At 71.9% G+C, this 55,639-nt stretch carries 55 protein-coding genes (2 of these 55 only partly in view); 32 read left to right on the top strand and 23 right to left on the bottom strand.

Translation table 11 applies throughout. The annotated features are described in order from the left end of the window. Together EOE48_RS02080 and EOE48_RS02075 are read right to left on the bottom strand one after the other, a co-directional pair. Positions 1-749, bottom strand: the 5' portion of a protein-coding gene (locus EOE48_RS02080; protein WP_127727101.1) for an urease accessory protein UreD. The gene continues 40 nt to the left of window position 1, outside the view; the window shows 749 of its 789 coding nt (coding positions 1-749); the start codon lies at positions 747-749; its stop codon lies off the left edge, out of view. A gap of 167 nt (positions 750-916) precedes the next feature. After that, a complete protein-coding gene (locus EOE48_RS02075) occupies positions 917-1,369 on the bottom strand; it encodes a hypothetical protein (RefSeq protein ID WP_127727100.1) in 453 nt (150 codons plus the stop codon). A 196-nt stretch (positions 1,370-1,565) separates the two neighbouring features. On the opposite strand from EOE48_RS02075, the gene EOE48_RS02070 reads away from it, so the two are divergent. Beyond that, complete coding sequence (locus EOE48_RS02070; RefSeq protein ID WP_127727099.1) at positions 1,566-2,159, top strand: pyridoxamine 5'-phosphate oxidase family protein; 594 nt, start codon at positions 1,566-1,568, stop codon at positions 2,157-2,159. A 3-nt stretch (positions 2,160-2,162) separates the two neighbouring features. On the opposite strand, the gene EOE48_RS02065 is transcribed toward EOE48_RS02070, so the two are convergent. After that, the gene (locus EOE48_RS02065; protein ID WP_127727098.1) at positions 2,163-4,541 is read right to left on the bottom strand and encodes a hybrid sensor histidine kinase/response regulator; all 2,379 of its coding nucleotides are present in this window, start codon (positions 4,539-4,541) and stop codon (positions 2,163-2,165) included. 228 nt (positions 4,542-4,769) lie between these two features. Beyond that, positions 4,770-5,471, bottom strand: coding sequence for a metal-dependent hydrolase (locus tag EOE48_RS02055; RefSeq protein WP_127727097.1), 702 nt, complete (start codon positions 5,469-5,471; stop codon positions 4,770-4,772). 50 nt (positions 5,472-5,521) lie between these two features. Between EOE48_RS02055 and ruvX the strand changes: the two genes are divergently transcribed. Next, positions 5,522-6,010 carry a Holliday junction resolvase RuvX gene (gene ruvX, locus EOE48_RS02050; protein ID WP_127727096.1) on the top strand — a complete coding sequence of 163 codons (489 nt, stop codon included), beginning with the start codon at positions 5,522-5,524 and terminating at the stop codon, positions 6,008-6,010. A 185-nt stretch (positions 6,011-6,195) separates the two neighbouring features. Here the strand turns inward: ruvX and dprA are convergent, their stop codons facing one another. The 5 genes from dprA to EOE48_RS02025 form a co-directional block, all read right to left on the bottom strand. Next, on the bottom strand, positions 6,196-7,377 hold the full coding sequence (gene dprA / locus EOE48_RS02045; RefSeq protein ID WP_127727095.1) for a DNA-processing protein DprA: 1,182 nt from the start codon (positions 7,375-7,377) through the stop codon (positions 6,196-6,198). A gap of 122 nt (positions 7,378-7,499) precedes the next feature. After that, a complete protein-coding gene (plsY, locus tag EOE48_RS02040) occupies positions 7,500-8,096 on the bottom strand; it encodes a glycerol-3-phosphate 1-O-acyltransferase PlsY (protein WP_127727094.1) in 597 nt (198 codons plus the stop codon). Then, positions 8,096-9,385 (bottom strand): dihydroorotase, encoded by a 1,290-nt coding sequence (locus tag EOE48_RS02035; protein ID WP_127727093.1) that lies wholly within the window; start codon positions 9,383-9,385, stop codon positions 8,096-8,098. Before EOE48_RS02035 ends, plsY begins: the two co-directional genes overlap by 1 nt. Next, entirely contained in the window at positions 9,382-9,789 is a 408-nt protein-coding gene (locus EOE48_RS02030; RefSeq protein WP_127727092.1) for an endonuclease domain-containing protein, read from the bottom strand. The genes EOE48_RS02035 and EOE48_RS02030 overlap by 4 nt, the downstream gene beginning before the upstream one ends. A 210-nt stretch (positions 9,790-9,999) precedes the next feature. Further along, positions 10,000-10,947, bottom strand: coding sequence for an aspartate carbamoyltransferase catalytic subunit (locus EOE48_RS02025; RefSeq protein ID WP_127727091.1), 948 nt, complete (start codon positions 10,945-10,947; stop codon positions 10,000-10,002). Positions 10,948-11,126: 179 nt separating this feature from the next. On the opposite strand from EOE48_RS02025, the gene topA reads away from it, so the two are divergent. Next, positions 11,127-13,901, top strand: coding sequence for a type I DNA topoisomerase (topA, locus tag EOE48_RS02020; RefSeq protein ID WP_127727090.1), 2,775 nt, complete (start codon positions 11,127-11,129; stop codon positions 13,899-13,901). Between the two features lie 48 nt (positions 13,902-13,949). Here topA and EOE48_RS29685 read toward each other — a convergent pair whose 3' ends face one another. Both EOE48_RS29685 and EOE48_RS02010 read right to left on the bottom strand, forming a co-directional pair. After that, on the bottom strand, positions 13,950-16,232 hold the full coding sequence (locus EOE48_RS29685; protein ID WP_187371286.1) for a hypothetical protein: 2,283 nt from the start codon (positions 16,230-16,232) through the stop codon (positions 13,950-13,952). 219 nt (positions 16,233-16,451) lie between these two features. Continuing rightward, complete coding sequence (locus tag EOE48_RS02010) at positions 16,452-16,994, bottom strand: TetR/AcrR family transcriptional regulator (RefSeq protein ID WP_246153895.1); 543 nt, start codon at positions 16,992-16,994, stop codon at positions 16,452-16,454. Between the two features lie 59 nt (positions 16,995-17,053). Between EOE48_RS02010 and EOE48_RS02005 the strand changes: the two genes are divergently transcribed. The 3 genes from EOE48_RS02005 to trhA all read left to right on the top strand — a co-directional run bounded on the left by EOE48_RS02005 (position 17,054) and on the right by trhA (position 19,650). Next, complete coding sequence (locus EOE48_RS02005) at positions 17,054-17,527, top strand: monooxygenase family protein (RefSeq protein WP_127727088.1); 474 nt, start codon at positions 17,054-17,056, stop codon at positions 17,525-17,527. Positions 17,528-17,692: 165 nt separating this feature from the next. After that, a complete protein-coding gene (locus EOE48_RS02000; protein ID WP_127727087.1) occupies positions 17,693-18,787 on the top strand; it encodes a COX15/CtaA family protein in 1,095 nt (364 codons plus the stop codon). A 149-nt stretch (positions 18,788-18,936) separates the two neighbouring features. After that, positions 18,937-19,650 (top strand): PAQR family membrane homeostasis protein TrhA, encoded by a 714-nt coding sequence (gene trhA / locus EOE48_RS01995; protein ID WP_127727086.1) that lies wholly within the window; start codon positions 18,937-18,939, stop codon positions 19,648-19,650. Positions 19,651-19,920: 270 nt separating this feature from the next. Here trhA and EOE48_RS01990 read toward each other — a convergent pair whose 3' ends face one another. Both EOE48_RS01990 and EOE48_RS01985 read right to left on the bottom strand, forming a co-directional pair. Further along, positions 19,921-20,856: a hypothetical protein gene (locus EOE48_RS01990; RefSeq protein ID WP_127727085.1), complete on the bottom strand. Its 936-nt coding sequence runs from the start codon at positions 20,854-20,856 to the stop codon at positions 19,921-19,923. Further along, positions 20,828-23,317 (bottom strand): YfhO family protein, encoded by a 2,490-nt coding sequence (locus EOE48_RS01985; RefSeq protein ID WP_127727084.1) that lies wholly within the window; start codon positions 23,315-23,317, stop codon positions 20,828-20,830. The genes EOE48_RS01990 and EOE48_RS01985 overlap by 29 nt, the downstream gene beginning before the upstream one ends. Positions 23,318-23,499: 182 nt before the next feature. Here EOE48_RS01985 and EOE48_RS01980 point away from each other — a divergent pair, with 182 nt between their 5' ends. After that, a complete protein-coding gene (locus EOE48_RS01980; protein ID WP_127727083.1) occupies positions 23,500-24,063 on the top strand; it encodes a nitroreductase family protein in 564 nt (187 codons plus the stop codon). A 10-nt stretch (positions 24,064-24,073) separates the two neighbouring features. Continuing rightward, positions 24,074-24,700: a flavin reductase family protein gene (locus EOE48_RS01975; RefSeq protein ID WP_127727082.1), complete on the top strand. Its 627-nt coding sequence runs from the start codon at positions 24,074-24,076 to the stop codon at positions 24,698-24,700. A 356-nt stretch (positions 24,701-25,056) separates the two neighbouring features. Here EOE48_RS01975 and EOE48_RS01970 read toward each other — a convergent pair whose 3' ends face one another. Next, a complete protein-coding gene (locus EOE48_RS01970; RefSeq protein ID WP_127727081.1) occupies positions 25,057-25,611 on the bottom strand; it encodes a sugar O-acetyltransferase in 555 nt (184 codons plus the stop codon). 234 nt (positions 25,612-25,845) lie between these two features. On the opposite strand from EOE48_RS01970, the gene mtnA reads away from it, so the two are divergent. Further along, the gene (mtnA, locus tag EOE48_RS01965; RefSeq protein ID WP_127727080.1) at positions 25,846-26,943 is read left to right on the top strand and encodes an S-methyl-5-thioribose-1-phosphate isomerase; all 1,098 of its coding nucleotides are present in this window, start codon (positions 25,846-25,848) and stop codon (positions 26,941-26,943) included. A gap of 39 nt (positions 26,944-26,982) precedes the next feature. Here mtnA and EOE48_RS01960 read toward each other — a convergent pair whose 3' ends face one another. After that, a complete protein-coding gene (locus EOE48_RS01960; RefSeq protein ID WP_127727079.1) occupies positions 26,983-27,447 on the bottom strand; it encodes an outer membrane protein assembly factor BamE in 465 nt (154 codons plus the stop codon). A 201-nt stretch (positions 27,448-27,648) separates the two neighbouring features. On the opposite strand from EOE48_RS01960, the gene EOE48_RS01955 reads away from it, so the two are divergent. The 11 genes from EOE48_RS01955 (at position 27,649) to EOE48_RS01905 (ending at position 38,409) form a co-directional block, all read left to right on the top strand. Then, the gene (locus EOE48_RS01955; protein WP_127727078.1) at positions 27,649-28,266 is read left to right on the top strand and encodes a ubiquinol-cytochrome C chaperone family protein; all 618 of its coding nucleotides are present in this window, start codon (positions 27,649-27,651) and stop codon (positions 28,264-28,266) included. Continuing rightward, positions 28,263-28,769 carry a YceD family protein gene (locus EOE48_RS01950; protein WP_127727077.1) on the top strand — a complete coding sequence of 169 codons (507 nt, stop codon included), beginning with the start codon at positions 28,263-28,265 and terminating at the stop codon, positions 28,767-28,769. Before EOE48_RS01955 ends, EOE48_RS01950 begins: the two co-directional genes overlap by 4 nt. 151 nt (positions 28,770-28,920) lie before the next feature. After that, entirely contained in the window at positions 28,921-29,955 is a 1,035-nt protein-coding gene (gene plsX, locus EOE48_RS01945) for a phosphate acyltransferase PlsX (RefSeq protein WP_127727076.1), read from the top strand. Positions 29,956-29,972: 17 nt separating this feature from the next. Next, the gene (locus EOE48_RS01940; RefSeq protein WP_127727075.1) at positions 29,973-30,965 is read left to right on the top strand and encodes a beta-ketoacyl-ACP synthase III; all 993 of its coding nucleotides are present in this window, start codon (positions 29,973-29,975) and stop codon (positions 30,963-30,965) included. Positions 30,966-31,079: 114 nt separating this feature from the next. Beyond that, on the top strand, positions 31,080-31,403 hold the full coding sequence (locus EOE48_RS01935; RefSeq protein WP_127727074.1) for an integration host factor subunit alpha: 324 nt from the start codon (positions 31,080-31,082) through the stop codon (positions 31,401-31,403). A 23-nt stretch (positions 31,404-31,426) separates the two neighbouring features. Then, entirely contained in the window at positions 31,427-31,942 is a 516-nt protein-coding gene (locus EOE48_RS01930) for a MerR family transcriptional regulator (RefSeq protein ID WP_127727073.1), read from the top strand. A gap of 61 nt (positions 31,943-32,003) precedes the next feature. After that, complete coding sequence (locus tag EOE48_RS01925) at positions 32,004-32,444, top strand: hypothetical protein (RefSeq protein ID WP_127727072.1); 441 nt, start codon at positions 32,004-32,006, stop codon at positions 32,442-32,444. Between the two features lie 211 nt (positions 32,445-32,655). Further along, complete coding sequence (locus tag EOE48_RS01920; protein ID WP_127727071.1) at positions 32,656-33,081, top strand: 4-aminobutyrate aminotransferase; 426 nt, start codon at positions 32,656-32,658, stop codon at positions 33,079-33,081. A 308-nt stretch (positions 33,082-33,389) separates the two neighbouring features. Beyond that, positions 33,390-35,342: a PrkA family serine protein kinase gene (locus EOE48_RS01915; protein ID WP_127727070.1), complete on the top strand. Its 1,953-nt coding sequence runs from the start codon at positions 33,390-33,392 to the stop codon at positions 35,340-35,342. A gap of 120 nt (positions 35,343-35,462) precedes the next feature. After that, on the top strand, positions 35,463-36,773 hold the full coding sequence (locus EOE48_RS01910) for a YeaH/YhbH family protein (RefSeq protein WP_127727069.1): 1,311 nt from the start codon (positions 35,463-35,465) through the stop codon (positions 36,771-36,773). Positions 36,774-36,822: 49 nt separating this feature from the next. Next, positions 36,823-38,409 (top strand): SpoVR family protein, encoded by a 1,587-nt coding sequence (locus EOE48_RS01905; protein ID WP_246153894.1) that lies wholly within the window; start codon positions 36,823-36,825, stop codon positions 38,407-38,409. On the opposite strand, the gene EOE48_RS01900 is transcribed toward EOE48_RS01905, so the two are convergent. Continuing rightward, entirely contained in the window at positions 38,410-38,739 is a 330-nt protein-coding gene (locus EOE48_RS01900) for a DUF1476 domain-containing protein (RefSeq protein ID WP_127727068.1), read from the bottom strand. A gap of 224 nt (positions 38,740-38,963) precedes the next feature. On the opposite strand from EOE48_RS01900, the gene EOE48_RS01895 reads away from it, so the two are divergent. From EOE48_RS01895 to EOE48_RS01865, 7 genes are all read left to right on the top strand, one after another. Continuing rightward, a complete protein-coding gene (locus EOE48_RS01895; RefSeq protein ID WP_127727067.1) occupies positions 38,964-39,584 on the top strand; it encodes a cysteine hydrolase family protein in 621 nt (206 codons plus the stop codon). Positions 39,585-39,827: 243 nt separating this feature from the next. After that, positions 39,828-40,052, top strand: a complete 225-nt coding sequence (locus tag EOE48_RS01890; protein ID WP_127727066.1) for a hypothetical protein — start codon at positions 39,828-39,830, stop codon at positions 40,050-40,052. Positions 40,053-40,137: 85 nt separating this feature from the next. Beyond that, positions 40,138-40,515, top strand: a complete 378-nt coding sequence (locus EOE48_RS01885; RefSeq protein WP_127727065.1) for a PilZ domain-containing protein — start codon at positions 40,138-40,140, stop codon at positions 40,513-40,515. A 307-nt stretch (positions 40,516-40,822) separates the two neighbouring features. Next, entirely contained in the window at positions 40,823-41,890 is a 1,068-nt protein-coding gene (locus EOE48_RS01880; protein WP_127727064.1) for an MBL fold metallo-hydrolase, read from the top strand. A gap of 85 nt (positions 41,891-41,975) precedes the next feature. Then, positions 41,976-42,821, top strand: coding sequence for an AAA family ATPase (locus EOE48_RS01875; RefSeq protein WP_127727063.1), 846 nt, complete (start codon positions 41,976-41,978; stop codon positions 42,819-42,821). A 22-nt stretch (positions 42,822-42,843) separates the two neighbouring features. Further along, positions 42,844-43,368 carry a SixA phosphatase family protein gene (locus EOE48_RS01870; protein WP_127727062.1) on the top strand — a complete coding sequence of 175 codons (525 nt, stop codon included), beginning with the start codon at positions 42,844-42,846 and terminating at the stop codon, positions 43,366-43,368. A 187-nt stretch (positions 43,369-43,555) separates the two neighbouring features. After that, positions 43,556-44,716 (top strand): hypothetical protein, encoded by a 1,161-nt coding sequence (locus tag EOE48_RS01865; RefSeq protein ID WP_127727061.1) that lies wholly within the window; start codon positions 43,556-43,558, stop codon positions 44,714-44,716. 58 nt (positions 44,717-44,774) lie between these two features. Here the strand turns inward: EOE48_RS01865 and EOE48_RS01860 are convergent, their stop codons facing one another. Then, positions 44,775-45,710, bottom strand: coding sequence for a calcium-binding protein (locus EOE48_RS01860; RefSeq protein ID WP_127727060.1), 936 nt, complete (start codon positions 45,708-45,710; stop codon positions 44,775-44,777). Positions 45,711-46,130: 420 nt separating this feature from the next. Here EOE48_RS01860 and EOE48_RS01855 point away from each other — a divergent pair, with 420 nt between their 5' ends. Then, entirely contained in the window at positions 46,131-47,576 is a 1,446-nt protein-coding gene (locus EOE48_RS01855) for a YcjX family GTP-binding protein (RefSeq protein WP_127727059.1), read from the top strand. Between the two features lie 6 nt (positions 47,577-47,582). Here EOE48_RS01855 and EOE48_RS01850 read toward each other — a convergent pair whose 3' ends face one another. Beyond that, positions 47,583-47,777: a hypothetical protein gene (locus EOE48_RS01850; protein WP_127727058.1), complete on the bottom strand. Its 195-nt coding sequence runs from the start codon at positions 47,775-47,777 to the stop codon at positions 47,583-47,585. Between the two features lie 313 nt (positions 47,778-48,090). Here EOE48_RS01850 and sseA point away from each other — a divergent pair, with 313 nt between their 5' ends. After that, positions 48,091-48,936: a 3-mercaptopyruvate sulfurtransferase gene (gene sseA / locus EOE48_RS01845; protein ID WP_127727057.1), complete on the top strand. Its 846-nt coding sequence runs from the start codon at positions 48,091-48,093 to the stop codon at positions 48,934-48,936. 219 nt (positions 48,937-49,155) lie between these two features. Here sseA and nusG read toward each other — a convergent pair whose 3' ends face one another. Both nusG and EOE48_RS01835 read right to left on the bottom strand, forming a co-directional pair. Further along, positions 49,156-49,680, bottom strand: coding sequence for a transcription termination/antitermination protein NusG (nusG, locus tag EOE48_RS01840; RefSeq protein WP_246153893.1), 525 nt, complete (start codon positions 49,678-49,680; stop codon positions 49,156-49,158). 70 nt (positions 49,681-49,750) lie between these two features. Continuing rightward, positions 49,751-49,933, bottom strand: coding sequence for a hypothetical protein (locus EOE48_RS01835; RefSeq protein WP_127727055.1), 183 nt, complete (start codon positions 49,931-49,933; stop codon positions 49,751-49,753). 216 nt (positions 49,934-50,149) lie between these two features. Between EOE48_RS01835 and EOE48_RS01830 the strand changes: the two genes are divergently transcribed. Then, positions 50,150-50,842: a S24 family peptidase gene (locus EOE48_RS01830; protein ID WP_127727054.1), complete on the top strand. Its 693-nt coding sequence runs from the start codon at positions 50,150-50,152 to the stop codon at positions 50,840-50,842. A gap of 253 nt (positions 50,843-51,095) precedes the next feature. Beyond that, entirely contained in the window at positions 51,096-51,353 is a 258-nt protein-coding gene (locus EOE48_RS01825; RefSeq protein ID WP_127727053.1) for a hypothetical protein, read from the top strand. Positions 51,354-51,374: 21 nt separating this feature from the next. Here EOE48_RS01825 and EOE48_RS01820 read toward each other — a convergent pair whose 3' ends face one another. Together EOE48_RS01820 and EOE48_RS01815 are read right to left on the bottom strand one after the other, a co-directional pair. Continuing rightward, positions 51,375-52,280, bottom strand: a complete 906-nt coding sequence (locus EOE48_RS01820) for a beta-keto acid cleavage family enzyme (RefSeq protein WP_127727052.1) — start codon at positions 52,278-52,280, stop codon at positions 51,375-51,377. After that, positions 52,280-52,957 (bottom strand): RraA family protein, encoded by a 678-nt coding sequence (locus EOE48_RS01815; protein ID WP_127727051.1) that lies wholly within the window; start codon positions 52,955-52,957, stop codon positions 52,280-52,282. The genes EOE48_RS01820 and EOE48_RS01815 overlap by 1 nt, the downstream gene beginning before the upstream one ends. A gap of 139 nt (positions 52,958-53,096) precedes the next feature. Here EOE48_RS01815 and EOE48_RS01810 point away from each other — a divergent pair, with 139 nt between their 5' ends. Further along, complete coding sequence (locus tag EOE48_RS01810) at positions 53,097-53,909, top strand: 2-keto-4-pentenoate hydratase (protein WP_127727050.1); 813 nt, start codon at positions 53,097-53,099, stop codon at positions 53,907-53,909. Positions 53,910-53,927: 18 nt separating this feature from the next. Here the strand turns inward: EOE48_RS01810 and EOE48_RS01805 are convergent, their stop codons facing one another. Further along, on the bottom strand, positions 53,928-55,639 hold the 3' portion of the coding sequence (locus tag EOE48_RS01805; RefSeq protein ID WP_127727049.1) for a methyl-accepting chemotaxis protein. Its footprint extends 637 nt past the window's final position; 1,712 of the gene's 2,349 nt are visible here — the last part of the coding sequence; the start codon falls outside the window, past its right edge; the stop codon is at positions 53,928-53,930.

Here is a 55,639-nt window from a genome sequence, read left to right as displayed (position 1 = left end):
CCTTCCAGGATCCGGATCGCGGCGACCCGCAGGCCGCGGATGTCGCGGGCGAGCAGGCGGAGCACGAGGAACCCGTTCCAGGCGCTCGCCCCGGCCTCGACCGCGAGATCGGGGCATCCGGCGGCCTCGATCAGGTCGCGGACCGCGTCGAGGCGCGACTCGGCATCGGGCGCGAGATGCAGCAAGGTCGCGCTCGCCCGGGCGCCGCCGGCCAGCGCCGGCCGCGACAGGTGGTCCGAGAGCGGGCCGTCGAGCCGGAACGAATCGGCGTAGACGAGCCGCCCGCCGCGGGTCACCCGCCAGTCGTCGCGCACGGCGCCGTGGGTCAGGACCTCGCCGCGGGCGGCGCGGCCGAACACCATCGCCTCGAACACGGTGAGCGTGGCGCCCTCGGCGCAGGCGGCGTCGAGACGGCGGTGCAGCCGGACGCCATCGTACAGGATCGTCTCCTGCGGCAACCACGCCAGGGCCGCGCCGTCGGCGACGGTCAGGGCGACGTCGAGCCGGGTCGTCGGTCCGTCCGACCGGTAGATCTTTTCCGCCGCGGTCGAGGTCAGCACGAGGTCGGCGCCGGGGGCGAGATCGGCCTCGACCCGGAAATGATCGCCGCAGGCGATGCCGCCGGCGCTGTTGAGCAGAACCGCCTCCAGTGGGCCTGGGGCGGTGCGCGGCAGGCGCAGGCGCAGCGGGCCGGCCTCGGCGAGGTCGGTCAGCCGCGTGGCGCCGCCGGGCATCCGCGCCGCCGCCATGGCGACGCGGCCCTGGGAGCGCTGACGCTGCGGCCAGGACGGCGAGGACTCGCTCGGAGAGGAATCGGTCAGGGGCGTCGGCTCCGCGGGCCGGACGCGGCCCTGCGTCCCTGCTTAGAGCGTGGCCGCGGGCCGAAACGCAAGTCCCGGCCTCGTGCGAAGAGACTTCAGAACCAGCCGACGCCGTAGGCCGGCACCGTGTCGGTGTTGTAGGGCCCCCAGGCCGGTCCCCAGGTGGAGCGCCGCGGCGCCGCGTGGCCGCGCGCCCCACCGGGGAACGGGGCGGTGCCGCTGGCGAAGCCGTCGCCATAGGCGTAGCCGACGGCGCTGTAGCCGAAATCGATCGAGCGCGGCGAGGGACCGCCGTCCTGTTGGATCGGGGCTTCCACGACCACGCGCGGGCGCCGCCACACGGCCGCGACCCGGCGGCGGGGGGCGGCGCGGACGACGCGGCGCGGCGCGACCCGGCAGGCGCAGACCGGCCCGGCGACGATCCGGGCGGGCGGCGCGGCGAGCGGGACGTCCGGCGCGAAGGCGAGGGGACCCGGATCGGCGGCGAGCGCCGCGCCCGCGGCCAGCGTGCCCGCGGCGAGCCCGAGAATCATCGTGCGGATCGTCATCACGCTCGTCCCAGAGAAACCCGATCGGCCGGTGCCGACACCTTGGCCGTTTCCCATGGACAAGCCGCAAGCCTAACGTTCGGTTCCGGGAGCGGGCGTGCCCGCGGGCACGGTTACCGCTTCGCTACCGGCCCCGATTGCCGAGGCGGCGCCGCGCGCCATCTCGCCCCGACCGATGCGAGCCCGGGGACGACCGATGAGCGACCTGCCGCCGTTCTACGACGACCTCGACGCGACCCTCGCCGAGGCGTGGCGCCTGCTGGCGGACGGGGCGGCCCACCGCCGCGGCGCCTTCCACACGCCGTCCCTCGCCACGGTCGGGCTCGATGGCCGCCCGCGCCTGCGCACCGTGGTGCTGCGGGCCGTCGACCCGGCGCAGCGCCGGCTGCGCTTCCACGCCGACCGGCGCTCCGACAAGGTCGGGGAGATCGCCCGCGACCCGCGCGTGTCGCTGCACGTCTACGAGGCCGGCGCCAAGATCCAGGTCCGGATCGAGGGGGTGGCCCGGCTCCACCACGACGACGCGGTGGCGGACGCCGCCTGGGCGGGCTCGCGCCCGATCAGCCGGGCCTGCTACGGCATCGCGCCCGGGCCCGGCACCCCGCTCGACGCCGGCGGCGGCTACGCCATGCCGGAGGGCGACCCGGGCGAGGCCGGGCGGGCGCAGTTCACCGCCGTCGCGGTCGCGGTCGAGCGGTTCGATGTCCTCTACCTCGCCCATGCCGGCCACCGCCGGTCCCGGTTCGCGCTCGGGAGCGAGGGTGTCCGGGGCGAGTGGATCACGCCGTAAGGCTCACCCGCCCGGCGGGCCGGTGCGGGCCTCGAGTTCGTCGATCAGCCCCTGGAGCGCCGCCGGCACCGGTTCCTGGTTCTGGACCGCGTAGATCGTGCGCAGGTGGCGGCCGATCTCGCCGAGGGACACGCTGCCCTTGACGATGACCCGCTCGGTGTCGCGGCCCAGGCGCTCGCGCTCCTCCGGGGTGATGTCCTTGGCGGTCAAGACCACCACCGGCACGTCGCCGTCAGGCCGGGCGCGCAGGCGCGACAGGAACGCGAAGCCGTCCATCACCGGCATCATCAGGTCGAGGAGGATCAGCGACGGGCGCTCCTCGTCGAGGCGTTCCAGCGCGATCGCGCCGTTCTCGGCCTCGTGCACCGTCCAGCCGTCGCGGGCGAGGCTGCGGCGCAGGCGGTCGCGGGCGTCGGCGTCGTCGTCGACGAGCAGAACCGTCCCGGCGGTACCCGGCGATCGGTAGCGGTCCATCACCTCCTTCAGGTGGTCCCAGTCGATCGGCTTGACGAGGTAGTCGGTGGCGCCGAGCGCCCGGCCGAGCCCCTGCTCGTTGACCACCGAGGTCATGATGACCGGGGTGCCGGCGAGATCCGGGTCGCTGCGGATCGCGTGCAGCACCGACCAGCCGTCCATCCGCGGCATCTCGATGTCGAGCAGGATCGCCCGGGGCTTCAGCGCCCGCGCGAGGGTGAGGCCGGCGCGCCCGTCGCTGGCGGTGCGCACGCGAAACCCCTCCCGTTCGAGGAAGCGCGAGAGCAGGTCGCGGGCGGCCGGGTCGTCGTCGACGAGCAGCACCACGTCGTGCCGCTCGGCCTCGGCCGCCTCGGCGAGGGTCGCCGCGACCTCCTGGTCGCTCGCCTCGCCGTCGCCGTCGACGAGCACCACCGGCAGCCGGATCGTGAAGGCCGAGCCCTCGCCGTGGGTCGAGGTCACCGCGATGTCGCCGCCCATCCGCTGACAGAACGCCCGCGTGATGGCGAGCCCGAGCCCGGTGCCGCCGAACTGGCGCGTGGTGGATTCGTCGGCCTGGGAGAAGCGCTCGAACAGCCGGCCGATCTGCTCCTGCGTGAGCCCGATGCCGGTATCGATCACCGAGAACGTGATCCGGTCCGCGCCCTCGTCCGTGTCGCGGCGGGCCCGCAGGGTGACGGTGCCGTCCTCGGTGAACTTGGCGGCGTTGCCGAGCAGGTTGACGAGGCATTGCCGGATCTTGGTCTGGTCCTGGTGCATCGCCCCGAGGTCGTCGGCGAGGTCGAGGACGAGGCGGTTGCGCTTCTTGGCGACGAGCGACTCGGTCGCCGCCACCACGTCGCCGACCATCGCGTCGACGGAAAAGTCCTCGGCCGCGACGGTCATCCGCCCGGCCTCGATCTTCGAGATGTCGAGCACGTCGTTGATGAGCCCGAGCAGGTGGCGGGCCGAGGCCTCGATCTTGCGCAGGTCGGGCAGCAGGGCGGCCTGGCCGAGATCCTCCAACTCCTCGCCCAGCATCTCGGAATAACCGATGACGGCCGAGAGCGGCGTGCGCAGCTCGTGGCTCATGTTGGCGATGAACTGGCTCTTGGCCCGGTTGGCCGCCTCCGCCGCCTGCCGGGCCTGCTCGACCGCCGCCTCGGCCTCCTTGCGCTCGGTGATGTCGGCATGCATGCCGACCCATTCGCGGATCGTGCCGTCCTCGCCCTTCACCGGGGCGGCGCGGACGTCCATGTGGCGCCACGCGCCGTCGCGGCGGCGCATGCGGTACTCGACCTCGTAGATCGTGCGCGTCTCGACCGCCCGCGACCACACCTCGGCGGCCCGCGCCCGGTCGTCGGGATGGAGCGCCTCGATCCAGCCCCAGCCCTGGGCCTCCTCGTCGCTCTGGCCGGTATAGGCGGTCCAGCGCCACTGGCCCGGAGCCAGGGCGCCGGCGGCGTCGGTCGACCAGATGATCGCCGCGGCGCTGTCGACGAGGGCCCGGAATCGCTCCTGCGAGTGGCGCAGGCGCTCCTCGGTGGCCCGCCGGCGGCTGATGTCGGTGTTGGTGCCGTACCATCGCACGATGGCGCCGGCCGCGTCGCGCCACGGCTGGGCGCGAGACAGGAACCACTGGTACGAGCCGTCGCGCGACCGCAGCGGGAACGTGTCCTCCCAGGGCTCGCCGGACTCGAAGGCCCGCCGGAACCGGGCCTCGACCCGGGCGAGGTGGTCGGGATGGTGGACCTTGCGCCAGCCCGAGCCGCGCATCTCCTCGAGGGTGGTTCCAGTGTAGTCGTACCACCTCTGATTGTACCAGAGCAGGTCGCCCCCGGCATCGGCGATCCAGGCCAGTTGCGGCAGCGACTCGGCGAGGTTGCGGTAATCGTCCGCGCGCAGGGATTCGGTCGGGTCGCCGGTCATCGGGCGGGACCGGCGGGCGGAGTGAGGTGGGGCATCCGGGGTTCCGTCGCAGGGCTGGGCCGGGCACGGCCGGCCCGCCGGACGGATATGTCCGGGCGGGCCGGGGTTTCCAGGGCTAAGCAGACTTGCGTTGGCAGGCCACCGCTTCGTCCGCTTAGATTCTTGTTTTGTCGCAGATTTTTACCGCAAGACCGGCAGCCACTTTTGCGGAATCTGCTGAGGCGGACGTCAGCCGATCGTGACCGCCGTGCCCTTGTTCGGCACCACCACCTGCACGCCGCTGCCGTCCATCGCCGCCACGAAGGCGTCGGCGCTCGGGTCGATGATCGGGAACGAGCCGTAGTGGCAGGGGAAGACCGCCTTGGGCGAGAAGAACCGGCGCACCGCGAGCGCGGCGGTCTCGGCCCCCATGGTGAAGCGGTCGCCGATCGGCACCATCAGCACGTCGGGGCGGTAGAGTTCCTGGATCAGCGCCATGTCGCCGAAGATGTCGGTGTCGCCCATGTGGTAGACGGTCGGCTCGCCGGGAGCGCGCACGACGATGCCGTTGGGCAGGCCGAGCGGCACGGTGACGCCGGCCTCGCTCATCCCGGCCGAGTGGTCGGCCCGCACCAGGGTGACGCGGAACTCGCCCTGATCGGTGGTGCCGCCGGTGTTCATCGGGTCGAGGGCGCTCACGCCCTTCGAGCCGAGCCACATGCACAGGTCGTAGTTCGTCACCACCTTGGCGCCGGTCTCGCCGGCGATCTCGACGGTGTCGCCGACATGGTCGCCGTGGCCGTGGGTGACGAGGATGTGGGTCGCGCCCGCCACCGCCTGGGCCCGGTCGCCCTCGAAGGCGGGGTTGCCGGTGAAGAACGGATCGATCAGGACGTGCGAGGATCCGAAGTCGAGGCGGAAGGCGGAATGGCCGAACCAGGTGATGCGCATGGCGGAGTCTCCGGACAGGACACCCGCAAGGTAGGCCGGGGAGGCGCCCTGTGAACCGGGAGGATGCCGCGGCGTTCGTCGCCGCCGCCGGCCCGGCGACGCGCCTGCTCGGGCTCGACCTCGGCACCCGCACCATCGGCCTCGCCCTGTCGGATGCCGGGCGCCGGATCGCCTCGCCGCTGGAGACGATCAAGCGGGTGAAGTTCACCCCCGACGCCGCGAGGCTGGTGGAGGTCGCCGGGCGTCACGCGATCGGCGGGCTGGTGATCGGCCTGCCGCTCAACATGGACGGCAGCGAGGGGCCGCGGGCGCAATCGACCCGTGCCTTCGTGCGCAACCTCAAGCCGATCCTGCCGCTGCCGGTGCTGCTGTGGGACGAGCGCCTGTCCACGGCGGCCGTCACCCGCACACTACTGGAGGCGGATGCCTCGCGGGCCCGCCGGGGCGACCTCGTCGACAAGCTCGCCGCCGCGTACATCCTCCAGGGGTGTCTCGACGTGCTGGCGGACATGGCGTGGGAGGATCCGGCGCCGGAATAGGGCTCTGTGGCCGGCAGTCACTGCGCGCGAACCTTTCCCCTCTGCGCATGGCTGTGCAGGTAGAAGAAGTGGCGCATCTCCCCTCTCCCGAGTGGGAGAGGGGGATCCCGCGCTTGATTTTGAAAAGAATTTTCCCCGGATAGCCCTGCCGCATAGGGGGAGAGTTCAGGCTCGGGGACCGGTCCTCACCGCAGCGACACCGTCCCGCCCCCGTGGCGCGTGACCAGACCGTCGAGTTCCAGTTCCATCAGCAGGCCCGACACCGTGCGCGCCGGCAGGCCGGCGAGGCGGGCGAGGGTGTCGGTCGGGACCGGGGCCGGGCCGAGCATGGCGAGCAGCCGGGCGCGGTCGTCGTCCGGTCGCGCGACCGGCGCCGGGGCGGGCGGCTCGCCGAGGCCGGCGGGCGGCGGCGGCTCGGGCGCCTCGGTGAAGAAGTCGGTCTCGTCCCAGTACAGGTCGGCCTCCGGGCGCGGCCCGTCCTCCATCCGCTCGGGCGCCGGGTCGCCGGCGATCAGGGGCGCGAGCACCGTGAGGACGTGCTCGGGCGCCGCGCACAGGGTGGCGCCCTGGCGGATCAGGTCGTTGGTGCCCTCGGCGCGGGGATCGAGGGGCGAGCCCGGCACCGCGAACACCTCGCGGCCCTGCTCCAGGGCGAAGCGGGCGGTGATGAGCGAGCCGGAGCGCCGCGCCGCCTCGACCACCACGGTGCCGAGGGCGAGGCCCGAGATGATGCGGTTGCGCCGGGGAAAGTCGCGGCCGCGGGGCTCCCAGCCGAGCGGCATCTCGGCCACCACGGCGCCGCCATGGTCGAGGATGCGGTCGACGAGGCCGGCATGGTCGGCGGGCGAGATGCGGTCGTGGCCTCCGGCCAGGACCGCGACCGTGCCCGAGGCGAGCGCACCGCTGTGCGCGCGCAGGTCGATGCCGCGGGCGAGGCCCGAGACGACGACCAGTCCCTCCTCGCCGAAGGCGTGGGCGAGGCGCTCGGCGAAGGTCAGGCCGGCGGCGGAGGCGTTGCGCGAGCCGACGATCGCCACCGCGGGCCGGCGCAGGGCGGCGACGGTGCCGCGCACGGCGAGCAGCGGCGGCGCGTCGTCGGTGGCCTGGAGCGGGGTCGGATAGTCGGGCTCGCCGGTGGCGACGAAGCGCACGCCGAGGCGGGCGGCGGCGGCGATCTCGCGCTCGGCGTCGCTGCGGCTCGGGATCCGCACGCCCTTGCCGCGGGCCCGGGCGAGGCCCGGCAGGGCGTCGAGGGCGGCCCCGGCGCCGCCGAAGCGGTTGACCAGCCCGCGGAAGGTCCGCGGGCCCACCCCCTCGGCACGGATCAGCCGCAGCCAGTCGAGGCGCTGCGCGTCGGAGAGTTGCATCCCGCCTGCCCCCTGGCATCATTCGCCGAAATGGTCGCCGTTTCGGCGGCAAAAATGATGCTTAACCGTAAGCAAGCGGGATTGCGTGACGCAATTCCGCTTGGTTGGGGGCGGGGTGCTGGTCAGCCCTTCTGCCCGATCCGCCCTTCGGTGCCGTCGAGGAGCCGGCGGATGTTGGGCGCGTGCTTCCACCATAGCAGGGCGGCGAGCAGGATGAACAGCAGCGCCGTGCGGGTCTCGCCGGTGGCGGCGAGGACGAGCGGCGTCGCCGCGCTCGCGGTCAGGGCCGAGGCGGAGGAGTAGCGCAGCCAGAACGCGAGGCCGAGCCACAGGGCGGCGAAGACGAGGAGGCCGAGGGGCGACAGGGCGAGCAGCACGCCGATGAAGGTCGCGACGCCCTTGCCGCCCTTGAACCCGAGCCAGACCGGAAACAGGTGGCCGAGGAAGGCGCCGAGCCCGGCGGCCAGCGCGGCGTCAGGTCCCGCGAGGCGGCCGGCGACCAGGACCGGCACGGTGCCCTTGAGGGCGTCGAGGAGCAGCGTCGCGGCGGCGAGCCCCTTGTTGCCGGTGCGCAGGACGTTGGTGGCGCCGATGTTGCCAGACCCGATCGCCCGCACGTCGCCGAGGCCGGCGAGCCGGGTGAGGATGAGGCCGAAGGGAATCGACCCGCACAGGTAGCCGCCGGCCAGGGCGGCGAGGAGGAGCCACGTGCCCGTCATCACGCCGCCTCGTGCCGGTGGACGACGCGGCCGCCGACGAGGGTGAGCAGGGCGCGGCCCTGCAGCCGCGCCTCGTCGAAGGGCGAGTTCTTGGAGCGGGATCTCAGTTCGCGCTTGTCGAGCACGTAGGGTTCGTCGGGGTCGAACAGCACGAGGTCGGCGGGCGCGCCGGGGGCGAGGCGGCCGGCGGGCCGGCCGAGCAGGGCGGCGGGCGACGACGACAGGGCGGCGAGCAGGCGCGGCAGCGGCACCGCGCCGGCATGGACCAGCCGCAGGGCGGCGGCGAGCAGGGTCTCAATGCCGAGCGCCCCGTCCTCGGCCTCGGCGAAGGGCAGGCGCTTGGTCTCGACGTCCTGCGGGTTGTGGTCGGAGACGATCACGTCGATGACCCCCTCGGCCAGAGCCGCCACCACCGCGCCGCGGTCGGCCTCGTCGCGGAGCGGCGGCGAAAGCTTGCAGAAGGTGCGGTAGCGGCCGATGTCGTTCTCGTTGAGGACGAGGTTGTTGATCGACACGCCGCAGGTCACCGGCAGCCCGTCCTCCTTCGCCCGCCGCACGATCTCGACCGAATCGGCGCACGAGATCATCGCGGCGTGGTAGCGGGCGCGGGTGAGGCGCACGAGGCGGATGTCGCGCTCCAGCAGGATCGTCTCGGCCTCGCGCGGGATGCCGTGCAGGCCGAGGCGCGAGGCCATCTCGCCCTCGTTCATCACCCCGTCGCCGACGAGGTCGGGCTCCTCGACGTGCTGCATCAGCAGGGCGCCGAAGTCACGGGCATAGGTCAGGGCGCGGCGCATCACCTGGGCGTTGGTGACGCCCTTGAGGCCGTCGGTGAAGGCGACGGCGCCGGCCTCGGAGAGAAGGCCGAACTCGGTCATCTCGCGGCCGGCGAGCCCCTTGGTGATCGCGGCGGCCGGCAGGACGTTGACGCTGGCGGTGTCGCGGGCGCGGCGCAGCACGAAGTCGACAATCGCCGGCCCGTCGATCACCGGGTTGGTGTCGGGCATGCACACGAGTGTCGTGACGCCGCCGGCCGCGGCCGCCGCGCTGGCGCTGGCGAGCGTCTCGCGGTGCTCGGCGCCGGGCTCGCCGACGAAGGCGCGCAGATCGACGAGGCCGGGGGCCAGCACGTGGCCGCCGCCGTCGATCACGGTGGCGCCTTCTGGCAGGGAGGCCGGCCGGCCCCAGTGCACGTCGGCGATCACGCCGTCGCGGACGAGGACGGCGCCGGGACCCTCGCGGCCGGTGGCAGGGTCGAGGAGGCGGGCGTTGGTGAGGAGGGTCGTCATCGGGGCTGAGGATCTGTCATCGTGGCGCTGTCGCGACGGCGGATCGCGTCGGAGACGGCATCCAGGGTGAGTTGCGGATTGCCGAGGAAGTCGTCGTTGGTGAAGCGGAGCACGGCGAAACCCTGGCTTCGCAGCCACGCGTCACGGGCGGCATCGCGCTTCCGCCGCTCCTCGGTCTCGTGCGATTCGCCGTCGAACTCCACCACCAGACGGGCCGAGGTGCAGAGGAAATCGACGATGTAGGGGGCGACCGGCACCTGCCGCTTGAACTTGTGGCCGTCCAGGCGACCGGCCCTGACCTGGGTCCAGAACAGGTCCTCGGCCCGGGTCGCGAGGCGACGCTGGCCGCGCGCGAAATGCCTCAGACGAGGGGAGACCGGATTGCGTTTCTGGTCCTCGTCCATCGCCGGCGATCTCCACGTCAAACCCGGGTCGTCTCCCTCCCCCCTCTGCGGGGGAGGGTGCCCCGCGGATGCGGGGCGGGAGAGGGGACGCCGCTTCCGGATCTGGCTCGGCAGCCTTGTAGGGCGCCCCCCTGGATCAGCGTCGCGCTCCCCTCTCCCGGCTCGCTCCGCTCGCCACCCTCCCCCGCAGAGGGGGGAGGGTTGGGCGCCTCACGCATTCGGCAGGTGGGTGGCCAGCGCTTCCAGCACCGCCATCCGCACCGCCACGCCCATCTCGACCTGCTCCCTGATGAGGGATTGCGCCCCGTCCGCGACCTCCGACGAGATCTCGACGCCGCGGTTCATCGGGCCGGGATGCATCACCAGGGCGTCGGGCCTCGCCTCGCGCAGCTTGTCGCCGTCGAGGCCGAAATAGCGGAAGTATTCCTTCACCGAGGGCACGAACGAGCCGTTCATCCGCTCGCGCTGGAGCCGCAGCATCATCACGATGTCGGCGTGCTTCAAGCCGGCGCGCATGTCGGTGAACACCTCGACCCCGAACCGCTCGATGCCGGGCGGCAGCAGCGTGGACGGGCCGATCACCCGCACCCGGGCGCCGAGCGCCTGGAGCAGGATGATGTTCGAGCGCGCCACCCGCGAATGCAGGACGTCGCCGCAGATCGCCACCACCAGCCCCTCGATCCGGCCCTTGTTGCGGCGGATGGTCAGGGCGTCGAGGAGCGCCTGGGTCGGATGCTCGTGGGCGCCGTCGCCGGCATTGACCACCGCGCAGTCGACCTTGCGGGCGAGCAGGTGGACCGCGCCGGCCTGATGGTGGCGCACCACGATGATGTCGGGGCGCATGGCGTTCAGGGTCGCGGCGGTGTCGATGAGCGTCTCGCCCTTCTTCACCGAGGACGAGGCCACCGACATGTTCATCACGTCGGCGCCGAGGCGCTTGCCGGCGAGCTCGAACGACGACTGCGTCCGGGTCGAGGGCTCGAAGAACAGGTTGATCTGGGTGCGGCCGCGCAGGGTGGCGCGCTTCTTCTCGATCTGCCGGCTGATCTCGACCGCCTCGTCGGCACGGTCGAGCAGGGCGGCGATGTCGAGGGGTGACAGGCCCTCGATGCCGAGCAGGTGGCGGTGGGGGAAGCCGGGGCGGGTCGCGGTGCTCATCCTGAGCGAAGGGCTATAGGAGCGTGCGCGAGGCCCCGCAAGGACGAGGACCTGCGATTTGACATCCGGCCGGCCTTCACCCACTTCTCCCGGGCTGCGGCCCTCCCTTGAGGTGCCGCGCGCCCGCCCAAGTCGAAGATCGCCCGGAAGCGGTGTGCTCGGAAAGAGGCAAGCCGTTCATGAAAGTCGTCGTCGTCGAGTCGCCGGCCAAGGCCAAGACGATCAACAAGTATCTCGGCCGCGACTACGAGGTGCTGGCCTCGTTCGGGCACATCCGCGACCTGCCGGCGAAGGACGGTTCGGTCGATCCCGAGCAGGACTTCCACATGCTGTGGGAGCTGGAGGATCGCGGCGCCAAGCGCGTCTCAGAGATCGCCAAGGCGGTGAAGGGCGCCGAGAAGCTGATTCTCGCCACCGACCCCGACCGCGAGGGCGAGGCGATCTCCTGGCACGTGCTGGAGGCGCTCCAGGCCAAGAAGGCGCTCAAGGACGTGCCGGTCGAGCGCGTGACCTTCAACGCCATCACCCGCGACGCGATCCAGACCGCGATGGCCCAGCCGCGGGTGATCGATCAGGCGCTGGTCGACGCCTATCTGGCCCGGCGCGCCCTCGACTACCTCGTCGGCTTCAACCTGTCGCCGGTGCTGTGGCGCAAGCTGCCGGGCGCCCGCTCGGCGGGCCGCGTGCAGTCGGTGGCGTTGCGCCTCGTCTGCGAGCGCGAGCGCGAGATCGAGACCTTCAAGCCGCGGGAATACTGGTCGCTCGTCGCGACGCTCGCGACCGAGGCCGGGGCGGTGTTCGAGGCCCGCCTCGTCGGCGCCGACGGCAAGCGCATCCAGCGCCTCGACGTCGGCACCGGGGCCGAGGCCGAGGCGTTCAAGCGCGACCTCGAACTCGCGGTGTTCTCGGTCGCCTCGGTGGAGGCGAAGCCCGCCAAGCGCCACCCGCAGCCGCCCTTCACCACCTCGACCCTGCAGCAGGAGGCGTCGCGCAAGCTCGGCCTCGCCCCGGCCCAGACGATGCGGATCGCCCAGCGGCTCTACGAGGGCACCGAGATCGGCGGAGAGACGGTCGGGCTCATCACCTATATGCGGACCGACGGCGTCGACATGGCGCCGGAGGCGGTCGCCGACGCGCGCACGGTGATCGGCCGCGAATACGGCGAAAAGTACCTGCCGGCGGCGCCGCGCAAGTACAGCACCAAGGCCAAGAACGCCCAGGAGGCCCACGAGGCGGTGCGCCCGACCGACATGGGCCGGCTGCCGAAGGAGGTCGGGCGCTACCTCGAACCGGAGCAGGCGAAGCTCTACGAGCTGATCTGGATCCGCACCGTCGCGAGCCAGATGGAATCGGCCGAGCTGGAGCGCACCACCGTCGACGTGCAGGCGATGGTCGGCCCGCGGCGGATCGACCTGCGCGCCACCGGGCAGGTGGTGAAGTTCGACGGCTTCCTCACCCTCTACCAGGAGGGCAAGGACGACGAGGAGGACGAGGAGACCCGCCGGCTGCCCGCGATGGCGGCGGGCGACGCCCTGCGCCGCGAGCGCATCGCCGCGACCCAGCACTTCACCGAGCCGCCGCCGCGCTATTCCGAAGCCAGCCTCGTCAAGCGGATGGAGGAGCTCGGCATCGGCCGGCCCTCGACCTACGCCGCCGTGCTGCAGGTGCTGCGCGACCGCGAATACGTCCGCCTCGACAAGAAGCGCCTCGTGCCGGAGGACAAGGGCCGCCTCGTCACCGGCTTCCTCGAGAGCTTCTTCCGGCGCTACGTCGAGTACGACTTCACCGCCGACCTCGAGACGCAGCTCGACCGGGTCTCCAACGACGAGATCAACTGGCGCGAGGTGCTGCGCGAGTTCTGGCGCGACTTCTCGGCGGCCATCGCCGGGACCAAGGAACTGCGCACCTCCGAGGTGCTGGAGGCGCTCAACGAGCTGCTCGGCGAGCACATCTTCCCGCCCAAGCAGGACGGCGGCAATCCGCGCGCCTGCCCGAACTGCGCCTCGGGCCAGCTCTCGCTCAAGCTCGGCAAGTTCGGCGCCTTCGTCGGCTGCTCGAACTACCCGGAATGCAAGTACACCCGCCAGCTCGCGGCGAGCAGCGTCGAGGGCGACGGGGAGGGCACGTCCGGCGAGGGCGGCCAGCCCGGCGTACGGGTGCTCGGCACCGATCCGGCGACCAACCTGCCGGTCAGCGTCCGCGACGGCCGCTTCGGGCCGTTCGTGCAGCTCGGCGAGGCCGGCGCCGAGAAGGGCGCCGAGAAGCCGAAGCGCTCGTCGCTTCCGAAGGGCGTGTCGGCGGCCTCCCTCGACTTCGAGACGGCGCTCAAGCTGCTGGCGCTGCCCCGCGAGGTCGCCCGCCATCCCGAGACCGGCGAGCCGATCCTCGCCAATCTCGGCCGCTACGGGCCCTACGTCCAGCACGGCAAGACCTACGCCAATCTCGGCCGTGATGACGACGTGCTGGAGATCGGCGCCAACCGCGCCATCGACCTCATCGTGCAGAAGGAGCAGGGCGGCGGACGCGGCCGGCCGGCGGCCGATCCGGGCCGGCCGCTCGGCACCGACCCGACCAACGGCAACGCGGTCACGGTGAAGGCGGGCAAATACGGTCCGTATGTCACCGACGGCGAGACCAACGCCACCCTGCCGAAGGGCACGAGCGCCGAGGCCGTCACCCTGGAGGAGGCGCTGCCGCTCCTCGCCGCCCGCCGCGAGGCCGGCGGCACCAAGAAGAAGGCTCCGGCCCGCGGCGGCGCCCGCAAGGCTCCCGCCAAGACGACGGCCAAGTCGACTGTCAAGACGGCGGCCAAGGCGGACGGGGACGCGGCGCCGGCCACCAAGAAGAGCCCGGCCGAGAAGCCGGCAGCCAAGAACCCGGCAGCCAAGAACCCGGCAACCAAGAAGCCGGCAACCAAGCCGACCGCGGCCAAGAAGGCGGTCGCCGGCGAGTAGGGGCGTGAACGGGAGGAAGGGGCCGGAGGGCCCTTCCTCCCCGTTGGTTTATGCCAGGACGAAGTTCGCGGCCGAGAGCGCGCCGAGTTGCACGCCCTGAAGCGTCAGCGCGTCGCCGCCCCCGTAGGCGATCACCACGTCCGCCCCCTCCTGACGGCTCGCCGCCTGCACGGCCGCGAAGTCGGCGAACACCCCGCCGTTGAACGCGATCACGTCGGCCTCCGACCCGCCGGGCACGAAGTCGAGGATGCGGTCGCGCCCGTCGCCGCGCCCGAACCCGAAGATGTCCGCCCCCGCCCCGCCGGTCAGCACGTCGTCGCCGCTGTTGCCGAACAGGAGGTCGGCTCCATCGCCGCCCTCGATCGTGTCGGCGCCGGCCCCGCCCGAGAGGTCGTCGCCGCCCTCGCCGCCGAACAGCCGGTCCTCGCCCGTCTCGCCGCGGACGAGGTCGTTGCCGGCGTCGCCCGTCAGGTAGTCGTTGCCGGTGCCGCCGTAGACCCGGTCGTCGCCGTCCTCGCCGTAGACGCCGTCGTTGTCGTCGTCGCCGAACAGCAGGTCGTTGCCCTCCTCGCCGTGGACCTCGTCGTTGCCCCACCCGCCCGAGCCGAAATCGTTGCCCGAACCCGTGCCGAGGAAGTCGTTGCCGTCCTGGCCGAGCACGAGGTCGTTGCCGGCATTGCCGAACAGGACGTCCGCGCCCCCGGCTCCCGCCAGGGTGTTGGTGCCGGCATTGCCGGTCAGGCGGTTGTCGGCGCCGTTGCCGTTCGCCCCGCTATCGCTGTCGCCGGTGAGGAGCGCCGACTCGATGCCGTCCGGCAGGTCGATCGTCCCGGCGCCGCCGTAGCGCACCAGATCCGACCCGCCGGTAGCGAGGCCGTCCGAGAGGCCCCCGGCATCGAGGAGGTCGATGGTGCGTCCGGCGGCGTCATCCGTCACCGTCGCGACCTGCTGCACCTGCACCAGCGTCGATCCGTCGCCGTCCCGCGCGGTCACGAACCGGGTGCCGACGGGCGCGGCGTCGATCGCAAGGCTCGCCGCCACGGCGCCGTCCTGCGTCAGGCTCAGGCGGCCGGCCGCGGCGTCGTAGGTCAGCGTGCCGTCGCCGTAGGCGACATCCTGCAGGTCGATCCCGTCCCACAGGCCGAAGCCGCGGATGCGGTTCTCCGGCAGGGCGCCCGCGCCGATCTCCAGCGTCTGCGCGCCGGTGCCGAAGGTGATCGCGCCGGTGCCGGCCCCGGTGGCGCTGCCGAGGACCAGGGTCGCCGAGCCGTTCAACCAGGTGCCGCCGGCGTAGCTGTTGTCGCCGGTGAGGGTGAGGGTGCCGGATCCCGTCAGTTCGAGCCCGCCGGCCCCCGTGATGGTGAGCGGGGTGAGGTTGTAGGAGACGTCGCTGTCGAGGGTCGGGCTCGCGTTGGGCAGCAGGTCGACGACGAGGTTGGCGCCGTGCCCGTTCACCGCCCCGGGAAGCGTGATGCTGTCCTCGAGATGCGCCGCCGCGACGGTCAGCGCCGGCGTGGTGCCCCCCGCGCTGACTGTGTTCCACGAATCGTACCTGTTGGCGTCGAAGCGGAACTGCTGGATCGTCCCGGTCTCGTCGACGCTGAAGTAGATTGCACCGGTGCCGAGGCCGCCGGTCTTGGCCGTCGCAGGCGCCGTCTCCGGCAGGACGTAGTCGCGGCTGTCGGCGAAGTCCTGGCCATAGCTCGGATCGCTTCCGAGGCGGGCGTGGGGCACGTCGCTGGAATCGACGACGGGCAGGAGGTAGATCGCGTAGGACCGGCCCGAGGCATCGCTGCCGAGTCCCGTCATCAGGTTCGCGTCCAGGGCGTCCGCTCCGGCGGCCTTGTAGAGAACCGCGTCGCCCGAAACCACCATGACGTGGCCGGTGTCGTTGGGTTTGGTCAGCGACTCGGTCGTATGGGCGTCGGTCTTGCCCGGGTCGGTGTAGATGCCGAGAGCCCAGGCCAGGATGTCGCCGGCCCGGAGCTTGCCGATCTCGGTCACCTGGGAGAAGCCGTTGGCGGTGTTCGCCAGCGTCTCGAAGAAATGCGTGTGGACGTAGGCCTGCGGCCACGGTTCGAGGGATTGCTGGAGCGAGAGCGCGCCGGAGCCGTAGGGATGGACCGTCTGGTTGAAGATCGGGTCGTCGCGTTCGGCGCTGATGACTGCCGCGTGGATCGGCGAGACCGACGAGAGGGCGTAGTTCACCCAGGTCGAGCAATCCACGTACGACATGAACTGGCCGTCGGTGCCGAACCCGATATTCGGTGGGGTGTTGGCGATGCCCAGCGTCTTGTCGTAGTCGTAGGCTGTCTGCCGGTTCGCATGCACCAGTTCAGCGGCGGCGAGAGCGAATGCGGACAGCTGATTTCCGATCGCCGAAGAGGAGGCGGGAGTCTCTGAACCGATGGACATCGAGGACCTTCTCGCGCGGCGCGGGCCGATCGCCGGTGCCGTCTGGTCGTCACCTTCGGGGCGGGCGGTGTGCGAAGCGTGAAGGTGCGCGGATCTCTCGTGTCCTCGTGAATCGTCGGTGAAGGATCCTCCGCGTCACTCTTCTCCGAGATCCCGGGTGAGCAGCGCCAGCACCAAGCGGACCTCGTCCAGGCCGGCGGAGAGGCGTCCGTCGAGGCTCAGGGTGGCAAGGCCGTGCACCATCGCCCAGCAGCCGAGGGTGCGCGCCTCGCGGTCCCCGGGCGAGAGTGCCGCGACGCGGCGCGCGAGCACGCCGTAGGCGCCGTCGCCGGCCTCGCGCGGGATGCAGGCGGTGTCGCGGGCGGCGAACATCAGGCGGAACAGGGCCGGGTGCCGTGCCGCGAAGGCGATGTAGGCCAAGCCCTGCGCGACCAGCGCATCGGCGCCCCGCGCCGAGTCGTCGGCGGCCTCCAGCTCGGCCTGCAATGCGCGAAAACCCTCCTCGGCCACCGCGCCGAGCAGCGCCGCCTTGTCGGGGAAATGGCGGTACGGCGCCATCGCCGACACGCCGGCCGCCCGGGCGACGCTGCGCAGGCTGATCTCGGCCGCCCCGTCGCCCAGCAGCGCCATCGCCTCGCGCACCAGCACCCGGCGCAGATCGGTCCTGTCGCTCTCCACCTGTTTACACCGTAAACGTTCCGACCTATGCTTACACCGTAAGCAAGGAAGACCCGCCGATGCAACCCGCCGCCCTGCGCGAGACCGTCGACCTGTCGGGCCATCCCGACCTCGTGGTGATCCTGCTCGGGCTCAGGCTGCGCCGCGTCCGGGCGTTGCGGGCGCTGCCCGATCTTGGCCGGGGATTGTCGGCGATCCGGCGCGATCCGCCGGACGGGCTGCTGTTCGACCAGCGGTTCCTGTTCGGCTGGAACCACATCGGCATCCGGCAGCACTGGCGCGACTTCGACAGCCTCGAACGGTTTACCCGCGAGGCGCCGCACGGCGTGTGGTGGAAGAGCTTCCTCAAGGACCCGCAGGGCTGCGGCTTCTGGCACGAGACCTTCAGCGCCCGCGGCGGCTTCGAGGCGATCTACGTCGAGATGCCCGACCGCCAGGGCCTCGCCGCCTTCGCGCCGGTCCGCCGGCCGGTCGGCCCGTTCCTGTCGAGCCGCGAGCGCCTGCGCGACGACGCCGACCGGCGCGTCCGCTAACCAGACTTGCGTTGGCAGGCCAACGCTTCGTCCGCTTAGTGTCTTGTTTCGTCGCAGATTTTTGCCGCAAAACCGGCAGCCACTTGTGCGAAATCTGCTTTGGGGATCCGGTGCGTCATTCCGCGGCCGTTCCCAGTCGCGCGCCGGCGCGGTAGAGCCCCGCCCATGACCACCGCCGTCCTGACACCCCGAGCGCCGGCCGCCGCCGGTTTCCGAGCCGAGGCCGCGCCGCGGGCGCACCGGGCCGTCAAGATCTGGCTCTACACCCTCGCGGCCCTCGTGGTGGCGATGGCGGCGGTGGGCGGGGCGACCCGGCTCACCGGATCCGGGCTGTCGATCACCGAGTGGAAGCCGGTGACCGGCGCGATCCCGCCGCTCTCGGCCGAGGCGTGGGCGCAGGAATTCGCCAAGTACCGGGCGACGCCGCAGTACCAACTCCTCAACGAGGGGATGAGCCTGTCGGACTTCCAGTTCATCTACGCCTGGGAGTGGGGCCACCGCCTGCTCGGCCGGGTGATCGGCTTCGCGTTCTTCGTGCCGTTCCTGTGGTTCTGGTGGCGCGGCCGGATCGACCGCCGCCTCGCCCTCGGGCTGCTCGGGCTCGGGCTGCTCGGCGGCCTCCAGGGGGCGGTCGGCTGGATCATGGTGGCGTCGGGTCTCCAGCCCGGCATGACCGCGGTGGCGCCGGTCAAGCTCGCGATCCATCTCACCCTGGCCAGCGCGATCTATGCCGGGCTGATCTGGCTCGCCGCGGGGCTGGGCCGCGACCGCGCCGGAGGCGCCCTGCCGGCGCGTCTGAAGACGGCCGCCCTCGCGCTGGTGCCGCTGGTGCTGCTCCAGATCGCACTCGGCGGCCTCGTCGCCGGCTCCAAGGCCGGCCTGACCTACAACACCTGGCCGCTGATGGACGGCGCGGTCATCCCGCCGGCCTCGACCCTGTTCGCCGGCACGCCGTGGATCGAGAACTTCTTCGACAACGTCGCGCTGGTGCAGCTCAACCACCGCCTCGTCGCCTATGCGCTGCTCGCCGCCGCCCTGCTGCACTGGCTCGACGCCCGCCGCGCGGCGCCGGGCGACCGGGCTGGCAGGCGTGCCGCCGGCATCCTCGGCCTCGTGGTCGTCCAGGCCCTCGTCGGCATCACCACGCTGCTGCTGGCCGTGCCGCTCTGGGCCGGCCTGCTGCATCAGGTCACCGCGATGCTGGTCCTCGGCATGGCGGTGGCCCATGCCCGGCTGAGCCGGACCGCTCCCGCCGCGTGAGCGTGCGGGGCGGGGGCTCCGCCCCGCCGGGGGCGGCATCCCGCCCCGGTTCCGGTCGGTTGCCGTTCAGCTCGCCTCCCTTAACTTCCGTTGAAGCGGAGGCCGTCCCCGCCCCGGGGCGCCGGCCACGCTGGCGCGCGGAGGACGGCATGCAGGTTCGCGACCACGCCCTTCCGGGGCCCGTCCCGCTCTTCGCGGCGGACGGCAGGCCGCTGTCCCTCAACTGGTCCTACACCCGGCCCGAACTCCTGGCGGACGGTGCCGTCCACGTCGTCGGCGTGTCGCTCGGCGTCGTCGGGGCCCTGGTGCTGGTCGCCAGCACGCTGCTCAGCGGCCTCGCGGCGACCGAGACGGCGGCGGTGGCGGTCTACGCCGCCGGCCTCGTGGCGATGCTGTCGGTCTCGGCGGCCTACAACATGTGGCCGATCGGGCGGCGCAAGTGGCTGCTGCGCCGGGCCGACCACGCCACGATCTTCCTGATGATCGCCGGCACCTACACGCCCCTGGTGGCGCTGGTCGGCAGCGGCTTCGCGGTCTGGCTGCTCGCCGGAATCTGGCTCGTGGCGACGGCCGGGGCGCTGGTGAAGCTGACGCTGCCGGGACGCTTCGACCGGCTCGCGATCGGCCTCTACCTCGCCCTCGGCTGGAGCGGCCTGATGGCCTATCCCTCGGTGATCGCCGCGCTGTCGACCCCGGCCCTGTGGCTGCTCGCCGCCGGCGGCCTGCTCTACTCCGCCGGGGTGATCTTCCACGTCTGGCGCGGGTTGCCGTTCCAGAACGCGATCTGGCACGGCTTCGTGCTCGCGGCCGCCGCCTGTCATTACGGTGCGGTGTTCTGCAGCGTCATCGACGTGGCGGCGTGAGCAGCCATCTGCGCAGTTGTTTCATAGTACGTGCCGCGCGAAGCGCCCTTTTCCCGGGCGACCGGAGCGTCAGCGGAAGGAGATTCGGGATCCAGACGTCAGATGTGCCGCGAAGCGGCTCAGCCTGACAGCGCTGTCGCCCTATATAGACGCTTCGCGACGTCTTGTGCTGGATCCCGGGTCGCATTCCGCTGGCGCTGCATGCGCCCGGGAAAGGGGCGGGTATGCTTGAGATCACGAGTCGAGCAGGCTTGTGAGGCACGAAAACGGTCACGGATCCTTGGCGATCGCCTCGATGTCGCGGTCGACGCCGCTCTCGACCTTGAAGTCCTGGGTGTAGACCTTGCCCTCGTGGCGGGCGATGAGCTGGTACTCGCCCTCCGCGAGCGTCACCTGCGGGAAGGCGCCGATCGCCTCGCGGATGGTGTCGCCGCCCGGCGTCAGCACGCTGAAGGCGGTGCCGGCGAACGCCTCGGTGCCGGGCGCCGCGACGAGCTTGAGGGTCACGGTGGCGGCGCGGTGGTTGAGCGTCGCGTCGGTGATGCGCCCGTTCTCGACCTTCAGGTCGGCGCGCTGGATCGCGTTGGAATCGCCCCAGGTCGAGACGACGTGATAGGTGCCCTCGGGCAGGCGGATGATCTCGCCAGCCTTGATCCCCTCGCGCACGAGGCGCCCTTCCGGGTTGCTGCCGATCGGCACGAAGACCGAGAAGGCGAGTTGGGCCGGCTGGATCCGCACGTCGCCGACCGCGCCGGCGAGGCGCAGCGCCCCGGCCTGGACCGTCAACTGCTCGGCCGCGCCGCCGGGCCCGAGGGCGACCCGCTTCGAGGTGCTGACGAAGCCGTAGGTGACGCTGGCGAGGTAGTTGCCCGGCGGCAGGCGGAAGCTCGGCTGGGCGTCGGTCGAGCGGGCGAGGATCACCGGGCGCCCGGACTCGCCGCGATCCTCGTAGATGCGCCACGACAGCCCGCCGCGGATCGGCCGGCCCTCGCCCGTCAGCACCGCCCGCAGGGACAGGGCGGCGTCGGGCACCGGCGCCGGCGGCGAGACCTGCGGCGGCGGGACTTGTGGCAGCGGGGCTTGGGTCACGGTGGGCGCGGGCGGAGGCGACAGGGTGGGCGCCGCGACGGCGCCGGCCGGCAGCGCCGCGAGGACCAGTGCGGCGCTCCGCGCCACCCTACCGAACCGTCGTCCCGCCCGTGTCATCCTCGTCCCTCGCCAGGAGCTCGCCCGCCGCCGCCATCAGGTTGTCGACCGAGAGCGGCCGGAACCGGAACTCCACCACGTGACGGCCCGCCGGCACCTCGACGCCGCGAAACAGCAGGTTGGTGCGCAGGATCGGCCGCTTGACGCCGTCGACCCGCGCCTCCCAGCCCGGATAGTACAGGTCGTGCAGCACCAGCACGCCGTCGCGGTCGCTCTCGACCTCCAGCGTGACGACATTGCGGCGATAGGCGAGGATCGTCGCGCTTGCCCTTGCCGGCGCGATCGCGGCGCCGGGGTTCGTCACGCCGTAATCGCCCTTGAGCTTCGGCAGGCTGTCCTGGTCGACAAGGGCGGTGTCGTTGCCCTCGAATTCCGGCAGCTCGTCCTGCGACAGCACGCTCTCGGATTCCACCGGCACCAGCCGGGTGGCGAGGTAGGCCCGCGGCCGGGCCGGGTCGAGGCGGTAGACCCACATCTGGCCCGAGCCGTAGAGCAGGGTGGCGCCGGTGAGCTGCGGGAAGTGCTTCGGCAGGCGCGAGGCCGGCCGGTCGAGGACGAGGTATTCGAGGCCGAGCAGGCTGGCGAGGCGCGAGCGGTAGCCGCGAAACAGGCCCGGGAACTGGCGCAGGTTGGGGTCGGCGGCGTTCTCGCCCGGGCCGACGGCGCGCTCGTAATCGGCGAGCCGCAGCGGGTTGTAGCCGATCGTGTCCTCGAGCCCGAGCACCATCGAGGCGTTCTGCCACGCGCCGCCGAGGCCGAGGATCTCGACCCGCGGGTGCTCGCCCTTCTGGTGGCGGGAATCCAGTTCGGCCTTCAGCACCGCGAGGCCCTGGAGCTGCTCGGGCGGCAGGCGGCTGAACACCGCGTAGCGGCCGGCCGGCTCAGCGTTGAGCGAGGAGGCGGCGTTGCGCCAGATCAGCTCGGCGCCGGTGGCGCAGACCAGCAAGGCCGCGACGAGCCCGCGGGCGGCGACCGCCCGCGACAGGCTCGCCCGCGACGACGGCCAGCCGCGCCACAGCGCGACCACCAGCGCGGCGGCGATCCCGGAGCCGACCAGCACGTCGCGCAGGGAATCGCGCAGGTGGTGGGCCCTGGCGGCGAAGCCGTAGGCGCCGATGAGCAGCGCGAGCACGGTCGCGACGGCGAGGAGCGGCAGGACCCGGCCCCAGCCGGCGGGCAGCCGCGGTGCGCCCTCCTGCACGTAGCGGTGGACGAGGTAGCCGGCGAGGGAGGCGAGGGCGATGTTGACGACGAAGGTCGCGTCGGCCGGGCGGCGGTAGAGGTCGACCCCGGGCACGTGGTCGAAGATCGGCGCGAAGACCGGGGTGTAGCGGCCGAGCGCGTAGAGGATCGCCGCGGCGAGGAGCAGCAGGGCCGGGCGGATCTCGCGGGCGAACAGGCGGCCGCCGGCGAGCCCGTGCCAGAGGATCAGCACGGCCGGCAGGGTGCCGGCGAACAGGTAGTTGATCGCCCGGTCGGTCCAGGTGCCGCCGTCGAGCGAGGCCCAGTCCGGCCCCCAGTAATCGTAGGTCCAGCGCAGGGAGCCGAACACGTCGGCGAACAGGCCGGTGGCGAGGCTCGCCGGCGGCAGCGACCCCATGGCGGCGGCGCCGTAGCCGAAGGCCGGCCGGGTCGAGGTCATCAGGAACTGCATGGTCAGCAGCGACGGCACCGCCAGCAGGGCGCCCCCCACCACCGCCATGGCCAGCAGAACGCCGAGGCGCGCCCGCAGGTAGGCGAGGGGACGCGGATCGGTCGCGGCCGCGTAGACCGGCACCGCGATGAGGGTGAAGCCGCACAGGAACGCGACCTGATCGCGCCCGACCGTCATCAGCGCCGCCACCGCCGCGAAGGCGAGGCCGAAGCCGTAGGCGCGGGCCCGGCGCGCGGGATCCGCCAGCGCCTCCTCCAGCAGCCACAGGGCGAGCGGGAAGTAGCCGTAGGAGAGGATCATCCCGGTGTGCTGGAGCCGGGCCGAGGCCGAGCCGCCGAGAACGAACACCATCGCGGCCACCACCGCCCCGGCCGGGTGCCAGGACCGGCGGCGGAACAGCAGCAGGGTCGCGACCGCCCCGGGCAGCAGGTGGGCGAACACCACCGCGTCGAACAGTTCCATCGACGGCGACGGGTCGAGCCACGCGAACAGCAGCATGGTCGGGGTGAACAGCAGCGATTGCGGGTCGGCGACGGAGGGGTGACCGCCGAAATGGTAGGGGTTCCAGAGCGGCAATTCGCCGTTGGCCAGCGCCAGCCCCAGATAGCGCAGCATCGGGTAGAAGTGGTTCTTGGAATCCCAGGGCACCACCGCGCCGGCGAGCGGCCAGGCCGCCGCGGCCGCCGCCCAGAACAGCAGCACCGCGGCGAGCGCGAGCCAGAGGTCCCGCGCCGTCCAGGCATGGGGGAGCGGCGGCGCGGCGGTGGCCGCGGCCGGCGAGCGGAACGACGAGAACAAGCCCCGCATGGTCGAGCCTCAACGCTGCCCCGGGCGCCCGACGGGGACGCGATTGCCAAGCCGGGGGACCGGTGCCTATCTGTGTGGCCCTGGCGCCCGAGAGTGACGGCTCTATGGCCGACCCCCGGGGCCCGGACCGATTTCGTCAGGAATCGGCTGTGCTTCCCTTAAGCCACGGCACTGAAGGCCCGATGAACGCAACCCTCGAATTGCTGCGCAGCCGCCGCTCGGTGCCGCCGCCGATGCTGTCGGGCCCCGGCCCGGACGAGGCGGATCTCGACGCGATCCTGCGCGCCGCCGCCCGCGTGCCCGACCACGGCAAGCTCGCGCCCTGGCGCTTCGTCGTCATCGCGGGGGAGGGGGCGCAGCGCCTCGCCCGCCTCGTCGCCGAGACCTACGCCGCCGACAACCCGGGAGCCGACGCCGCGCGGCTCGAGGCCGAGGGCGCCCGGGTGACGCGGGCGCCGCTGGTGATCGCGGTGGTGTCGCGGGCGGGCCCGCACCCGAAGATTCCCGAATGGGAGCAGGTGCTCTCCGCCGGCGCGGCGGCGATGAACCTCGTGGTGGCGGCCAACGCGCTCGGCTACCGCACCTCCTGGCTCACCGAGTGGATGGCCTACGACCGGCGCATCCTCGATGCGCTGGGCCTGTCGCCCGCCGAGCGCCTCGCCGGCTTCGTCCATGTCGGCCGCGCCGACGAGGTGCCGAGCGACCGCCCGCGGCCCGACCTCGCCGAGATCGTCACCCGCTTCTAGAGGCACCGCGATGCACTACGACGCGCAGAACCGCACCCTGCCGCACAACCCGTTCAAGGCCCTGGTGGCGCCGCGGCCGATCGGCTGGGTCAGCGCGATGGCCAAGGACGGCCGGCTCAACCTGTCGCCGTACTCGTTCTTCAACGGCGTCGCCGACAATCCCGAGATGGTCGCGTTCTCGTCCTTCGGCCGCAAGGACGCGCTGGCCTTCGCCGAGGAGGGCGGCGAGTTCGTGTGCAGCCTCGCCACCCACGCCCTGAAGGACGGGATGAACCTGTCCTCGGCGCCGCTGCCGCGGGGCGAGAGCGAGTTCGACTTCGCCGGGCTTGAGACCGCGCCGTCGCGGATGGTGCGCCCGCCCCGCGTCGCGGCCTCGCCCGCCGCCCTCGAATGCAAATGGCTCCAGACGATCCCGATGGTGCCGCTCGGCGGCGGCGAGGCGTCGTACTTCCTGGTGATCGGGCAGGTGGTGTCGATCTACATCGACGACCGCTTCGTCACCGCGGAGGGCCGGGTCGATACCGGGGCGATGCGGCCGATCATGCGCGGCGGCTATTTCGACTACTTCACGGTCGAGCCGGAGAACCGCTTCGAGATGCGCCGCCCGGCCGGCGGGGGCGACGCGCCGCGGGCCTAAGTCGAAACGTGCGTCAAGTCGTTGATTTTCGGCTGAATTGTCAAGCGCGGGATCCCCTCTCCCGAGTGGGAGAGGGGTAGGGGTGAGGGTGGAGACGGTTCAGGATCAAGCACCAAGCCTCGAGCCGCACAGCTCAACCGTTGACGCTTTATTCTGACCCCGAGCCACCCTCACCCCCGGCCCCTCTCCCACTCGGGAGAGGGGAGACGCGCCACGGCGAAAGTCGTCTTCGTCGGGAGCAAAGGGTGCAGAAGACCGGCGCCCCGATCCATCCCGAGTGACGGCCAAGCCGGCGAGCAAGCGCTAATGACTTGCCGCGAGCGTGACGACATCGCGGAGCCGACCCCGTGTCTGTTTCAGCCCGGCATCCGCAGCCGGGCCGGGTTGCCGACCGCGATGCCGCCCGGCGGCACGTCGCGGGTGACGACGCTGCCCGCGCCGATGATCGCATCGTCGCCGATGGTGACGCCGGGCAGGATGATCGCGCCGCCGCCGATCCAGACATTCGCCCCGATGACGATCGGCCGGCCGAATTCGAGCATCTGCCGGCGCTGCGCCGGGTCGCGCGGGTGGTCGGCGGTGAGGATCTGCACGCCCGGACCGATCTGGGTCATGTCGCCGATCGACACCGCGACCACGTCGAGGATGCAGCAGTTGAAGTTCAGGAACACGCCGCGGCCGAGGCTGATGTTGAAGCCGTAGTCGCAGTGGAAGGGCGGGCGGATGTTGCAGCCGTCGCCGACCCGCGCGAACGCCTCGGCCAGCAGCGCCTGACGCTCCGGCTGCGACAGGGTGCTGGTCGCGTTGTAGCGGTCGAGCCACGCCGAGATGCGCCGGTTGTCCTCGGCCAGTTCGGGATCGTCGGCGACGTACAACTCGCCGGCCAGCATCTTCTGCTTCTGGGTCTTCATCGGGGTCCTTCCTGCCGCCCGCCCTCATGCGAAATCCGATTGATTGCCTCGCAATGCGGATTTCGACTTCGCTCAAGCGCCGCGCGGGCTGGTGACACGGAATCCGGAACGGATCGTCCGGATTCCGTGTCACATGCCGCGCGGGCGGGCGGCTGCAAGGGGACCCGGCTCCCCCGCGCCGTCGTCCGTGGTAGGAGACCGGCCATCTTTCCCGCCATCCGTCCCGAGCCCGCCATGAACATCGACGGCCGCCCCACCCGCACCATCACCCCCGCGCCGGACGGCGAGGGCGTGCTGGTGATCGACCAGACCCGCCTGCCCTTCGCCGTCGAGACGCGTCTCCTGCGCAGCGAGCAGGACGCAGCCGTCGCGATCCGCACGATGATCGTGCGCGGCGCGCCGCTGATCGGCGTCACCGCCGCCTACGGCCTCGCGCTGGCGATGCGGGAGGATTCGTCGGACCCCAACCTCGACGGGGCGGTGCGCCGCCTCACCGCCACCCGCCCGACCGCGGTCAATCTCGCCTGGGCGCTGGCGCGGGTGAGTGCGAATCTCCGCGGCCTGGAGCCGCGCCTGCGGGCCGGGGCCGCCTTCGCCGAGGCCGGCCGCATCGCCGAGGAGGACGTGGCGAGCTGCCGGGCGATCGGCGAGCACGGGGCGCGGCTGATCGCGGACGCCGCGAAGGCCAAGGCCGGGCCGGTGAACGTGCTCACCCACTGCAACGCCGGCTGGCTCGCCACGGTCGACTGGGGGACGGCGCTGGCGCCGATCTACGTCGCGCACGATGCCGGGGTGCCGGTCCATGTCTGGGTCGACGAGACCCGGCCGCGCAACCAGGGCGCGGCGCTGACCGCCTTCGAGCTCAACGCCCACGGCGTGCCGCACACCGTCGTCGCCGACAATGCCGGCGGCCACCTGATGCAGCACGGCCGGGTCGACCTCTGCATCGTCGGTTCCGACCGCACCACCGCGACCGGCGACGTCTGCAACAAGATCGGCACCTACCTCAAGGCGCTCGCCGCCCGCGACAACGGCGTGCCGTTCTATGCCGCGCTGCCGTTCTCGACCATCGATTGGACGCTGGAGGACGGGGTCGCCGGCATCCCGATCGAGGAGCGGGATGCCCGCGAGGTCACGCATCTCACCGGCCGCACGGCGGATGGCGGCTTCGCCACGGTGGAGGTGGTCTCGCCCGGCAGCCCGGTGGCCAATCCGGCCTTCGACGTGACGCCGGCGCGCCTCGTCACCGGCCTCGTCACCGAGCGGGGTGTGGCACCGGCGACGCCGGAGGGCTTGCTGGGCCTCTATCCCGAGCGCCGCCGCGCCGCCTGAGCCGGGGAGCGGGGGCCTCGCCGGGAGGCCCCCGTAGCGTTACTGCGCGTTGCGGAACGGCTCGAACCGGGTCAGGCCGCGCAGGAGCTGGCCGAGGAACGCCTGCTCGCCGCCGCTGGTCGGGGTGGTGCGCGAGATGAAGTCGAACACCCGGCCGTCCTGCTCGCCGTAGATCGCGACGCGCTCGACCTTGAAGCCCTGGTTGAAATAGACCGCCAGCACGCGCTGGTCCTGCTGGCGCTCGCCGAGGAACATCACGGTGCGCTTGGTGTTCTGACTGATGTAGTACCAGGACTTGTTGCCGACGGTGGACACCGTGCTGGGGGTGCCGAGGAGCTGGAGCACCTGTTCGGCGCTGATGCCGGGCTTGACCTGGGCGACCGCGGCCTCGTCGATGACGTAGCCGTGGCGGAACTCCTCGCCGATCACGCAGCCGGCGGCCGACAGCCCGAGCAGGCCGGCGGCGGCGAGGCGAAGGAGCGGACGGCTGAAGCGGCGCGGCATCGCAAATCCCGGAAAACCCAACGGACGGCGGCCTTGCGCCGGAACCCGCGGCTGCCGTACCCCGGGGTTGTGGCTTTGGCAAGGCACGGCCAAGCTCGGGGCCGCACCCGGCCGTGGGCCGCGGTCCGGCGGCGCGCGAGGCGCCCCGCGCGGGCTCCCGGGCCGGTCTCTCAACCCCCTGACGTCACCCGGCGGAGATCCATGATCGCCCTGTTCAAACCCGGAGGCCCGTTGCATTTCGGTAGCCTGTTCCGGCGCGAGGAAGCGGCGCGCCGCCGGGTCATCGAGGCGCTGCACGTGCGCATCAACGCCGCCTCGCGGGTGCCGGCCCTCTACACCGACCTCGGCGTGCCCGACACGGTCGAGGGCCGGTTCGAAGCCCTGTGCCTGCACGTCGTGCTGGTGCTGCGCGCCCTGCGGCGCCTGCCGCCGCCGGCCGCCGACATCGCCCAGGACCTCGTCAACTCGGTCTTCTCGCAACTCGACGCCTCGCTGCGCGAACTCGGCGTCGGCGACATGGGGGTCTCGAAGCGGATGAAGAAGCTCGCGCAGGCGTTCTACGGCCGCGCGAACGCCTATGACGGCCCGCTCGACGCCGGCGACGGGGCCGCCCTTGCTCTCGCGCTCGCCCGCAATGTGCTCGGCCGGGACGACCCGGAGGCCGGACGGGAGCTCGCCGCCTATGTCGCCGCCGCCGACCGGGCGCTGTCGGCCCCCGGCGGCCGGGCCGGCCTCGACCGGCTGCTGGCCGACGGGCCGGTCCTGCCCGATCCGGCCGGGTTCCGCCCCGCCGCACCCCGCTCAGGAGGCGCCCCATGACACCCGACACCATCGGCCCGCTCTCCCGTCCGGTCCTCGTCGAGAAGGCGATCCGCTCGGGCCAGGACATCGTCGTCGAGGCGACGCAGGAGGAGCGCGACGCGCTCGCGCGCGATTTCGGCCTTCCCGCCATCCGCAGCCTCACCGGCCGGTTCCGCCTGTCCGGCTCGCTGCACCGGCTCCAGGTCACCGGCCGGGTCGAGGCCGCCCTGTCGCAGACCTGCGTCGTCACGCTGGAGCCGTTCGACACCACGATGTCGGAGGAGGTCGACGTCGACTTCTCGGCCGCCGACGCCTTCGCGGGCACCGCCGCCGAGGACGCCGAGATGCCCGACCCGATCGTCAACGGCCGCGTCGACCTCGGCAGCCTCACCGCCGAGTTCCTGGCGCTCGGGCTCGATCCCTACCCGCGCAAGCCCGGCGTCGCCTTCGAGCCGGCGGCCGAGGAGGCCGACGAGCACCCCTTCGCCGGCCTGCAGGCATTGCGCGACGCCAAGGAGTGAACAGGGGGCCGCCGACCCGAAGCTTTCGGATTCCGCTTGCAGATTTCGTTTGCGGCCCGGGCCGGCATCGCTATTTTCCGCCGCGCGGCGGCCCCGGGCCGCGCAGCGCGCCGGGTGCAGGCGCCCCAAGGCAGGATCGTCCGACATTTCCATGTCCCAGAGAGTGCGCATCTCGCTCGACGCGATGGGCGGCGACCACGGCCCCGCGACGGTCGTGCCCGGTGCGGCGATCGCCCGCGAGCGTCACCCTGACACCACGTTCCTGATGGTCGGCGACGAGGCGGTGCTGGCGCCGCTCGTCGCCGCCGAGCCGCGCCTACGCGACGGCGTCGAGATCCGCCACGCGCCGCTCGCCGTGCGCATGGACGACAAGCCGAGCCAGGCGGTGCGTGCCGGGCGCGGCAAGTCCTCGATGTGGAAGGCGATCCAGGCGGTGCGCGACGGCGAGGCCGACGCGGCGGTCTCGGCCGGCAACACCGGCGCCCTGATGGCGATGTCGAAGATCTGCCTCAAGATGATGGCGCCGATCGAGCGCCCGGCCATCGCCTGCCTGTGGCCGACGGTGCGCGGCGAGAGCGTCGTGCTCGACGTCGGCGCCACCATCGGCACCGACGCCTCCCACCTCGTCGACATGGCGCTGATGGGCTCGGCCATGGCCCGGATCGTGTTCGACCTCGACCGGCCGACCGTCGGCCTGCTCAACGTCGGCACCGAGGAGATGAAGGGCAACGAGGCGGTGAAGGAGGCGGCCCGCCTCCTGCGCGAATCCGACCTGCCGAACCTGAGCTACCACGGCTTCGTCGAGGGCACCGATCTCGGCCTGGGCACCACCGACGTGGTCGTGACCGAGGGCTTCACCGGCAACATCGCCCTCAAGACCGCCGAGGGAACCGCCAAGCAGATCGCCGCGTACCTCAAGGGCGCGATGGGCCGGACGCTGATGGCGAAGATCGGCTACCTGTTCGCCCGCGGCGCCTTCGACGCCCTGAAGGCGAAGATGGACCCGAGCCGGGCCAATGGCGGCGTCTTTCTCGGGCTCGAGGGCATCGTCATCAAGAGCCACGGCTCGGCGAGCCCGGAGGGCTTCGCCAGCGCCATCGACATCGCCCACGACATGGCCCGCCACGACCTGATGCGGACGATCCGCGACATGCTCGACGCCACGCCGGCCGCGACGTCGGCGTGAAGGGGAGGATACCCGTCATGACCCGCGGTCCCACGCCCCGCCTGCGCTCCGTGGTGCGGGGCTGCGGCTCGTACCTGCCGCGCGATGTCGTCACCAACGACGCCCTCGCCGCCCGGGTCGAGACCACCGACGAGTGGATCGTCCAGCGCACCGGCATCCGCCAGCGCCACATCGCCGGCCCGGACGAGACCACCTCGGTCCTCGGGATCCGGGCGGCGCGGGCGGCGCTCGCCGACGCCGACATCGATCCGGCGACGATCGACCTCGTGGTCTGCGCCACCTCGACGCCCGACCACACCTTCCCGTCGACCGCGACCCAGATCCAGCACGGGCTCGGCATCTCCGGCGGGGCGGCGTTCGACCTCCAGGCGGTCTGCGCCGGCTTCGTCTACGGGGTCGCCACCGCCGACAAGTTCCTGTCCACGGGGACGTTCCGGCGCGCCCTCGTGGTTGGGGCCGAGACGTTCTCGCGCCTGCTCGACTGGGAGGACCGCACCACCTGCGTGCTGTTCGGCGACGGCGCCGGGGCGATCGTGCTGGAAGCGCAGGAGGGCCAGGGCCATTCCGGCGACCGCGGCGTGCTCACCAGCCACCTGCGCTCGGACGGGCGCTACCGCGACAAGCTCTACGTCGACGGCGGCCCCGGCTCGACCGGCACCACCGGCAAGCTCCGGATGATCGGCAAGGACGTGTTCCGCTTCGCCGTCGGCTCGGTCACCGACGTCATCAGCGAGGCGTTCGCGGCCACCGGCACCACCGCCGACGACCTCGACTGGTTCGTGCCCCACCAGGCCAACCGCCGCATCATCGAGGCCTCGGCCGACAAGCTCGGCATCGCCCGCGACAAGGTGGTGCTCACCGTCGACCGGCACGGCAACACCTCGGCGGCCTCGATCCCGCTCGCCCTCGACGCCGCCTGCCGCGACGGGCGCATCACCCGCGGCGACCTCGTGATGATCGAGGCGATCGGCGGCGGCTTCGCCTGGGGCAGCGCGCTGATCCGCTGGTGACCCGACACAAACCGGGTGCGATCGCGCGGGCGGCGGTTGACCCCGCTCCCGCCGCCGATTAGCGTGCGCGATCAGAGACATACACGGCAACGACGACACCCGGGGGAGAGCGGAATGGCAGGCAAGACGGTCACGCGGGCCGACCTGACCGAGGCCGTCTATCAGCAGGTCGGCCTGTCGCGGACCGAGTCGGCCGCCCTGGTCGAGACCGTGCTGTCGGAGATCTGCGCCTGCCTCGCCTCCGGCGAGACGGTGAAGCTGTCCTCGTTCGGCTCCTTCGTGGTGCGCGACAAGGGCAAGCGCGTCGGCCGCAACCCCAAGACCGGGGTCGAGGTCGCGATCGAGCCGCGCCGCGTGATGGTGTTCAAGCCCTCGAACGTGCTCAAGGCCCGGATCAACGGCGGCAGCGCCGGCGACGACGAGGTCGACGACGCCTGAGCGGGCGCGGGGAGGGCCGGCCGATGACGCGCCTCGCGACCCCCGACCCGCCCGGCGGGGACCGGCCGCCCGACCTCAAGTCCCCGGAGGCGTTCCGCACCATCGGCGAGGTCGCCCTCGACCTCGACCTGCCCCAGCACGTCCTGCGGTTCTGGGAGACCCGGTTCAGCCAGATCCGGCCGGTCAAGCGCGGCGGCAACCGGCGCTTCTACCGGCCCGACGACGTCGAACTGCTCCAGGGCATCCGCCGGCTCCTCTACGGCCAGGGCTACACGATCCGCGGCGTCCAGCGCATCCTGCGCGAGCGCGGCATGCGCTTCGTCCAGGCGGTCGGGCGCGGCGAGCAGGTCGCGCCGGCCGCCTTCACCGATGCCGAGCCGGAGCCCGGGGCGGCGCCGCGCCTGTCCCGCGCCGACCGCGCCGCCCTGTCGTCCGCCCTGCGCGAGCTGAAGGCGTGCCGCGACCGGCTGCGGGAACTGAGGGTGCCGGAGAACGAGGACGGGACCGCCACGGAACCGGACGCCGGGCCCGGCGGTTGATGTGAACGTCGCCTGACGCAAGGTTCAGGGACCTCTTCGCCGTTTCGCGCGTTGGAGGGCCATGGCCGCTCCCTCCCGACACGCGTCTCCGACGACCCAGTTGATCGCCCGGCTGATGCGCGTCGTGCGCACCTGCCCGGAAGCGACGGCCGACGTGCTCGAACTGGTGCTGCTCGTCAGCCAGATCGAGGCGATGACGGCGGTCGATCGCGACTACCGCGACGCCCGGCGTGTGATCGCCCGGCTGCGCAACCCGCTCTGGGACATGACCCCGGACCAGCGCGAGACCCTGCGCCGGGCCGCCGACACCATCAAGGCCGCCTGCCGCCTGAACGAGGGCGACATCCCGGCCGACCCGATCGGCGACGCCGGCGAGCGCGCGCGGATCGAGGTGGGGCTCGGCACCGCCCTGGCGGGTGAGTTCACCGCGGCCCAGATCGCCCGGGTGACCGGCGCCGTGATGGCGGTGCTGCAATCGGCGGGAGACGGCGATGTTCGGTGACTATCCGGTCGAGGGACGGGCCTACTGGATCTGGCTCGCGGGCGTGGCGGTGATCGGCCTCCTCAGCCTGTTCATCATGCTGGCGCTGCACTGAACTCCAGGCGCGTCGGCGGCAGGTGCCGGCCCTCGACGCGGGCGGGGCCGCTCCCCACATGCGCCGGGCCTCCCGACCGGGAGACCTCCCCGACCGGGAGACCTGGAGAGACCATCGATGATCCGCAGCCCCCGTCTGTCCCTCGCCCTCGCCGCCGCCCTCCTGGCCGCGCCGGCCCTGGCTCAGGACGCCAAGGTCCGGGAGCACTCGGTCGCCCCCGGCAAGCAGGTCCGCATCGTCGCGGTGCCGAACCTCAAGAAGGACTGCTCGCTCGGCCCGCAGCCGGAGGTGAAGGTCACCGCGCCGCCGAAGAACGGCGCCCTGATCCAGCGCGCCGGCAAGATGAAGACGCCCCCGACCTACCGCTGCCCAAACGCCGAGGCCCAGGTCCAGGCGCTGTTCTACGAGAGCAAGGCCGGCTTCAACGGCACCGACGAGGTGACGGTCGAGATCAAGGGCGCCGACGGCAACACCGTCACCCAGACGATCAGGCTGAAGGTCGGAGGGGCCGGCGGCGACAAGAAGGACACCACCGACCTGTGACGGCGGCAGGGCGCCCGGCACGACCGGGCGTCCTACGACAGCGCGGCGGTCCGCGGAATGCCCCGATGCGACGCCGCCGCCGGATGTGGTGTTTTCGACACAACCGGAACCCTGCGCGGCGCTTCGCGTTGACGAACCTAACACTTTTTCCCGGCGCCCCGGCCGGCCACCGACTTCCGCAGCGTCCGGCGGCCGTGGAAGCGGCTGTCACATCCCCCGGGCGGCCTGCCGCACTGCGACAAACATGGGGATATCGATTGCATCCGAGGCGGGACAGGATGATCCTGGCGATGTCGTGAGGGTTCGGAATGCCAATGCCGTCAGCGAGCGACCTGTTTCAGTCCTTTGCCCGCAGCTACGAGGCGCGCCGCGAATCGGAGCTGTCTCTGTCCGAGTATCTCGAGGCGTGCCGCGACAATCCCTTGATGTACGCGAGCGCGCCCGAGCGCATCCTCGATGCGATCGGACAGCCGGAATTCGTCGATACGGCGCGTGACCAGCGGCTCGGCCGTGTGTTCATGAACCGGACGATCCGGATCTACCCGGCCTTCTCGGAATTCTACGGCATGGAGGAGACGATCGAGCGGATCGTGTCGTTCTTCCGCCACGCCGCCCAGGGTCTCGAGGAGCGCAAGCAGATCCTCTACCTGCTCGGTCCGGTCGGCGGCGGCAAGTCGTCCCTCGCCGAGCGGCTCAAGGCCCTGATGGAGGTCCATCCGATCTACGTCCTGAAGGCCGGCAACGAGCTGAGCCCGGTCTTCGAGAGCCCGCTGGTGCTGTTCGACCCCGAGACGATGGGGCCGACCCTGGAGGAGCGGTTCGGCATCCCGCGCCGGCGCCTCACCGGCCTGATGAGCCCGTGGTGCCTCAAGCGCCTCGACGAGTTCGGCGGCGACATCTCGCGGTTCAAGGTCGTCAAGATCAACCCGTCGCGCCTGCGCCAGATCGGCATCGCCAAGACCGAGCCCGGCGACGAGAACAACCAGGACATCTCGTCCCTCGTCGGCAAGGTCGACATCCGCAAGCTCGAGACCCTGAGCCAGGCCGATCCCGACGCCTATTCCTACTCGGGCGGCCTCAACCGGGCGAACCAGGGCGTTCTCGAATTCGTCGAGATGTTCAAGGCGCCGATCAAGATGCTGCACCCCCTGCTCACCGCGACGCAGGAGGGCAACTACGTCGGCACCGAGAACATCGGCGCGATCCCGTTCTCCGGCATCATCCTCGCCCACTCGAACGAGGCCGAGTGGCAGAGCTTCAAGACGAACAAGAACAACGAAGCCTTCATCGACCGCATCTACGTCATCAAGGTGCCGTACTGCCTGCGCGTCACCGAGGAGCAGCGGATCTACGAGAAGCTGGTCTCCGGCTCCGAGCTGTCGCGGGCGCCGTGCGCGCCGGGCACGCTGGAGATGCTGGCGCGGTTCTCGGTGCTGTCGCGCCTGCGCGAGCACGCCAACTCGAACCTGTTCTCCAAGATGCGGGTCTATGACGGCGAGTCGCTGCGCGAGGTCGATCCCCGCGCCCGCTCGATGCAGGAATACAAGGACACCGCCGGCGTCGACGAGGGCATGGACGGGATCTCGACCCGCTTCGCCTTCAAGGTCATGGCGGCGACCTTCAACCACGACACCACCGAGGTCTCGGCCGACCCGGTCCACCTGATGTACGTGCTGGAGCAGTCGCTGCGCCGCGAGCAGCTCCCGCCCGAGACCGAGAAGCGCTACCTCGAATTCATCAAGGGCGAGCTGGCGCCGCGCTACGCCGAGTTCATCGGCCACGAGATCCAGAAGGCGTATCTCGAATCCTACCACGACTACGGCCAGAACCTGTTCGATCGCTACATCGACTACGCCGATGCCTGGATCGAGGACCAGGACTTCAAGGACCCGGAGACCGGGCAGCTGCTCAACCGCGAACTCCTGAACCAGGAGCTGACCAAGATCGAGAAGCCGGCGGGCATCGCCAACCCGAAGGACTTCCGCAACGAGGTCGTCAAGTTCGCCCTGCGCTCGCGGGCCCAGCACGGCGGGCGCAACCCGTCCTGGACCTCCTACGAGAAGATCCGCGAGGTGATCGAGCGCCGGATGTTCTCCCAGGTCGAGGAATTGCTGCCGGTGATCTCGTTCGGTTCGAAGAAGGACAGCGACACCGAGAAGAAGCACGGCGAGTTCGTCGACCGCATGCGCGACCGCGGCTACACCGAGCGCCAGGTGCGCCGGCTGGTCGAATGGTACATGCGCGTCAAGCAGGCGGGCTGACCGGGCCGCCCCCGCGGTCCTGCCGCGGGGGCTCCTCTTCCCGGACACGACGGCCGCACGCAGCCAGTGGCCAGGACACCGCGAAACGGTATGATGGCGTGATCGGGAAGCGTGAGTCTGATGCACATAATCGATCGGCGCCTCAATCCCGGCGGCAAGAGCCTCGCGAACCGGCAGCGCTTCCTGCGCCGGGTGCGGGACGTCGCCCAGCGCGCGGTCCGCGAGGCCGCCCGCGACGGTGACATCCGCGACCTCGGCAAGGACGGCAACGTCACGGTGCCAGCCGACGGCGTCCGCGAGCCGAAATTCTCCCGCGCCCCCGGCACCGGGATCCAGGACCACATCCTCCCGGGCAACAAGACCTACGTCGAGGGCGACACGATCGAGCGCCCGCCGGGCGGGTCCGGCGGCAGGGGAGGGGGGCAGGCCGGGGACGGCGGCGAGGGCGGCGAGGATTCGTTCCGCTTCGTCCTCACCCGCGAGGAGTTCCTCGAACTCTTCCTCGACGACCTCGAACTGCCCGACCTCGCCAAGCGCCGCCTCGCGGTGGTGGAGACCGAGGCCCTGCGCCGGGCCGGCTACACCGTCACCGGCTCGCCGGCGAACCTCGCCCTGACCCGCACCCTGCGCAACTCGCTGTCGCGCCGCATCGCCCTCAAGCGACCGAAGGCGGAGGAGATGGCGGCGCTCGAAGCCGAACTGAAGGCCCTGGAAACGCAGGAGCCGGACGGCCCTGCCGTGGCCGAACTCCGGGCCGAGGTCGAGCGGCTGCGCACCCGCAGCCAGCGCATCCCCTACGTCGACCCGATCGACCTGCGCTACCGCCGCTTCGAGCCCTATCCGCGGCCGGTCGCCCAGGCGGTGATGTTCTGCCTGATGGACGTGTCGGGCTCGATGACCGAGCACATGAAGGACCTCGCCAAGCGGTTCTACATCCTGCTGCACATCTTCCTGGTCCGTCGCTACAAGCATGTCGAGATCGTGTTCATCCGCCACACCGACCACGCTAAGGAGGTCGACGAGGAGACCTTCTTCGGCTCGCGCGAGACCGGCGGGACGCTGGTCTCCTCGGCCCTGGTCGAGATGAAGCGCATCGTCGCCGAGCGTTACAACCCCGAGGACTGGAACATCTACGCCGCGCAGGCGTCCGACGGCGACAACGTGTCGAGCGACGGGCCGACGGCGCAGAACCTGCTGCGCTCGGCGATCCTGCCGGCGTGCCAGTACTTCGCCTATCTCGAGGTCGGCGACGAGGGCGGCCCGCGCGCCGGCTTCGTCGAGCACCGCACCACCCTGTGGCGCACCTACGAGCCGGTCTCGAAGGGCGACTCGACGCTGGCGATGCGCAAGGTCAACCACCGCCGGGACATCTACCCGGTGTTCCGCGAACTGTTTTCCCGCAAGGCCGGGCAGGAGGCCGCGTCGCCCTGAGAGCCGGGCGCGCGCCGGATGCTCCGACCCTGACACGATGCGAGGCCCGATGAGTCCAGCCTTCCCCGCGGGCGTGGCGACCCCCGCAGCCCCGGCCCTGATCGACGGGTCCGGACTGCTGTTCTCCGGCAACGACTGGGACTTCGACACCATCCGGCGGATCCACGACGCCTGCGAGGCGGTGGCCGGGCCGGAACTGGGCCTGAGCTGGTACCCGAACCAGATCGAGATCATCACCGCCGAGCAGATGCTCGACGCCTATGCGTCGATCGGCATGCCGCTGTTCTACAAGCACTGGTCGTTCGGCAAGCACTTCGCCCAGCACGAGGCCGGCTACCGCCGCGGCCTGATGGGGCTGGCCTACGAGATCGTCATCAACTCGGACCCGTGCATCTCCTACATCATGGAGGAGAACACGGCGACGATGCAGACGCTGGTCATCGCGCACGCCGCCTTCGGCCACAACCACTTCTTCAAGAACAACTATCTCTTCCGCCAGTGGACGGATGCCGAGGGCATCCTCGACTATCTCGACTTCGCCAAGCGCTACATCACGCGCTGCGAGGAGCGCTACGGCCACGGCGCGGTCGAGGCGGTGCTCGATGCCGCCCACGCGCTGATGAACCAGGGCGTCCACCGCTACCCGCGCAAGAAGCGGCCCGACCTGTCCTCCGAGCAGCGCCGCGAGCGCGAGCGCGAGGAGCACCGGGAGCGGATCTACAACGACCTCTGGCGCACGCTGCCGGCCAAGGCGGCCGCCGGCAAGGCGGACCTCTCCGCCGAGCGCCGCCGCGCCCTCTTGGAACTGCCGCAGGAGAACATCCTCTACTTCCTGGAGAAGGTGGCCCCGCGCCTGCGCCCCTGGCAGCGCGAGATCCTGCGCATCGTCCGCCACGTCGCGCAGTATTTCTACCCGCAGCGCCAGACCAAGGTGATGAACGAGGGCTGCGCGACCTACAGCCACTATCGGATCATGAGCCGGCTGAGCGAGACCGGCCGGATCAACGAGGCGGCCTACCTCGAATTCCTGCAATCGCACACCAACGTGATCCGCCAGCCGACCTATGACGACCGGCATTACGGCGGCCACAACCCCTACGCGATCGGCTTCGCGATGATGCAGGACATCGCGCGCATCTGCACCGACCCCACCGCCGAGGACCGCGAGTGGTTCCCCGACATCGCCGGCTCCGGCGACCCGATGGAGGTGCTGCGCGACGTCTGGGCGAACTACCGCGATGAGAGCTTCATCGCCCAGTTCCTCAGCCCGCGCCTGATGCGGCAGTTGCGGCTGTTCCACGTCTCCGACGATCCCGACAAGCCGGAGTTGCGGGTCGAATCGATCCACGACGAGCGCGGCTACCGCCGGCTGCGCCGCGCCTTCGCCCGCCAGTACGACGTCGCGTGGCTCGACCCCGATATCGAGGTGGTCGACGTCGACCTGGAGGGCGACCGCAAGCTGATCGTGCACCACAAGGTGCTCAATCGCGTCCTGCTCAACCGCGACGACGCCGCCCGGGTGCTCCAGCACCTCGCCGACCTGTGGGGCTACGACGTGGTGCTGAAGGAGGTCGATACCGCCACCGGCACCGTGCTCAAGGAGCACACCGCCAGCGCCCGCCCGACCTTCTTCTGATCACGCCGACGCGCCGCGGACCTCCTCGCTGGCGCGCGCGGCGCAGCGGACGAGCACGCCCGGCAGCTCGTGCATCCGGTCGGCGGCGCCGGCCGCCGCGAGGTCGGTCCGCAGCCGGTCGAGCAGCGCGGCGTCGGAGGCGCGCCCGACCCCGTCGGCGACGAGGGAGCGGCAATAGCCCTCCGCCCGCGCGCCGGTCAGGCCGAGCTGCTCGCACATCCAGGCGCCGACCAGCTTGTTGCGCCGGGCCAGGGCCACGAAGCGCAGGGCCTCCTCGCGGGCGAACAGGGTCTCGTAGGCGCGCTCCCGCTCCTCGAACAGCGTCGTCATCGCCGGCCTCCATGCTCCGGATCGCGGGAAGCGGTCGACGGACCGTCCCGGCGGTACAAGGTGAGGTTGCGCCCGATCGCGGCCGCTGACCAGCACCCGGCGACGGGTGGCCGATCCCGATGGCGTGAGCGCGGCCGCCCAGGGGCCCACGAACCGGCGCCGGCTTCCAGCGTTGATTGCACCCGCAGACAATACAACCAAAGCGGGAGGGAGTCGCGCACGCGATGGCTGAACCAGAGGTTTCCGGGAGCTTTCCCAACGGCCCGATTCCGGCCGACGCCGTCCATGTCTGCGTCGATATGCAGTTGCTGTTCGCCCGCGACACCGACTGGCACACGCCGTGGATGGAGCGCGTGCTGCCCCGCGTCCATCGTCTCGCCGCGCATTACCCGGAGCGGACGGTGTTCACCCGCTTCGTTCCGGCGCGCCACCCGGGGGAGGGGCGGGGATGCTGGCAACGCTACTACCGGCGCTGGGCCTCGATGACGATCGAGCGGCTCGGCGAGGAGATGGTCGGGCTGCTGCCCGACCTCGCCGCGCTGACGCCACCGGCGATCGTGATCGACAAGCAGGTCTACTCGCCCTGGCTCGACCCGACCCTCGACCGTCACCTGCAATCGCGAGGAGCCGGCACGGTGGTGATCACCGGCGGCGAGACCGATGTCTGCGTGCTCGCCACGGTCCTCGGTGCGGTCGACCGCGGCTACCGGGTCGTCATCGCCACCGACGCGGTCTGCTCGTCGTCGGACCGGACCCACGACGCCATGCTGACGCTCTATCAGCAGCGCTTCGGCCAGCAGATCGAGACCGGCGACGTCGAGACCATTCTCCGGAATTGGAATTGATCGATGTTACAGAATTCCGAGGCCAGGGCTTCGCAGCACCGGAGCCAAACCGGAGTGATTGTGCAAAGCACAATCGGTTCCGCTGCCGCACGCCGACGTGACATTTCGCACGCATCCGACAGGGCCGATCTTCGGCATTGCTGAGAAACCGATGGCGCCGGTGCGGGAAATCTGACACAGTCTTGTCCGATTCGGAGGCTATCGATGGACAGGGCGTCACAGGCCGCGACCGGAGGCGAACGGATGCGCAGCTACAACCTGTTCTATCGCAAGGGGCTCGACGGACTGGTCTGCGCGGTCCCGGAGGATTACGCCGTCCCGTCGTTCCTGACCGAGGACCTGTGGGCGTTCGAGGGCCGCGTCGACGGCAGGACGCCGCAGCCCGCGGGCTTCGACGGCTCGGTGGCGGCGACCGCCGTGCGGTTCAACGGCTTCTACCTGTTCCAGAATCTCGCCCGCACCGCCTGACCCGCGCGGGTCCGCGATCGGGTGAGGACTCTCTTAAATCGCTTCTGCCAGGATCCCGCGGTCAATCCCGCGGGACCTCGCATCCATGTCCGAGTTGCGGACCCAGATCCGACAGAGAACCTTCCTCAAGGGCCGGATCAACTTCAACAACGGCAATGCCAGCATCGATTGCGTCGTGCGCGACATGTCGGAGTCGGGCGCGCGTCTGGCGCTCAGCCACACGCTCACGCTCCCGGAGACCTTCGACCTCACGATCCTGGGCAAGAACCAGACCCGGCGAGTGAAGCTGTGCTGGCGCCAGAACGACAGCGTCGGGATCACGTTTCTCGACGCCGCCGAGGCGGCGCCCGCCCCGCCCCCAACCCTCGCGGCATTGCAGCAGCGGATCCGCCAGCTCGAGGACGAGAACCAGACCCTCCGTCGGTTGCTGAGCGAGGCGCTCACCACGGCGGCCGCCTCCTGAACGAACGCAGTCCCCTCAACGAACGAAGGGCCGCCCCCCGAGGAGGACGGCCCTTCCATTGCCGAACCGCGATCCGGCGGACAGTCAGATCGTGACGCTCAGGCGATGACGCCGGAGGTGACGATCCAGGTCCGGGACGCCGACGACCGCGGCTGATGACAATGAGACACTGGATCACCTCCTTCCTGTTGTTGCCGATGGGTCGAATGTAGCGATGCCATCCCGAGGCGCAATGGTGCGCTGCCGCGGCGTTCGGCCCCCGCCGGCCCTCCTTGACCTCGGCCGCGCGCGGACCATCCTCCCCTCCATGAAGCGTCGGGGTCTCATCAAGTTCGCCAGCGCCGTCACGGTGATGACCCTGGGCGGGGTCGGCTACGCCGCGCACAAGCGCGGCCGTAATCCGTACTACCAGGGACCGGTGAGCGACCATTTCGACGGGACCCGGTTCTTCGCGCCCGGCCAGCCGCAGGACAAGGGCGCCGCCGAACTGGCGCGCTGGCAGATGGGCGGCGGGCGCGAGGACTGGCCGGCGCGCTGGCCGAGCCCCTATCCGCCCGACACGCCTCCGGAGCGGGTCGAGGGCCTGCGGGTGGTCCATGTCGGCCATGCCAGCGTGCTGATCCAGGTCGCGGGCCGCAACATCCTGGTCGATCCTGTCTATGCGAGGCGGGCGAGCCCGGTCGGCTTCGCCGGCCCGAAGCGCGTCAACCCGCCGGGCATCGCCTTCGAGGCCCTGCCGCCGATCGATGCGGTGCTGGTGACCCACAACCACTACGACCATCTCGACGGGCCCGCCCTGGCCCGGCTCTGGGCCGAGCACGAGCCGGTCTTCGTCGCGCCGTTCGGCAACGACGCGATCATCCGCTCCTACGACCCGACCGTGCGGGTCGAGACCCGCGACTGGGGGGGCTCGGTCGATCTCGGCGGCGGCCTCGCGGTTCACCTGACCCCGGCCTACCATTGGTCGGCGCGCGGGGTGAACGACCGCCGCATGGCCCTGTGGTGCGCCTTCGTCCTCACCACGCCGCAGGGCGTGATCCATCACGTCGGCGATACCGGCTTCGGCGACGGCGCGATCTTCGGGGCGGTGCGCGAGCGGTTCGGCGCTCCGCGCCTCGCGATCCTGCCGATCGGTGCCTACGAGCCGCGCTGGTTCATGCAGGCCCAGCACATGAATCCGGAGGAGGCGGTGCGCGCCCTCGGGATGCTCGGCGCCGAACAGGCGCTCGGCCACCATTGGGGCACGTTCCGGCTCACCAACGAGGGGATCGAGCGGCCGGCCGAGGCGCTGTCGGCGGCGCTGGCGGCCGAGGGCGTCGCCCCCGACCGGTTCCTCGCCCTGCGCCCGGGCCAGGTCTGGGAGCCGGCGGCGTGAACCGGCCCTCCGGCACCGGCCGGACTTGTGCCGGAGCCGGCGGCTCGCCTAAGCCTGCCCATCAGCCTTGAGGATCGACGAGCCGATGCGCTTTTCCGGAACCGAGTCCTACGTCGCCTCCGACGACCTCTCGGTCGCGGTCAACGCGGCGATCACCCTGGAGCGGCCGCTCCTCGTCAAGGGCGAGCCCGGCACCGGCAAGACCGTGCTGGCGGAGGAGATCGCCCGGGCGCTCGGGGCGCCGCTGCTGACCTGGCACGTCAAGTCGACCACCAAGGCGCAGCAGGGGCTCTACGAGTACGACGCGGTCTCGCGCCTGCGCGATTCGCAGCTCGGCGACCCGCGGGTGAGCGAGATCGGCCACTACATCCGCCGCGGCAAGCTGTGGGAGGCGTTCACCGCCCCCGAGCGCCCGGTCCTGCTGATCGACGAGATCGACAAGGCCGACATCGAGTTCCCGAACGACCTGCTGCTCGAACTCGACCGGATGGAGTTCCACGTCTACGAGACCGGCGAGACCGTGCGGGCCGCACGCCGCCCGGTCGTCGTCATCACCTCGAACAACGAGAAGGACCTGCCGGACGCCTTCCTGCGCCGCTGCTTCTTCCACTACATCCGTTTTCCCGACGCCGACACGCTCAAGGCGATCGTCGCGGTCCATTACCCGAACATCCAGCACCGCCTCGTCGAGGAGGCCCTGCGGGTGTTCTTCGAGGTGCGCGAGGCGCCGGGCCTGAAGAAGAAGCCGTCGACCTCGGAACTGCTCGACTGGCTGCGGCTGCTGATGGCGGAGGAGATCGGCCCCGAGGTCTTGCGCGAGCGCGACACCCGCAAGCTGATCCCGCCGCTCTACGGCGCGCTGCTGAAGAACGAGCAGGATGTCGGCCTGTTCGAGAAGCTCGCCTTCCTGAGCCGCCGCGAAGGGCGCTGACGTCCGCGACCCGGAGAACCCGATGCGCCGCCTGATCCTGTTCCGCCACGCCAAGTCCGACTGGCCCGACGGCGTCGCCGACCTCGACCGGCCGCTCGCCGCCCGCGGCGAGGCGGCGGCGCCGCGCATGGCGGCCCACCTCGCCGGGAACGGGCTGGTCCCCGACTACGTCATGGTCTCGCCGGCCCGGCGCACCCAGGAGACCTGGGCGCTGCTGCGGCCCTCCTTTCCCGACGCCGCCGTCGAGACGGTCCCGGGGATCTACGAGGCGCCGGCCCGCCGCCTGCTCGACGCGGTGCACGGGGCACCCCCCGGGGCCGCCACCCTGATGCTGGTCGGGCACAATCCCGGCCTCCAGGACATCGCCCGCCACCTCGCCGGCGAGGGGGAGCGCGAGGCCCTGCGCGACCTCGCGCGGAAATTCCCCACCGCCGCGGTGGCGGTGATCGACCTGCCGGTCGCGGCCTGGGGCGAGGCGTCGGCCGGCACGGGCCGGCTCGACCGGTTCGTCACGCCCAAGCGCCTCGGCCTCGGCGAGGACGACTAAGCAGATTTCGCAAAAGTGGTAGCCGGTTTTGCGACAAAAATCTGCGACAAATCAAGAATCTTAGCGGACGAAGCGTTGGCGTGCCAACGCAAGTCTGCTTAGTCCCGCCCCCAACCGGACCGGCTCCGGCCCGTTACCCCGTCGTCGCGCGGCTCCGGCGCGGCGCCCATCGAGGCCGCCTTCCCCCGTGCTGCTCACCGCCCTGCTCGCCCTCGCGACCGCCGCCGCTCCGGCGGGAGACGGAGCCGCGCGGCTCGCTCGCGACGGCGCCGCCTCGCTCGGGCGCGGCGCGGCGCAGGCGGTGGCGTGGAGCGACCCGGCCCCGGGGCCGGCGCGGTACGAGGGGGGGCCGCGGGCGGTGACGAACTGGCGCGACGAGACCGCCCGCCACCTCCACCCGGTCGCCCTGGCCTGGACCGCCTGGGCGGCGCCGGCCGATCCCGCCTTCGTCGCCCGCTGCGTCCGGCTCAACAACTACTGGTGCATCAAGCGCGCCGGCTGGAACGGCGAGATCGGCGGCGACGCCGAGGGCCATACCGGCTTCGCCTCGGCCGAGCAGGGGGCCGACGCCGCGGTCCTGCTGCTGCGGCGCTACAGCCTCGATTACGGCCGGCGCTCGGCCCTCGCCATCGTCCGGCGCTGGGCCCCGGCGGAATGCACGGGCGGGCCGGCCCCGTTGCGCGTCGCCGGCCCCGCCGCGGCGAGCCCGGCCCTCGCTGCGCTGGCGCCGAGGGGCATCGGCCGCACCGTGCGGGCCCGTTACCTCGCCGGGCACCGCCGTGGCGGCGCCCCGCGACGGGTCGCTGCGGCCCGGCCGTCGTCCCCCCCGGGTCCGGCGCTGCGGGTCCAGCCGTGGTCGCCGCTGGCGCGGATGGCCGGGCGCCCGAACCGCCCGGCGGCACGCGTGCCGGTCCGCCCGGCCCCGGTTGCGGTCATCGCCGCCGGCATCGGCGGCGCGGCGACCGCCCGCGCGGTCGATCCCGGCCGGGTGCTCGACGGTGCCCGCCTCGCCGCCGAGGCGGCGGCGCTGCCGTCGCTCGCCTCCCTCTCCTCCGTCGAGGGCCTGCCGCCGGCCCTGCGTCCGCCGCCGCCCCTGTGCGGGTCCGACGAGACCCGGATCCGGAACTACGCCGGGCGGATCGCCGCCAGCGTCGGGCTCAAGCCCGACGACGACCTCGGCCTGTTCGAGGCCGACGGGCGGGCGACGGCGCGACTCGCGCCGGTGCTGCTGGCCATGTCGGCGGTCGAACTCGGCACCCTGCGGGCCGCTCCGGCGCTGGTCGCCGGCGCGGTGGCGCGGGCCGAGGCCGGGCGCGCGCCCGCGGCGTCGCTCGCGCCCGGGGATTGAACAGAGGGAGGCCAGGGCGGTCGTCGCCCGGACGGACAGGGCGGTCGGGTGCTGCTGCCTAAAGGGAGAAGTCGCCGGCCAGAAGCACCCCGCCGGTGGCGACGGCGAGCTGGAAGTCGGCCATGCCGTCGCCGGTCACGTCGCCTTCGACGATGTAGCCTGCCGTGGTGTAGACGATGGGCTCGGTGGGCCAGAACCAGTCCGGATTCGGATCGACCACCTCGAGCGTCTCGGCGACGATCCTCAACTCGCCGGCCCGGCCGGTGAACGCCGCCGTGCCGAGGAAGCGGAAGGCGTCGTCCGCCGCCGTCGAGGAATCCGCGTCGATGCGATGGAGGTCGATCCGATCGCGCTCCGAAGCTGGCGTGCCGGACGCGAGGCCTGTGAAGTCGGTGATGATGTCGCGATCCCCGACCAGAGATTCCGTCACGGTATAGTAGGCGAACTTGTCGGCTCCCTCCTCTCCGGCGAGGAAATCGGCACCCGTGCCGCCGCGGATCCAGTCGTTGCCGGTCCCACCCCGGATCAGGTCCGCGCCGTCGGCGCCGGAAAACGCATCGGCACCACCCCCGGCCGCTATGTAGTTCTCGGATGAATTGCCGTTGATGATGTTGTCGAGATCGTTGCCGTAACCCCACCTTGCGCCGCCGGCCAGCGACAGATTCTCGATGTTGCCTCCGAGGGAATAATAGAGAGAAAAACTGAGGACACTATCGACTCCTTCGTCATCGAGTTCGTATATATAGTCTTGATTCTCTCTGACAAAATAAAGATCGTCGCCGCGTCCACCCTCAAGATAGTCATTTAGAGTGAATCCTCCATAATCTGCGCCACGCCCATCGAGGCGATCGTTGCCGTCACCACCATAGAGCGAGTCGACTCCGCCGGTACCGTACAACCGGTCATTACCTCCCAATCCGTAAACGACATTCGGATCATCTGCGCTGTTGCCGACCAGGACATCATCCTGTGGCGTGCCCTGCTGGACGGCCATCGCATTTGCACCCGTCAGTTGAATCTATCTCCACCGTCGAGGTTGAAGCTTCATGAAAGGAATATCAAGCATCTCTGGCGATTATTTCGCGGCGGAATCTTGCGTTCGTGGCGCGACATCCGTCCGGTGGTCTTGTCGGCGCTCCTGACGACCGCACCCTGCGACGCGGGTGATCGACGTTCGAACGGGCGGCGCTCGGCCCCGACGCCGGCAGTCACTGACCCTGGAGAGCACCGTCGCCATACCTCCCGCTCCGCGTCCAAGCGGACGGCGGTCCTTCGCATCACGGATCGGACGCGACCGTCCGGGCGGCTGTGATCCGATCGCTGGCGCAATTCACCGGCGAAGCGCGACCGCGACCCTTGTCCCGGCGGCTCCGGTGCGCCACCTCGGGCCGATGCCGAAGCGAGACGTGAGCACGTGCCGCCCCTGACCCATTTCGCCGGGCGTGCCGGCTCCCTCGCCAAGGCGCTGGCCGAGGCTTCGACCGACCTCCTGGTCCAGCCGACGGTGCGGGTCGGGGTCACCGGCCTCGCCCGCTCGGGCAAGACCGTGTTCACCACCGCCCTCGTCAGCCAGCTCACCGGGCTCCACCCGCTGCCGGCCTTCCGGGTGTCGCAGGAAGGCCGGCTGCGGCGCGCCCGCCTCGTGCCGCAGCCCGACGACGCGGTGCCGCGCTTTCCCTACGAGGACCATGTCGCGGCGCTGACGGCGGAGCGGCGCTGGCCGCGCTCGACCGACCGCATCAGCCAGCTGCGCCTCGCGGTCGATTACGAGCGCGGCGCCGGCTGGCGCAGCGGCCCGGCGAGCCTGATGATCGACATCGTCGACTATCCCGGCGAGTGGCTGCTCGACCTCGCGCTGATCGAGCAGACCTACGAGGGCTGGTCGCGGGAGACGATCGCGGCGGCGCAGCGCCCCGGCCGCGCGGCGATTGCGGCGCCCTGGCTCGAGGCGCTGCGCCGCCTCGACCCGGCCCAGCCCCTCGACGAGCCCGCCGCCGAGCGGGCGAGCGACGCGTTCAAGACCTACCTCGCCGCCCTGCGGGCCGGGCCCGAGGCGGTGGCGACGACCCCGCCGGGCCGGTTCCTGATGCCGGGCGACCTCGCCGGCTCGCCGGCGCTGACCTTCGCACCCCTGGTCCTTGCCGGTCCGGTGAGCCCGGACAGCCTCGGCGGGCTGATGGAGCGCCGCTTCGAGGCCTACAAGAGCCGGGTGGTGGTGCCGTTCTTCCGCGAGCATTTCCAGCGCATCGACCGCCAGATCGTCCTCGTCGACGTGCTCGCCGCGGTCGATGCGGGCGCGACCGCCCTGGCCGAGCTGGAGGAGGCCCTCGACCGGGTGCTGATGAGCCTGCGCATCGGCCGCAACACGGTGCTGTCGCGGCTGTTCGCGCCCCGGGCCGACCGGATCCTGTTCGCCGCCACCAAGGCCGACCATCTCCACCACGCCAGCCACGACCGGCTCGACGCCCTGCTGCGCCTCCTCGTGTCCCGCTCGCTGCGCCGCACGGAGGCCGCCGGCGCCCGGGTTGGCACGGTGGCGCTGGCCTCGGTGCGGGCGACCCGCGAGACGCTGGTGCACGAGGGCGGGCACACGCTCCAGGCGGTCGCCGGCACGCCGGAGGCGGGGGAGGCGATCGACGGCGAGGTGTTCGACGGCGAGGCGGAGGCGGCGATCTTTCCCGGCGCCCTGCCGGAGCGGCCGGAGGCGGTGCTCGACGGTGCGGTGGAGCCCGGCTCGCTGCGCTTTCCGCGGTTCAGGCCGCCGCGGATCGCGCCCGACGCCCTCGGGCGGCCCGGCCGCCTGCCGCAGATCCGGCTCGACCGCGCCCTGCAGTTCCTGATCGGCGACCGCCTCGCCTGAGCCGCGTCACGCCCAGGCGCGCGCGCCAGCGGTCCGGGCCGCCTGCCGCGGCACCAGCCGATGCACGGTGGCCGAGCGGATCCGGGGCTGGGCGCGGGCGGTGAGATCGGCGCACCAGATCGCCGAGGCCCAGTAGCCGGCGGAGAGGACCTCGATCCGGGTCGGGCGGAGAGGCGATTCGAAGCGGGCCGTCGCGTTCATCAGCATCTCCTCCCGTTCCGGCCGCCCCCGCCGGCCGGATGTTCCGCCGAACCGCGGGCGGGCCAGGCAGCCCTCGGAGTCCACTGCCTGGCCCGGCGACCGCGCCCGTCCGTGCAAGGGAGAGTGAACACGGCGGAAGCAGTGCTCTCACCCAAGCATCGATCGTGCCAAGATGCCGCCGCGATCCGCCGATCCGAACGGTGCTCCGGCCCCGTGCCCGATTCGCCTCGGACTTTAGCATGATCCCGTGACAGAGCCCCCCTTCTTGATTACGGCTCGGGCGGGCTGGGAAACGCCGACAGGAGGAGAAACGATGGCGACGGGACCGATCGTCACCACGGAGTGGCTGGCGCAGCGCCTCGACGCACCGGACGTCGTCGTCGTCGACGGCTCCTGGTACCTGCCGGCGATGAACCGCGACGCCGAGGCGGAGTTCCGGGACGCCCACATCCCGGGCGCCGTCCGGGTCGACATCGACCTCGTCCGTGACACCGCCAGCCCGCTGCCTCACATGCTGCCGCGGCCGGAGGCATTCGCCTCGATGATGCGCAATCTCGGCATCGGCGACGGCATGACGATCGTGGTCTACGACGGTGCCGGGCTGTTCTCCGCCCCGCGGGTGCGCTGGATGTTCCGGGTGTTCGGCGCCCGCGACGTGGCGGTGCTGGAGGGCGGCTTCCCGGCCTGGCAGGCGGAGGGACGGCCGGTGGAGTCCGGGGAACCGCGGCCACGCGACCGGCGCCACTTCACCGCCCGCCTCGACAACTCGATGGTCGCCGACGCCAGCGACGTCGCCCGGGCGCTCGCCGGGGCGGCACAGGTGGTCGATGCCCGTTCGGCCGCCCGCTTCGCCGGCGAGGAGCCGGAACCACGTGCGGGCGTCCGCCCGGGCCACATGCCGGGCGCCCTCAACCTGCATTACGGCGCGCTTCAGGAGGGCGGGCGGCTCAAGGACGAGGCCGGGCTGCGGCAGGCGATGGCGGCGGCCGGGATCGACCTCGACCGGCCGGTCGTCACCACCTGCGGCTCGGGCGTCACCGCGGCGATCCTCGGCCTTGCCTTTGAGCGGCTCGGTCGCCCGATCAAGGGCCTCTACGACGGCTCCTGGGCGGAATGGGGTGCGCGCCACGACCTGCCGGTCGCGACCGGGCGCGGCTGAGGCTCATACGAAATCCGATAGATCGCTTCGCGATGCGGATTTCGGCTTCGCTCAAGCGCCGCGCGGGCTAGTGATACGATTTTCGATTATCGCTTCTGGCGATCCCTGCGGGATCGCATTCGCGATGCGAAAATCGGCTTCGCTCAGGTGTGTGGAGCCTTCGGCTCCACCGCGCGGGCTGGTGACACGGTTTTCGGAACTGATCGTCCGAAAACCGTGTCACTCCGGCTCGATCTGGTCCTCGTCGAGCAGCACCGGCGTCGCACGTCCGAACATCTCGACCGCGACGCGGTAGCGGCGGCGGGCGGGATCGACCGCCTCGACGATGCCGGTCCGCTCGGCGAGGGGGCCCTCGGCGACCCGCACCGTCTCGCCGAGGGCGAAGAGGACCGCCGAGACCGCCTCCTCGCCGTCCTCGTCGCCATGGCCGGTCACGGCGTCGGCGAAGAGCTGCAGCGCAGCCGGGGGAATCACCACCGCGCGGCCGTCGCGGTACAGGATCCGCTCGATGCCCGGATGACGCTCGGCACGGGCGAGGTCGCCGTCGTCGCGCAGGCCGAGGAAGACCAGTCCGCGCAGGACCGGCACCGCCACCCGGACCCTGCGGCCCTGCACGGTGCGGTCGACCTCCTCGCGGGCGTCGAAGACCGCGATTCCGTCCTGCGCCATCGCTCCGGCGACCTGGGACGCCCAGCGCGGGCGCAGGCGCGCCACGATCCAGACCCGGTCGAGGGCGATCGTCACCCTGTGCCGCGGCACCCGGCGGCGGCGGGGCCGCCCGCGCGCCTGGGCGGGCAGACCGGACGCGAGCGCCTCACGGCGGCGGCGGGGGATCCGGCGGGGTTTTCGGGGGTCCGCTCTCATCAGGGGGTCCCCCGGTTTCCGAGGTTCCGCGCGCCGCGAGGTCCTGCGTCATGCGGGTGATGCGGTTGCGCACGATCAGGAACAGCACGATGCCGGCCGCCAGGGTCCAGAGCACGATCAGGAGGGCCTTCATGCGAGCCTTGTAGCCGGGTGGGTCCGGCCGGAGAACGGTCCGGGCGGATGCATGCGGGGACAGACGACACCGTCACGGCTCCTCGCTGGAACAACATTACTCTGGGGTATTCGTTCGCCCAATGGGGAGCCGGGATGCTCACCCTCTTGCTTGCTACCGCAACCGCTTCCGGATATCAACACACTGTGTAATGAATCTGGGGATTGGGGGCGAGCGATGTCGGACCGGCGGCTGCGGGTCGAGCAGGGTGAGCGGCTGCGTCTGTCCCGCCTCGCGGCGGGCTACCGGTCGGCGCGGGACGCGGCGCTCCAGAACGCATGGCCGGAAAGCACCTACCGGGCGCACGAGACCGGCATCCGCACCATCGGGCAGGACGACGCCGAGCGTTACGCGGCGCAGTTCCGCCGCTGCGGGGTCGCCGTCACCGCCAAGGGATTGCTGTTCGGCGACGACGATGCCGAACCGCCGTCGCCGGACGGCCGGCAGGTGGTGGCCGTGAAGGGCGTCGTCAGCGCCGGAGGGCTGATCGCCACCGGCAGCGAGCAGGAGGGCGGCGACCTCGTCCGCATCGCCATTCCGTTCCCGGTGGCGCACGGCACGGTGGCTTTCCGGGTCGCCGGGTCGTCCATGTACCCGAAATACGAGCCCGACGACGTCGTGCTGTGCTCCGCCATCGGGGAGGGGCCCGAGACCCTGATCGGGCGCTACGCCGCCGTCACCACCGCGGAGGGCGACCGCTTCCTCAAGAAGGTCCTGCGCGGCTCGCGCCGCGGCACCTACCACCTCGAGAGCCACAATGCGCCGCTGATGCCCGATTGCCGCCTGATCTGGGCCGCCGGGATCATCAGCACGGTCCACGCGCAGCACTGGCGGCGGCTCGCGATCCAGGGCGGCACGGGCGTGTTCTGACGATCCGGGATCATTACAAGGAGTAATGATGCTGCAGCGGAGACGGATCGTTCATCCGATCCGTGGGTGCCGCGAGCGCCGACCCGGTCGTCGTGTAGCATGATCGGCGAGGATCTGTTCCGGCGTTTTCGGGAAAGATGTTTTCCAGTTCATCCAGAGCAAGGATCAATCGATTCATGTTTTCTCTGCGACAGGAGGCTGGTACGCAACGGTGAGCCGTGTCCGGTCTCGTAGAGGCGCGGGAAGGCGGGAAATGCGGAACGAGGAGAGGCCGAGCGCCCGAAGCGCCGTCGAACTGCTCGACAGCCTTGAAGCGCTCGGCCGGACGGTGGCCGCGCTCAACGCCGCCGGGCAGCAGGTCCGCGTCGCGGTGGTCCCGGACGGGCTGTGGGTGGAGGGCCTCGATTCCGCGCGCGGGAGCTACGGCCGCCTGATCCCGACCCGCGACGTCGCCCGCCTGCCGGCCTACGCCCTGACGAAGGAGGTCGAGGCGATCGTGTCGGGGCGGTGACCCGCGATCCGGGCGACCGTCTCAGGTGCGGGGCTGGCTGCCGTCGGCCCGGGCCTCCCGATCGACGAGGGCGCGGCGCACCTGCGCCGCGGTCGCGACGCTGCCGCCGGCCCGCTCGATCTCCCGCGCCGCTTGCGCCACCAGGGCGGGATTGCCCTCGGCGCAGCCCCACGGCGCGTCCTCGAGGCCGACGCGGACGTGGCCGCCCCGGCGCACCGCCTCCGGAATGAGCGGCCGGATGTCGACGCCGAGGCCGGCCACCATCCAGGGCGCCTCCGGTGCCACCTCGGCGAGCAGCGCGAGGTGGGCATCGAGGTAGCGCGCCCGGGGCGGGAAGCCCCAGGCGAACTCGTCGGAGAACATGAAGCGGTAGATCGGCGTCGGCGGACGCGGCTCCAGGGCGGCGAGGGCGGCCCCCAGGCGGGTGAAGCCCGGTTCGTAGATCGCATAGCCCGGATGCACCCGGTGGGCGCGGGCGATGCGCAGGCCCTCGCGGATGTCGGCCATCGGGTTCTGGTAGATGAAGCCGCTGTCCGGGGCCGCCAGCTCGTCGAAGCGCGCGAAGGTCGTCGAGCCGGGGTCGAGCACCGCCCACTCGATCAGGCCGCGCTCGGCGAGCGCCGCCGTGTGGGCGAAGCGCTGCGCCGCGTTGGCAGCGGCGTAGTCCGAGCCGGCGAGCGGGATCGTCGGATAGACGATCGCATCGACGCGGGCGCGGATGCCCTCGATGATCCGGGCATAGGTTTCCCAGGCGTCGCGCTGGCGGCCGGTCGCGGGATCGTAGGCGTGGACGTGGACGATCGCGGCGCCGGCCTGCGCCGCCGCGATGCCGTCGGCCACGATCTCGTCCACCGACAGCGGGATGCCCGGCTGGCGCTCGCGGCCCCACGGGCCGTTGAGGGCGGCCTCGATCCAGGTCGCACCCATCACGCCGGGTCCCGCTCGGCCGGCGGCACCGCGAACACGTCGAGCGTGGACTCTCCGGCGGCAAGGCGGCGCTCCCAGCCGATCTCGGCCTCCAGCATCGCGCTCGCGCGGTCGATCAGCCCGGCCGCCTCCTCGACCGGAATCACCACCAGCCCGTCGTCGTCGCCGAGGATCAGGTCGCCCGGGCGCACCCGGGCGCCGCCGACCGTGATCGCCTCGCCGACGGTCCCGGCCGCCTTCGAGGACGGGCCGCGCGGGGTCACCGAGCGGGTGAAGACCGGAAAGTCGTCCCAGGCCGCGAGGCTGCCGACGTCGCGCACCGCGCCGTCGACGACGAGCCCGGCGACGCCGCGCCGGCGCGCCGCGCCGGACAGGAGCTCGCCGATCATCGCCGCGTCGCCGCGCCCGCCGGCGTCGATCACCACCACGTCGCCGGCCTGCGCCACCGCGATGGCGTGGTGGACCGCGCCGTAGTCGCGCGGCTCGCAGCGCGCCGTCACCGCCGGACCGGCGAGGTTGCGCGCACCGGCGAAGCGCCGCAGCGGGCGGATCGCCGGGTCGATCAGGGTGCGGCCCTCGAGCAGGTCGGTGGCGATCGAGGTCGGGATCCGGGCCCAGCGGTCGATCAGGTCCGGCGCCGGGCGCGCCGCCCCCGGCGCGAGGATGCGGGTCGGCATGGGGGTCTCCTCCGGGTCTCGCGCCGGTTCGGCCCGGCGGCGCCCTTGCGGGCGTTGCCCGTCACTATAGGGTGCCGGTCCGCGGGCGCACAGACCCGCGCCGGAGCCGGCGGAACGGCCCGCACGAGGGGAGGGGACCATGCCATCCGTTGCGCCGCAGCCGACGGCCGACCAGCGCGAGGCCTCGGAACTGCTGTGGCGGCACTGGCAGGAGCAGCGCCGCCTGACCGGCCTGCCGGAACGCCTTCGGCCGCGCAGCCGGAGGGAGGGGTACGCGATCCAGGCGCTCGTGGAGGAGCGCGATGCCGCGCCGCTGTTCGGCTGGAAGATCGCCGCGACGAGCCCGGCCGGGCAGGCGCATATCGGGGTCGACGGGCCGCTGGCCGGCCGGATCCTCGCCTCGCGGGTGGTGGCGGCGGGCGGCACGGTGCAGTTCGGGCGCAACCACATGCGGGTGGCCGAGGTCGAGGTCGCGTTCCGGCTCGGCCGCACCCTGCCGCCGCGCCCCGAATCCTACGGCGTCGAGGAGGTTCTCGACGCGGTCGGGAGCGTCCATCCGGCGATCGAGGTGCCGGATTCGCGCTACGACGACTTCGTCACCGCCGGGGCGCCCCAGCTCATCGCCGACAATGCCTGCGCGCACTGGTTCGTGCTCGGGGCCGCGACGACGGCGCCGTGGCGCACCCTCGACCTCGCCGCTCTGGAGACCCGCGGCACCGTCTCGGGCCGCGAACCGGTTCCGGGTCGCGGCGGCAACGTGCTCGGCGACCCGCGGGCGGCCCTGGTCTGGCTCGTCAACGAGGTGCGCGGGCTCGGCCTGCCGCTGCGGGCCGGAGAGGTCGTCACCACCGGCACCACCACGGTGCCGCTGGCGATCGCACCCGGCGACGCCGTGACGGCCGATCTCGGACCGCTCGGCACGGTGACGATGCGGCTCGGCCCGGAGGAGTGAATCCCGGTCCCGTCCGGATCACGCCGCCTTCACGCCGGTGAGGAAGTCCGCGACCTCCCGCTCCAGCTCGCCCGCGCAGCGCCCGAGCTGGTGGGCGGCGTCGAGCACCTCGGCGGCGGCCCGGCCGGTGCTGCCGGCCTCGCGCCGCACCTCGCCGATGCCGTTCGACACCGCCTGGGTTCCCGCTGCGGCCTGATTGACGTTGCGGGCGATCTCCTGCGTCGCGGCCCCCTGCTGCTCGACGGCGGTGGCGATGCCCTCGGCGATGCCCGACATCTGCTCGATGACCGACGAGATCTCGCGCAGGGCCTCGGCGACGCCGGTCGTGGTGGCCTGGATCTCCCCGATCTGACCGGAGATCTCATCCGTCGCCTTGGCGGTCTGGGCCGCCAGCCCCTTGACCTCGGCGGCGACGACCGCGAAGCCGCGGCCCGCCTCGCCGGCCCGGGCCGCCTCGATGGTGGCGTTGAGCGCCAGGAGGTTGGTCTGACCGGCGATCGACTGGATCATCGCCACGATGTCGCCGATCTGCTCGGCGGCGCTGACCAGCCGCAGCACGGTGGCGTCGGCCTCCTGCGCCTTGGTCACGGCGCTGCGGGCGATCCCCGAGGATTCGGCCACCTGGGTCGCGATGCCGCCGATCGACACCGACAGCTCCTCGCTCGCCGCCGCCACCATCTGCACGTTGGCGAGGGTCTGCTCCGCCGCGCCGGCGGCCTCGACGGAACGGCCGTTGGTCTGGTCGGCGGCCGCCGTCATCGTCCGGGCCGTGGTCTCCATCCCGGACGAGGAGCGCCCGAGCTGCTCGGTCAGGGCCACGACCTTGGCCTCGAAGCCGTGGGTGAGCGCGTCCATCCGCGCGGCGCGCTCCGCCTTGAGGGCGGCCTCGCCGGCCGCCTCGGCATCGGCCGCCGCCTTGGCGACGAGGGCCTCGCGGAACACCTGGACGGTCCGGGCCATCGCGCCGATCTCGTCGCGCCGGGTCAGCGCCGGCACCGAGGCGGCGAGGTCGCCCCCGGCGAGCGCCCGCATCGCGTCGGAGAGCCGCCCGACCGGCCGGGCGATGCCGCGGCCGATCGCGACGGCGAGGCCGAGGCCGATGGCGCAGGCCAGGATCACGCCGGCCAGCAGCAGCAGGGTCGCCGAGCGACGCTCGGCGTCGAGCCGGTCCAGCTCCTGCTCGCCGATCGCCCGGGCGGCGGCGACGAGCTCGCCTGCCCGCCGGTCGAGGCTCGCCAGGATCGTCGCCTGCTCGGCATTGGCCCTGACGATCTCCGGGATGCTGTCCTTGAACACCCGCACCTTCTCGGTCAGCGCCTTCAGGGTGGCGACGGTCGCCGGGTCGTTCACCCCGTACAGGATCGTCTCGAGGTTCTCGGACAGGCCGTCGGCGGCGGCGTCGAGCCCCTTGCCGCCGGTCTCGTCGCGGCGCAGGACGAGCAGCATCTCCTGACCCTGTGCCTCCTTGGCGGCGGTGACCGCCTGGGCGGCGGCGGTCAGCAGGGTCACGCCGGTCGCGAGCTTGTCCTGCTGCTCCTGGAGCTTCACCTGGGCGTTGGTCTGGGTGTTGTTCTGGCTCTGCTCGGCCTTGCGCAGGCTCGCCGTGAGGGTGCCGAATCGGGCGCTCAGCGCCGCCTGCCGGCCCGCTCCCGCGTCGTCGCCGGGAGGCGCATCCATCAGTTCGCGGTACTCGTCGAGGGCGACGCCGGCTTCCTGGAGCGCTTCCGGCG

The sequence above is a fragment of the Methylobacterium oryzihabitans genome, from assembly GCF_004004555.2.
Classification (GTDB): Bacteria; Pseudomonadota; Alphaproteobacteria; order Rhizobiales; family Beijerinckiaceae; genus Methylobacterium; species Methylobacterium oryzihabitans.
The sequence above is the reverse complement of the archived record's forward strand: the minus strand, read 5'-3'. Positions and strand labels throughout refer to the sequence as shown.

Coding starts and splice junctions, on each gene's coding strand:
- EOE48_RS01915 (WP_127727070.1), top strand. CDS start 33,390: ATGCCAATGCCGTCAGCGAGCGACCTGTTTCAGTCCTTTGCCCGCAGC.
- EOE48_RS01975 (WP_127727082.1), top strand. CDS start 24,074: ATGCACTACGACGCGCAGAACCGCACCCTGCCGCACAACCCGTTCAAG.
- EOE48_RS02035 (WP_127727093.1), bottom strand. CDS start 9,385: ATGACGACCCTCCTCACCAACGCCCGCCTCCTCGACCCTGCCACCGGC.
- EOE48_RS01935 (WP_127727074.1), top strand. CDS start 31,080: ATGGCAGGCAAGACGGTCACGCGGGCCGACCTGACCGAGGCCGTCTAT.
- EOE48_RS01835 (WP_127727055.1), bottom strand. CDS start 49,933: ATGAAGGCCCTCCTGATCGTGCTCTGGACCCTGGCGGCCGGCATCGTG.
- EOE48_RS02075 (WP_127727100.1), bottom strand. CDS start 1,369: ATGACGATCCGCACGATGATTCTCGGGCTCGCCGCGGGCACGCTGGCC.
- EOE48_RS01905 (WP_246153894.1), top strand. CDS start 36,823: ATGAGTCCAGCCTTCCCCGCGGGCGTGGCGACCCCCGCAGCCCCGGCC.
- EOE48_RS01910 (WP_127727069.1), top strand. CDS start 35,463: ATGCACATAATCGATCGGCGCCTCAATCCCGGCGGCAAGAGCCTCGCG.
- EOE48_RS02055 (WP_127727097.1), bottom strand. CDS start 5,471: ATGCGCATCACCTGGTTCGGCCATTCCGCCTTCCGCCTCGACTTCGGA.
- EOE48_RS01925 (WP_127727072.1), top strand. CDS start 32,004: ATGGCCGCTCCCTCCCGACACGCGTCTCCGACGACCCAGTTGATCGCC.
- EOE48_RS01860 (WP_127727060.1), bottom strand. CDS start 45,710: ATGGCCGTCCAGCAGGGCACGCCACAGGATGATGTCCTGGTCGGCAAC.
- mtnA (WP_127727080.1), top strand. CDS start 25,846: ATGAACATCGACGGCCGCCCCACCCGCACCATCACCCCCGCGCCGGAC.
- sseA (WP_127727057.1), top strand. CDS start 48,091: ATGGCGACGGGACCGATCGTCACCACGGAGTGGCTGGCGCAGCGCCTC.
- EOE48_RS01950 (WP_127727077.1), top strand. CDS start 28,263: ATGACACCCGACACCATCGGCCCGCTCTCCCGTCCGGTCCTCGTCGAG.
- EOE48_RS01930 (WP_127727073.1), top strand. CDS start 31,427: ATGACGCGCCTCGCGACCCCCGACCCGCCCGGCGGGGACCGGCCGCCC.
- EOE48_RS01940 (WP_127727075.1), top strand. CDS start 29,973: ATGACCCGCGGTCCCACGCCCCGCCTGCGCTCCGTGGTGCGGGGCTGC.
- EOE48_RS02030 (WP_127727092.1), bottom strand. CDS start 9,789: ATGGACGAGGACCAGAAACGCAATCCGGTCTCCCCTCGTCTGAGGCAT.
- plsY (WP_127727094.1), bottom strand. CDS start 8,096: ATGACGGGCACGTGGCTCCTCCTCGCCGCCCTGGCCGGCGGCTACCTG.
- EOE48_RS01960 (WP_127727079.1), bottom strand. CDS start 27,447: ATGCCGCGCCGCTTCAGCCGTCCGCTCCTTCGCCTCGCCGCCGCCGGC.
- EOE48_RS01850 (WP_127727058.1), bottom strand. CDS start 47,777: ATGAACGCGACGGCCCGCTTCGAATCGCCTCTCCGCCCGACCCGGATC.
- plsX (WP_127727076.1), top strand. CDS start 28,921: ATGTCCCAGAGAGTGCGCATCTCGCTCGACGCGATGGGCGGCGACCAC.
- EOE48_RS01830 (WP_127727054.1), top strand. CDS start 50,150: ATGTCGGACCGGCGGCTGCGGGTCGAGCAGGGTGAGCGGCTGCGTCTG.
- EOE48_RS02065 (WP_127727098.1), bottom strand. CDS start 4,541: ATGACCGGCGACCCGACCGAATCCCTGCGCGCGGACGATTACCGCAAC.
- trhA (WP_127727086.1), top strand. CDS start 18,937: ATGCAGGTTCGCGACCACGCCCTTCCGGGGCCCGTCCCGCTCTTCGCG.
- EOE48_RS01970 (WP_127727081.1), bottom strand. CDS start 25,611: ATGAAGACCCAGAAGCAGAAGATGCTGGCCGGCGAGTTGTACGTCGCC.
- EOE48_RS02070 (WP_127727099.1), top strand. CDS start 1,566: ATGAGCGACCTGCCGCCGTTCTACGACGACCTCGACGCGACCCTCGCC.
- EOE48_RS01820 (WP_127727052.1), bottom strand. CDS start 52,280: ATGGGTGCGACCTGGATCGAGGCCGCCCTCAACGGCCCGTGGGGCCGC.
- EOE48_RS01895 (WP_127727067.1), top strand. CDS start 38,964: ATGGCTGAACCAGAGGTTTCCGGGAGCTTTCCCAACGGCCCGATTCCG.
- EOE48_RS01875 (WP_127727063.1), top strand. CDS start 41,976: ATGCGCTTTTCCGGAACCGAGTCCTACGTCGCCTCCGACGACCTCTCG.
- EOE48_RS01825 (WP_127727053.1), top strand. CDS start 51,096: ATGCGGAACGAGGAGAGGCCGAGCGCCCGAAGCGCCGTCGAACTGCTC.
- EOE48_RS02000 (WP_127727087.1), top strand. CDS start 17,693: ATGACCACCGCCGTCCTGACACCCCGAGCGCCGGCCGCCGCCGGTTTC.
- EOE48_RS01980 (WP_127727083.1), top strand. CDS start 23,500: ATGAACGCAACCCTCGAATTGCTGCGCAGCCGCCGCTCGGTGCCGCCG.
- EOE48_RS01870 (WP_127727062.1), top strand. CDS start 42,844: ATGCGCCGCCTGATCCTGTTCCGCCACGCCAAGTCCGACTGGCCCGAC.
- EOE48_RS01885 (WP_127727065.1), top strand. CDS start 40,138: ATGTCCGAGTTGCGGACCCAGATCCGACAGAGAACCTTCCTCAAGGGC.
- dprA (WP_127727095.1), bottom strand. CDS start 7,377: ATGCAACTCTCCGACGCGCAGCGCCTCGACTGGCTGCGGCTGATCCGT.
- EOE48_RS01955 (WP_127727078.1), top strand. CDS start 27,649: ATGATCGCCCTGTTCAAACCCGGAGGCCCGTTGCATTTCGGTAGCCTG.
- EOE48_RS02005 (WP_127727088.1), top strand. CDS start 17,054: ATGCAACCCGCCGCCCTGCGCGAGACCGTCGACCTGTCGGGCCATCCC.
- EOE48_RS01990 (WP_127727085.1), bottom strand. CDS start 20,856: ATGACACGGGCGGGACGACGGTTCGGTAGGGTGGCGCGGAGCGCCGCA.
- EOE48_RS01900 (WP_127727068.1), bottom strand. CDS start 38,739: ATGACGACGCTGTTCGAGGAGCGGGAGCGCGCCTACGAGACCCTGTTC.
- EOE48_RS01985 (WP_127727084.1), bottom strand. CDS start 23,317: ATGCGGGGCTTGTTCTCGTCGTTCCGCTCGCCGGCCGCGGCCACCGCC.
- EOE48_RS01815 (WP_127727051.1), bottom strand. CDS start 52,957: ATGCCGACCCGCATCCTCGCGCCGGGGGCGGCGCGCCCGGCGCCGGAC.
- EOE48_RS01890 (WP_127727066.1), top strand. CDS start 39,828: ATGCGCAGCTACAACCTGTTCTATCGCAAGGGGCTCGACGGACTGGTC.
- EOE48_RS01810 (WP_127727050.1), top strand. CDS start 53,097: ATGCCATCCGTTGCGCCGCAGCCGACGGCCGACCAGCGCGAGGCCTCG.
- EOE48_RS01880 (WP_127727064.1), top strand. CDS start 40,823: ATGAAGCGTCGGGGTCTCATCAAGTTCGCCAGCGCCGTCACGGTGATG.
- topA (WP_127727090.1), top strand. CDS start 11,127: ATGAAAGTCGTCGTCGTCGAGTCGCCGGCCAAGGCCAAGACGATCAAC.
- EOE48_RS02025 (WP_127727091.1), bottom strand. CDS start 10,947: ATGAGCACCGCGACCCGCCCCGGCTTCCCCCACCGCCACCTGCTCGGC.
- EOE48_RS01920 (WP_127727071.1), top strand. CDS start 32,656: ATGATCCGCAGCCCCCGTCTGTCCCTCGCCCTCGCCGCCGCCCTCCTG.